A 57,671-nucleotide genomic window follows, 5' to 3' on the forward strand; every position below is an offset into this window, starting at 1 on the left:
GCGGCGGCGTTGCTCAGCCTGACCATCTGCGCCACGGCGCTCAGCACCATCAACGGCACCATCATCACCGGCGCGCGGGTGTATTACGCGTTGGGCCGGGATGTGCCGCGGCTGCAGGCGCTGGCCGGATGGAGCGACCGCAACGAAACGCCGGTCAGCGCGCTGGTGGCCCAAGGCGTGATCACGCTGGCGCTGGTGGCGCTGGGCGCTTTCAGCCAGAACAGCGTGCAGACAATGGTGGCGTACACCGCGCCGGTGTTCTGGCTTTTCATGATGCTGGTGGCAGCGTCCGTCTGGCGGTTGCGCCGCCTGGATCCGAATCGCCCCCGGCCCTTTCGCGTGCCACTCTTTCCGCTACCGCCCCTGCTGCTGGCGCTGACCTGCGCCGGGCTTGTCGTCTCCAGCGCCATGTATGCCGGCGCGGGAGCCCTGATCGGTCTGGCCGTGCTGGCCGCCGGCGTGCCTCTGATACGCCTGCTCAAGCCCGCCCAGGCCGCCGGTTAACTGATTGATCCCTGTCCTCTTCGTCCAAGGAACCCTCACCATGCAACGCTCCAACGTACGTTTTTACGACTCTCCCAAGTCCGCGGTTCAGGCGTTCACCCCGCGCCTGCGTCTGGCGATGCTGGCCTCGGCGATGGCGTTCACCCTGCTGGGCGCGACCGCCGCCATGGCGCAGACAACCGCGGCGCCCGCCAAGGCCGGCGAACAAAAGGCCTATGTGCCGGACGTCGGCCAGGAAGGCAAAGACGTCATCTGGGTCCCGACGCCGCAAAGCCTCGTGGACAAAATGCTCGACATGGCCAAGGTCACGCCCAAGGACCGGCTGATGGACCTGGGCTCCGGCGACGGCCGCACAGTCATCACGGCCGCGCAGCGCGGCCTGACCGCGCAAGGCATCGAGTACAACCCCGATCTGGTCGAGCTGTCGCGCCAGAACGCCAAGCGCGCCGGCGTGGCAGACCGGGCCACCTTCGTGGCGCAGGATCTCTTCACCACCGATCTGTCCAAGGCGGACGTGATCACGATGTTCCTGCTGTCCACCATCAACGAGAAGCTGCGGCCGAAGCTGCTGGAACTGCCGGCCGGCACGCGCGTCGTGTCCAATACCTTCCGCATGGGCGATTGGGAACCGGATGCCTCCGAAACCGTCACCGAGAACTGCCAGACCTATTGCACGGCGCTGTTGTGGATCGTGCCGGCCAAGGTTCAGGGCAAATGGGATCTGGGCGGACAGACGTTGCAGCTTGATCAGCACTATCAGGTGCTGTCCGGCAAGCTGGGATCGGTGCCGATCTCGGACGCCCGGCTGGACGGCACGTCGATCACCTTCACGGCCAACGGCGTGCGCTATGCGGGCGTCGTGAACGGACGCACGATGAGCGGCAGCGCTGCGGGCAAAGGGGAATGGAACGCCAAGCGGAGCTGATCCCTGCTGATGGCGAATTGCGCGGCGCGGCTAAGCATGGCCGCGTCGCGTTGACTGTGCCGGGCATCATGCAATAGCATCTGTTGCATGAGAAGAGACAGCAAGCTTTCCGGCGTCCTGCACGTTCTGCTGCATATGGCCGAACACCTCGGTCCCATGACCTCCGACGACCTGGGCCGCGTGATGCAGACCAACCCCGTGGTGATCCGCCGCATCATGGCCGGCCTACGCGAGCAGGGCCTGGTCCGCTCCGAAAAAGGCCATGGCGGCGGATGGACGATTTCCTGTGATTTCAACGCGGTGACGCTGCGCGACATCTACGACGCCCTGGGCGCACCGGAGATCTTTGCCATGGGCAACCGCAGTGAGTCGCCCGGATGCCTGGTCGAAGAGGCGGTGAATGCGTCGTTGGACGACGCGTTTGAAGAGGCCCAGCGGCTGCTTCTGGACCGGCTCGGCAAGGTCACGCTGGCCGCGCTGAGCCGAGACTTTCATGCGCGCATGGTGGAACGCGGGCAAGCGTTCGATCCGCAGGCCGTCCACGAGGCGTGACCGCCCCCTACTCCCACGGCTGGCGCCACGCCATCAATGAGGCTTCGACGTGGGCGATTTCTGCCTGCGACATGCCGGCCTCTTCGTAGAACCGCTGGCGTTCCCGCACCACATTCAGGACGCGGTCAATGATGGTTCGGGCAGCGGCTTCCGACCGGAGTCCAAAACGCCGGTACTCGGTCAGGCAATTGGCAAAGGTACTGTCGCGGCCGTCGGCGCCGATGTGCAGGTAATGCCGCGCTGACCCTTCCTGGGTCACGACATCAAACAGCGGCGAAAGCCGGTAGGTGTGCGCCCCCTCCTCCTTCAGGAAGCCGACGTTCTTCAGGTGATCGTCCGTGTTGTGAACGGCAACGTTCAAGACCATCCGCGCATACAGTTCCAGCAGATCCCGCACTGGATTCGACGAGATGCGGCGCGCCACGTCGGCCAGCCGGGCATAGGAATACGTGGCCTTGCCGCGCGGCCCGTCCAGCTCGCGCTTGCCGATGTCCACGGAAGGACTGATTAGGGACGCGCCGCTCAGGAAATGCCGACGGGCGATGACCGGGTCCACGCCGCGTTGAGCTGGCAACAGCTCGCGGTCGAACCGGTGCGTCAGCAACACGGCGCCCAGATGCGTCTGCGCCAGTCGAACCTCCGGCACGTTCAGGCCGATGGCGCGGGCCATCTGCAGATTGGCGTATTCCACGCGTTGGCGATCGTAGGACTCGCCCTTGCGGGGAAACTTCGCGATCCACATCTCCCCTTCCGCGTCCCGCACGATCGTCTTGGGGCGTGCGCCGCCGATATCCCACGAGCTACCTAGGATGTCGCGATATAGCCCCTTCGGCTTGATGCCCTGATCGATATCCGTCAGTAGGTCCGCCAGCGACTCGAGCTGGCTGACTTCGGGCAGCCGGTAGGTTTTGCGCATGTTGGCCGTCAACAGGCGGGCGCTGAAAAACAACGCCCCCACGCCCATGCCCCGGCCCTTGAGCAGAACCTCGTTTTCGGTCACGCGGGCGCCCGCATTGTCCACACGCATCACGTTGCGGCCCCACGCATCCGGTGCGGCGTCAAAGATGGCGCCCAACGTCTGGTAGCGGCTTTCGGTGCGGAATGTGGTCGTCGAGTCGGTAAGCGGCAGATTGAGCGGATCCAGCGAAAACGCCCGCGGATCGTTCACGTACGACTGCACATACGTGAATTCGGCAAAAAAATGGTTCTCGTCGGCGTCGTCCAGGGTCAGGATCCCGGCCAGAACGGCTTCGCCCCGGATATCCACGTAGACGAAAAGCTCACTTTCGACGGTTTTGTGCTTCTTGGCTGGCACGATGTCGTCCGCCGCTACAGGCTGGAAGGATCGGCGCGATGCGAATTCCGCGCCTTGCCGCTGCCTCGGGCCGGCCGACGCATGGCATCCAGGCGCTTGCCGACGCCATCGAGGTCGGGGTTGCCCAACGCGAACACCTGATCGCCAAAGCCGTATTGCAGCAGGGCTTCGAGCGCGAGAGCCAGGGATACGCCGCCATCGCCGCGCTCGAGCCGATTGATGGTCGCCCGCGAAACCCCCATGCGGCTGGCCAGCGTGGCTTCGGTTTCGTTGCGGCGCAGACGCGCGGTGCGGATGTGCGCGCCCAGGCGAGCCAAGGCTTCGGCCGCCTCGAAACTAGGTTCGATCTTCTTTTTCATGACGCAATAATAGCGCTGCAATTCCGCTAATGCATCATTAATGAGTCAAGTTACTTATTTGTATGGATACATTAATGGCGCATAAATATGATTTATGCGCCATTAATGAGGCAAACCTGCGCTGTAATGAGGTGCGAGTTACCGGATTACGGCCTGATCCAGGCGCAGTGCCGCGCGCCCGGTGTCGAGTGTCACGCGGGCGCCGAGCGGCAAAGTCAGATTCGGTTCCCCGTGTCCGCTGGGCCACCCGGCCAAGACAGGGATGCCGCGTGAGCCAAACTGCTCCATCACCAGCGGGTACAGCAGGCTTTGCGCCTGCGCGTCGTCCAGATTGGTCCCGACGATGCGGATGAAATTGCCCACGACCACGCCCTTGACGCCGTCGAACTTGCCTGCGGCCGCCAACTGGCTCAATAGCCGGTCCACGCGAGGCAGCGCCTCGTTGACGTCTTCGAAGAACAGGATGGCGTCGCGGGTGTCGATCTCGTGCCGGGATCCGATCAAAGCCGCGATGAGCGCCAGATTGCCCCCGACCAGCCGCCCGCTGGCCGTGCCCGCAACCAGTTCCACCGCCCGGGTGTCCAGCGGCGGTTGAATCCAGGACCCCTCCCCGATCTGACCGCTCAGCATGGCCAGAAGATGGGATTCCGTGGGCTCGCGCTTGCCCGCGACCAGGTCCTGCGCCAGCATCGGCCCGTGAAACGTCACAAATCCGGCGTGGCGCTGCATGGCCAGATGCAAGGCCGTGATGTCGCTGTAGCCAATAAAGGGCTTGGGATGCTGGCGCAGCAGTTCAAAATCCAGCTTGTCGAGCAACCGCCAGGATCCAAAGCCGCCCTGCAGGCACCACACCGCGCCGATGTCCGGCGATGCAAACGCGGCGTGCAGGTCGTCCAGACGCTGCGCGTCGGTCCCGGCCAAATAGTCGTAGGGGGCGTCGAGCCGGGTGCGCGATGCGGGCATGACCACCGGAAAGAAGCCCCGGTCTTCCAGCCATTCCGCGGCAAGGTCACTGGCGTTTGGCGCTGCCGACGCGGGCGCCACGATGGCGACCTTCGCGCCGGGCCGCAGTGCAGGCACGGGCGCGGCCGCGGGTTTCGCGTGTGACGGCGGCAGCGCCGTGTCGCGTCGTGCCGAGGTGTTCGTCCCGGTCTTCGCAGGAGCTTGCCGCCCCGGTGCGCACCCGGCAAGGCCCAAGCCGGCCAGGCACAACGCGCCGGCATTCAGCAACATCCGCCGGCGACCGGCGTCCGCATGCCCGGAAACACCGCGCGACCCGGCTTCCGGATTCGGCCCGGACACAGGATCGGCAATCTGGGAGCTGGTCGGTCCGCGCATCAGAATCGCTCGTACTCCAGCCGGTAGCGCCATTGTCCGGCGGCAAGGCCGGCCATCGGCAAACGCCCGATCCGCAGACGTCGCAATGCCAGCAAGCGCAGACCTGCCGCTTCGCACACGGCTTCAATGAACCCCGGCATGGGTGATTTCAGCGCAAAGCGCAGGTGGTCTTCGTTCTGCCAGCTCACCTTCATCGGTGAGGCGGCGCGGCCTTCAAACGCCATGCCGCGCTGCATGCGGGCCAGGTCGGCCTCGCTTAGCTTGCCTTCGACATGCGCGATATATTCCTGCTCCACGTGGCGGCCCTCCTCTACCAGTTTGCGAGCCACCGCGTACTCCTGGGTATAGACCACCAGGCCGCTCGCAGCGCGCTCCAGCGGAGTCACCAGCTTGAGGCCGTTGAACATGCGCTTCAGATAGCGTTGTCCGGACCGGTCGCCCGGCATCAGGTTCTCGGGCAGGATGAGATCAAGCGCCGAGCCGGGCTGGTCGTCGGCGTACATGCCGGCCGGCTTGTGAACCAGCACCGTGACCGGACGGCCTTCCTCGAGCCGCGCGCCGGGCATCAGGCTGACCACCTGCGAAGGCGCCACCCGCAAACCCGGCTCTTCCTGCAACTTGCCGTCGACAGTCACCCAACCGCCTTCGATGTAGCGCTCGGCATCGCCCCGGGAACACGGCAGCTCGGCCGCCAGCCGCTTGGCCAGGCGGTCGGTATTGGCTGTGGACTGGGGGCGTGCCGGGCGGTTGGCCTTCTCGGCCATATTGCCGTTGCCAGGCTTCGCGGCGCGGGCTTTCAGGCCGGGCTTGGCCGGTTGATTGGCGCGGTCGGCGCCGGGCCCTCTGGCGGGACGGCCCGGGCCTGCGGGGCGTCCGGGCGTAGCACTTCGCTCGGGGCGCCCGGACGGTGCGCTTCGCTCCGCACGTCCAGAAGTTGCCGTTCGCTCCGGACGTCCGGAAGCCGCACTTCGCTTGGGCCGATCGGCGGCGGCATCGCGTTGGTACGGTTTGCTCGACGCGGAGGTCCCGTCGGCGCTTGCCGGACGGGCGCTGCGGTTCGCCGTGGTGCGTTTGGCAGGACGGGAAGTCAGGCTGAGCGTGCCGGGCTTGGTGGGCCGCATCGTGTTGCTCATCGTCCCCCCTCCCGGTGCAGCGGATTGAAGCGTTGAAGGAAAAGATCAGGCGCGCCTGCGGGCGCCGGGATAAAAAGCATTGTCATCGGTGTTGCCGGGTATTGCGAAAAGCGGGCCACATGGCCCGCGCCTTGAGACGGATGTTACGCCCTTTTCTGCTGCGGTCCGTCGGGCGGGTCTACGTTCAGGACGGCTTCGTCCGGATAGACGTCAGCGGGCGGCGGCACCTCATCGATCCAGGCCTTCAGCAGCGTCGACGTCACCGCCAGGATCACCGGACCGATGAACAATCCGACGATGCCGAAGGCGAACATGCCGCCCAACACGCCGGACAGGATCAGCAGCATCGACAGGTTTACGCCCCGCTTGATCAGCAGCGGCCGCAGCAGGTTGTCCAGCGTCCCGACCACGATGGCCCACACCAGCAGCACGGCGGCGGCCAGCTTCATGTCGTTCTGGAAAAGCCAGGCGACCCCACCCAGCATCGGCAGAATCGGTCCAAGCTGCGCCAGGCACAGCATCACCATCAGCGCCGTCAGAATCCCCGCCGCCGGCACACCCGCAATCCACAACCCGATACCGCCCAGCGCCGACTGCACCACGGCAGTCACAACGATGCCTAGCGCCACCGCTCGAATTGCCGACGCGGCCAGCTTGATCGCGGCCACGCCCCGCTGACCCGCCAGCCGGTTGGCAAACCGCCGCGCAAAATCCGCCGCAGTGTCGCCCTTGCTGTACAGGATGCCGGCAATGATGACAGTAATCAGCATATGCATCACGAACACGCCGACGATGGCGGCGTGACCGAGCAGCCAGTGTGCGGCGGTGGTCAGGTACGGTTCGATGCGCGCCAGCAGCCCTCCGGCGCCGGCGTCCGACAGCGTCTGCCACTCCTGGGCGATGCGCGGGCCGGCCAGCGGAATGCTGGCGATCCACGCCGGCGGCGCCAGCAATGCGTAGTCGGGCAGGCTCTTGACCGCCGCCATGATGGCGCCGCCGTGGAGGGCCAGCGTCGAGATCGCCTGATACAACGGCAGCACGATCACGAACAGCAGAATGAAGAGCATTGCCACGGTGGCCAACCAACGCCGACCGCCGCAATGCCGCTGAATCGAGAGCAGCACCGGCCAGGTGGCGACCACGATGGTCGTGGCCCAGATGAGCCCGGGCAGAAACGGACGGAGGACGTACAGGCTGCCGATCATCAAGGCCAACAGCATGACGATCACAAGCAGAACCCGGGCTATGTCGACGGACTGGCGTGGAATCACCCGCTGCTCCTGGCGGAGCTGCCGCCCCGCGTTGCGGATGGATGCGGGCCGGCGGCGCCGCCCTGCCAGCCATCGCGCTCAGTGGAATGTATCCGAAATCAGGACGAACCTGAATGGGAACATTATTTGCTCGGGGTCCGCTGCGACCGGCCGGGATCGCCGGTCCGGGGCGCAGGCAAAAACTGTGGAGGTGTGCCATGAAAAACATGGCTTTCGCCGGCGTTTTGCTGGCAATCGTGTTGAGCGGCTGCAGTTACATGGATTCCCACCGCTCCGACGGGTCGCACGCCACGCGCGCGACCCATTCAGACCCCGCCAATTACCATCGATCCGATTTTGGCGAGCCCGACAATGAACCGTTCCAGGGCGTCTATCCGGGCCACTAGCCCGCTAAGGGGCGGAACGTCGCGAGAACCGGGCGCAGGGGTTACGAGACGCCCAACATCGTGCGAATCCGGTTGCGGATCGCACCGGAATACGCCCAGGACCAGACCGCGAGGGCCAGCATCGCCACGGTGAAGTAGGCGCGTGCGCCCTCCGGCACGGGATTCATTTGCGACAAAGTCAGGAAGGGTTCGAAACCGATGAAGTCAGTGGCCGCCAGCGTGCTGAAAATCAGGGCCAGTACCGGACCGGTGAACCGGGGCCGCTCTCCCCGCGACTGGGGGTTCGATATAAAACGCCAATGTAACCAACGCGCGAGCTGGATGCCCACGGCGACAAGGGGAATAAGGAGCGCGAGCTGTAGCACCAGCAGCGCCAGAATGACTTGAGTAGGAAGCATGCGCGGATTTTAATCGGATCCGCTGCGTTGCCTTGGCCTATGCCCCCATCTGAAAGGCACGCCAGTTGGTCCCTGCACTGGTCAGCCATTCCTGCACGTACTGCAGGCTCAAGGCGATTGACAGGGCTTCGCCCTGGAACAGCACGTTGGGTTGCGCGCGAAGCCAGTTGAAATCGTCGATGCGGCGGATGTCTTGTGCCAGCACCTTCAGCCCTTGACGGGACGCCTGTCCCAGCAGGCTGAAGAACCGCTCTTGCAACGGGCGCCGGGTACAGATGCCTTCCGGAATGCCCACCCGCAGGCCCGTGGCGCGCAGCGTGCCAAATGGAACTTGTGCAGAGGGGAGCAGCCGCACGCGCAACGCGGGCCGCAGTTCCTGGTAACTATGAAAAAGCGTTGCGCCCGGCGCGAGGCGGTCGCTGAGGGGAACGTTGTAAGTGACTTTGGCGCAGGGATAGATAAGCTGGCTGGGATGCGCTTCTTGCTGCGTTTCGCGCAATTGGTCGCCGGCCACGGCGCCAATACGCAGGTCCTGGCAGAGCTGCAGGGGAAGCAGATTGTCGGAGTTGACATTGAGCGGATGGTCCATCGACAGCGTTGCCATGCAGCCCGCCGCCCGGAAGATCCGCCCGGCGCGGCGTAGGGCGTCTGCCGAGGCGGCATTGGCAAGCAACGTGGGGATAAGACGGCTGTGACCGCCGACCAGCGCCATTTCGCGGACGATTCCTTTGGCGTCCAGCACGGGTTGGATTCGTAATGGCTCGCTGACGAGCGAGGCGGATTCGGCCTGGTTGATAGCGTTCATAAGCGGCAACTTTATGGATCGCCGTTTCACAAACCAATCGTAAAAGTACGATTTGCGCGGCCATTCGCCCCCGGCATTGACGCATTTTCAAAATATTCTTATATCCGCCGGGTTGGGCCATACCTACGATGTGCGCATGCCTGTCAAGGAATCCAACACCCTCGCGCCAGACGTCCAGCCAGTCCCACGAGCCCCCACGCTGCTCTTGCACCTATTCGCCGCCGCATTGCTCGCCTGCATCGCGGCGGCCGCTGCATTTTTGCTCTACTGGTCCTTCACCAGTTCGGTTTCCACCTACCGGCGGCAAATGAACGCCGCCGCGTACAACGCGCAGCTCTTCTTCGACCAGCGCGAATCGCTGCTTCGCTCGCTGGCGTCCAGCCTGGTCCGCAATACCGATTCCGCGCCCGCCTCCGAAACGCCGCGACATTTCGGCAACACCGGGCAGATCAACGTCTTTCTCCTGCACGAAGAACCCAACGCCTACGACTGGGCGCTGATTCTCACCCCCCGAGACCTGAACGACGTTGCGTTCGCGCAGACGCAACTGCTCTTCAGTTCCGTCCGGAATGGCCGAACCACGTACGTCGCGCCGCGCCCCGGCCAACCCGCCGGCCCGGACGACGCCGCGCAATCCTGGATCGCGCGCGAGCTCGCCGTCGCCAATCCACGCGCGGCGCACGGCCGGCAAAGCGCCATCACCTGGCTCACCCCCCCTCTGCACAACGCCAATCCGCTGTACCTGTATACGCCCGTCGACGCGTCGACGCCCCGCGTGGGATGGATCGGCCTGGAACTCGGCGACATCAACGCGGCCATCGACTTGTCCTCCCTGCACGGCGGCAGCTACATCCTGCATGACCAGCATGGCACGCCCGTTCTGCACAGTCCGGACGACGCCCAAATCCTTGCGGGGCTAAGCCGCTACGCCGGACGCGAGGACTCGTTTGGCTGGTGGGGCCCAGGTCTGCTTCCGCGCTACGTCGTGCTCAGCAAGTCCGTCGGCGAAGGCGGCTGGCGTTTGGTCTACTACACGCCGATCAGCCGGATCCTGGGCGACGCCGCCTTCGCCATCCAGGCCACATTGGGCGGTGCGCTGCTCCTTTGTGCAGCGGTCATTTTCGGCATACGGCACATCCGCAGGAAACTCGTCGCCCCCGCCTTGCGCCAGTACGAAGCCCTGGCCGAGAGCGTATCGCTCAATCGAAGACTGGTCGAAGTCGCGCCCGTGGGCTTGTGTCTGTTGCGCCGCGCAGACGGCATGCCGCTGCTCTCCAACGAGCTGGCCAGGGGATGGCTGCTGGACGATCCGGCGCTGCTGGCCCGGCTGCTTGCCGAGGACGGCCATGGCGCCCAGCGCGAATACACGCTGGACGACGGCCGGTGCCTCTACCTGACGTTCGCGCCGATCATCTATCGCGCGGAGGAAGTCATCCTCTGTGGCATCAACGACATTACCGCGTTCAAGCGGGTCGAGCACTCCATCACGCAGGCCAAGCTGCACGCAGACGCCGCGAACCACGCAAAGACGGTGTTCCTGACCACGATGAGCCACGAGATCCGGACCCCGCTGTTCGGCATTCTCGGAACGCTTGAATTGTTGGGCCTGACTGCAATGGACAGCCAGCAGCAGCAATATCTGCAGACGATGCAGCAGTCTTCGGCGACCTTGCTCAGCTCCATCAACGACACGCTGGACCTGTCGCGCATCGAGGCCGGCTACCTGAAGCTCGAAACCTCGGAGTTTTCGCCGGTACAGATGCTGGACAGCGTGATCGGCACCTACGCGGCGCGCGCAGAGGCCAAGGGACTGCACCTCTATGCCCTGGCCGACGTGGCCACGCCGGCGCAGGTTCTGGGCGACGCAACCCGCGTCCGCCAGATCCTCAACAACCTCGTCAACAACGCCATCAAGTACACCGGTTCGGGCCAGGTGGTATTGCGGTTGCAGACACTCAGCCAGGACGCGCATTTCGCCACCTTGAAATTCCAGGTGGCCGATACCGGCATGGGTATCTCGGCGGCACACCACGCGCGGCTTTTCGAACCCTATTACCGTGCTGAATCCGGAGCCAATCAGAATGTCCACGGCACGGGCCTCGGGCTTGCCATATGCCGGCGGCTGTCCGAGATGATGAGCGGAACGCTGAGCGCCGTCAGCGAACCCGGATTGGGCACCAGCATGTCGCTCGTCCTGACCTTGCCCCGCGTCAGCAGCGCGCATACAGACCTGGGCGTCCGGCTGGATCCCAGGCCGGTCTTCGTGCGAGGCGCCAACAACGAGGTGGTCGCCAATCTGTGCCAATGGTTGCGTCACTGCGGCGCCCTGGCAATGCCCTACAAGTCCGCTCTGCATGGCCGGCGCGAGGGCGGCATTCTGGTGGAAACCTGGTCGCGCGATTTGACGCCGGCCGTCTGGAGCGGCGCCCGGGTCTTTGCACAACCGCCGGGGGGGACGCCGCGGCCGACGCGCAACACCTGGACGGCCGACAGCCATAGCCTTGCCAGCATTGCCGCGGCGGTCCGCCTCGCGCAGGACAGCGTCGCCACCATCTCCCCTCCCGCGCCGGAGGCGTCGCGCGATGCACTCGACATGCACCTGCTTGTCGTAGACGACAACCCGGTCAGCCGGCAGATCCTGCGAGAACAGCTTGAACACCTGGGTTGCACGGTTGTCGTGGCGGCGGACGGCAACGACGCGTTGGCGCTACCCGATCTTCCTGAATTCGACGCCATCCTGACCGACCTGCGCATGCCCGAGTTGGACGGCTACGCCCTTACCCGCGCACTGCGCAGTCAGGGTTACACTCGCCCGATCGTGGGCATCACCGCCAGCGCCTTTACGGAAGACGTATTGCGCAGCGCGGAAGCCGGCATGACAACGGTGTTGCTCAAGCCGTTGCCGATTGCGGCGTTATGCCAGGCGCTGATGCCTTTCAAGGAAGCCGCATGACGAGAATGCTGTCGGAGTACAGGGTTCTGATCGTCGACGATCATCCGTTTCAATGCGTACACCTGGCCGACCAGCTCGTGGCCATCGGCTTTGCGCAGGTGGACGTGGCGTCGTCCGCCGAAACGGCGCTTGCGAAGACCGCACGGCAGGCATACGACCTGGTGCTGATCGACTTGAACATGGCTGGCATGGATGGCGTGCAATTCATAGACCGCCTTGCCCGGCAGCCACGCCCTCCCAAGCTGGCAATCGTGTCGGCCTGCCTCAAGCGCATCATCGACAGCGTCGCCATGATGGCCAAGGAAAAGGGGCTCGCCGTGCTGGGCGCGTTCTCCAAGCCGTTCACCTCGCATCACGCCGCCCAGCTCGCCAGCCTGCTCAGTCGCAATCCACAGAAACCGCCGCTCGTCCGTCTCCAGACAGGCCCCGCGTTGGACCGTGCCTCGATCGAAAGCGCGCTGGACCGGGGCCACCTGCAAGCATGGTTCCAACCCAAGCAATCGCTGGTCACCGGGCGGATCGTCGGCGCCGAGGCGCTGGCGCGGTGGCTCCATCCGGCTCTCGGTTGTCTGCCGCCGGGCACGTTTCTCGCCGCGGTGCGGGAACACGGGCTGAATAAGGCTCTGCTGCAACGAATCCTGAAAGACGCTCTGAACGCGCACTTGCACTGGCGCCAGATGGGCTTTCGGGTGCCCGTGTCCGTCAACCTGCCCACGCAGTTTTTGGATGACCCGGATCTGCCCGACGAACTCGAGGAAATCGCGGTGACCAAAGGCGTGCCAGCCTCTGAAATCACTTTCGAGCTGCTCGAGGACGAGACGCCGACCGTACAAGGCCAATACTATATGGGCGCCAGCCGGTTGCGATTGAAGGGTTTCGGGTTGGCGCAGGACGACTTTGGCCGAGGTTACAGCTCCATGTACAGCCTGATTTCGACGCCATTCACCGAACTGAAGATCGATCGCGCCTTTGTCAGCGGCGCGGTCAACGACGAAAGCCAGGCGGCTGCGCTCGTGTCGTCCGTGCAGTTGGGCCGGCAATTGGGCTTGCAGGTAACCGCCGAGGGCGTCGAAACCGCCCACGATCTCGCCTTCCTTCGCCGCATCGGTTGCGACTGCGCCCAGGGGTATTTCATTTCGCCCGCCGTGGCTCCCGACCGATTCAGCCAGCTGCTCGCCAGCGAGCGGCTGGCCACGAACCCTTTGCAACGGTAAGAGCCGGCCATGCGAAAGCCCGATACCCCGTTTGCCCGGATCACCCGCACGTCTCGCTGGCTGAATTTCGCCCTCTTCGGCATCCTGCCCTTTGCCCTCGTCCTGGTTGGCGCCCTTTATTGGGGACTGAATCGCATCGTCGATCAGGAGCGTGACCGCCTGAAGCTCGACTTCTCCATCCTTGTCGGATACATCCAGGCGCAGGAGCAGTTCCTGGGCAAGCTCCGCGCCCACAGCTCCTCCCTGCCCGCCGAAAGCCTCTCCACCACGATCACCCTGCATGCGGCCGAAGTGCCTGAGCGCTTCGGCATGCAGCTTTTCGAAGGCCAGCACACCTATGCCGAGATGGCGTTCACGCTGGCGTGCGAGCAGGCGTCCGACTGCCCTACCGCAGGACGCCGGCTGGCAAATTTGGGCGGCTTCGTCGCCGACTTCTATTCCAGCTTCTGGGCAGCGTCCTACTATCCCGCCTCGACGATTTTCCTGGTCAACGAGGAGGACAGCATCAGCATGAGCGTGCCTGCCGTGGGCGCTGTATCGGGCTATGAGCGTCTTAGCCCTGCCGCCTTCCTGACGGTCACGGACGCGGTCAGAACGGAACTGCGCCGTCTGCAGACAGTGCGCCAGCGCCTTATCGAGCAGGACCTTCCTGGCAGTCGCGAGGCGGCTCGGTCCGGGCGCGTGCATTGGTTCAGGTCGGAAGCGCTTTCCGGCAGCATGCTGGGCCTGCTTTACGCCGACATGCCGCAGTCGGTCTGGTCCACGGATCAGAACAGAAGATCTGCCGTCTACGCGACGACGCAATTCAATCACCAGCGAATCAACATCTTTGAAAAAACCATGCGCAAGCCGCTGCATGGCGGGTTCTGGCTGACCCACCGCAGCGAAGGGCTGCTGCTGGGCGAGCCGCCGGGGCCCTCCGCGTCCAAGGATGGCCTGGAATACACGGCCGAAGGGATCGTGCTGCGCATCACGGACCCGTCGGGCGTGTGGACGGGCACCTATCGCGTCAGTTACGGCGCCTTCTTCCAGGACAACCTCTGGCTGCCTGCCATTGCAGGGCTGCTGCTTCTGCTGAGCCTGGGGACCGGCATCGCGTCTTCGCGTTGGTACAGCCGCCACGTCATTGCACCGGCGTCAAACGCGCAACGCGACATTGTCGAAAAGGAAGAGTTCAGCCGGACATTGATCGAGACCGCGCCCGTGGCGCTTTGCGTGCTGGCGCGTCCCGGGGGCGAAGTCGTTTTCGGCAATAGCCTGGCGCTCCAATGGCTGGGCGCCGAGGCGGGCCGCGAACTGGACAACTCGCCGCAGACCAACCTGTTCCTGCGGCAGGTGCTCGGGGCGGCCGGCCCGGGCACGATCGCAAGCTTTCAAGCCACGGATGGACGCCCGTTGTATGTGGCCTATGCGCCCACCCGCTACAACCACCAGGACGTAGTGCTGTGCGCCTTCTCGGACATCAGCGCCCGCGCCGTCATCGAGCAGGCCCTGACCGACGCCAAACGCGAGGCGGACAAGGCCAGCGAAGCCAAGTCGACCTTCCTGGCCACAATGAGCCACGAGATCCGGACGCCGCTCTACGGCGTGCTGGGCACGCTGCAGCTCATGAGCCTCACCACGCTGGACGCGGAGCAGCGTCAGCACCTCGAGCGCATGCAAAGCTCGTCGGCGATCCTTCTGCAACTAATCAGCGACGTCCTGGACATCACCAAAATCGAAGCCGGACAGCTCGCGCTGGAGTTTTCGGAGTTCAATCCGCGCGAACTGGTCGAAGAATGCACGAACGCTTATGCGGCGATGGCCGAGCAGAAGGGGCTGCTGCTCTTTTGCTGCGTGGATGTCGCCGTACCGGAATGGATGACGGGCGACGCCGTGCGCATCCGCCAGATCCTGAGCAACCTGCTCAGCAACGCAATCAAGTTCAGCGATTCCGGACACGTGATCGTTCGGTTGACGCTAGGGCAAGTGCTGCCCGACAAGACGCATCTGAGGCTGCAGGTGGTCGACACGGGCATCGGCATCCCCAAGGAAGGACAGGCGCAGCTTTTTGTGCCCTTCTATCAGATCGACAGCGGATCGCATACGGTGCGTGGCGCCGGTATCGGCCTATCCATCTGCGCGCGCCTGGCCGGACTGATGGGCACTAGCATCAGTGTCACCAGCGAGCTCGGGCTGGGCAGCAGCTTCGCGTTGGACCTGCCGCTGGAAGTGGCGGCCGGCCAGCCTATCAGCCCGCCAGACCTGAGCGGCCTGAGCGTCTTTGTCCGAAGTTCGCATCACGAACTGTCGGACCACATCTGTCAGTGGCTCAAGCGCTGGGGCGCCAAGGCAATTCCGGCGTCCACTCCCCTGTCCGCGGGTACGCCGGACGATATTCTGGTGGATGTCCTCCACCACGGTAGCGGCAGCCTGCACGACTGGCCGGGCCGCCATGTGCTGGCCAGCGCAAGCGCCAAGCCGCCCACCGCCCGCACCGTCCGGGTCATCGCCAGTGTCGAGCACATTGCCGCCGGCATCCTGGCCGCGGTTCGCGGAGAACATACCGTGTCTCCCGACGCCGACGCCGACGCCGACACCGGCGCTTTTGCCCCGCTGGGCCTGTCGATTCTCGTCGCCGAAGACAATCCGATCAATCAGGCGACGTTGCAGCATCAGCTCGAACAACTCGGCTGCGAGGTCACCCTGGCGTCCGACGGAGCGGAAGCGCTGATGCTGTGGGGACTGACGCGTTACGACGTGGTGTTGACGGACGTGAACATGCCACGCATGAACGGCTATGAACTCGTGAAGGCGTTGCGGGCCCAGGGCGCCACCATTCCCGTCATCGGCGTCACCGCCAACGCCATGCGCGAAGAAGAAGAACGCTGTCTGGCCGCGGGCATGACGTCCTGGCTGGTCAAGCCGATCAGCCTGTCCACGTTGCGCCGCCATCTGCAGGGAAGCGGCACGCCATCGGCCGACACTGCAGAAGCCGTCGCCCAGCCGCGGCCATCGCGCCAACCCGAACCCGCACCGGCCGTGCCGGAAAAATACCGCGCTTTGTTCGTCAGCACGATGGAAGCCGACGTTGCGCAAATGGTGCGGGCGCTCGAAATGAACGACCAGCGGCTTCTTGGCCGCACATTGCACCGGATGCGTGGCGCGTTGAGCGTCATGCAGATGACGGCAATTACAGAGCGTCTGGAGGCATTGGAAGATCGGTTGCGCAGCGCCGGGCTGGACGCGGCAGCCCAGGCCGAGGGCCAGGCGGTGGTGCAACTGCTGCGCGACACGCTGGCCCAGGTCTAGCTTTCAAATCCTGGCGTCGTATTAGGCATCAACTCAGGCATCAAACGGTCCGATTGTTGAGTCGAAGGCGACTGGCTTTCGAAGCTTGTCTATGTATTGGTCGGGTATCCGGCGGTAGATTCAGCGGCTTTCTCAGTAGCCCTGGCCGCCTGCTTCGCGCGTTCTCTGCCTGCAGCCCAACCGTTTCTCCTCGCCTTTTCAGTGGAGTTTGAACATAAAATGGTCACCGACGGAAGTACCGAAAATCCTGGCGCTCTCAGCCTGGCGGGGCCAGCCATGGACCGACTTCCCCGCGTCGTGTCGCAGTCCGGACACCCGGGAACACCAGGCTCATTCGACCATCAACGCGATGGCGCAACCATGATGAAGCTTTCGGCCGATCAGGATGTGCGGATCATCGTCGCGGACGACCATCCCATCATTTCCCTCGCGCTTGCGGATTCCCTGAACGATGTACCCGGGTTCACGGTCGTGGCCACAGCGCGCTCGGGCCTCGAACTCGTTACCGCCGTACAGGATCATCCCTGCCATCTCATCGTCACCGACTTTTCAATGGCCGCCCGGTCCGCGGACGAGGACGGGTTGCGGCTGATTGAGCGGTTGCAGCGCCTGTTCCCCGAAATTCCCATCGTGGTTTTCACGATGCTGTCCAACAGCGGCATCCTGAACCAGCTTCGTCAGGTGGGCGTGGCGGGCATCGTCAGCAAGGAAGAGCCGATCGATGAGCTGGTCTCCATCTGCGTGCGGGCGCTGAGCGAAAGCGGGCCGATCCTGTCGAACAGCATCAGCCAGCGGCTCAGCCAGAACGATGTGACCATGGGCCGCGCCGGCAAGGGAAAGGGCTTGTCGCCGAAAGAGCTTGAGGTGGTGCGGATGTTTGCGCAGGGCCTTTCGGTCACCGAGATCGCGCGGCGCTTGCATCGGTCGGTGGCGACGATCGGCACGCAAAAGCAGTCGGCCATGCGCAAGCTGAACATCGAGACCAACGCCGAACTGCTTCGGTACGCGGACGAGCAAGGTTTTTCCTGACGTCACGAATCCTGTTGGAGCGACGGCGGCGCGGGCCTGGGTGTTTCCTGGATTGCCAGCAGGCGGTTCGCCAGCTCGCCGAACTGGGCGTCGCGCGACTTCAGTTGCGCCAACAGATCGTTAACCTGCGCCGATGCCGCTGCCAGGCGTTGCGCCAAGTCAGATTCGCGCGCTTGACTGGCCTGGAGCGCATTGGCGGCGGCGACGGATTCGGTTTGTTGCTGGCGCTGTTCCGCCAGGGCCTGCGCCTGCAAAGCGGACGCCTGCTGTTCCGACGCGCGAAGTTGTTCTTGCGAGGCGCTGAGCGCGTCGCGCAATTGATCGGTCAGTTGCTGGGCGGCGGTCATAGACGCGTCCAGGCGGGTTTGCAGGCGTTTTACGGTCCCGCGCTCTGCGTCCAGCTCGTTGAGCCATCGCCGCTCGTGGGCGGCGTGGCGTGCTTCCAGGGCGCCGATTGCTTGCGCATGGCGATCGCGGTCCTGTTCGGCGTCGGCCAGCAGCGCCTTGTTGGCGCCCCGAGCGTCCTCCAGGCTGTCCTGCGTGGTGGCCAGCGCCTTATCGCGCTGGCGTAATTGCGCTTCTGCCGCTTGCAGACGGGCCTCCGTGGTTGCCAGTTGGGCCGTGGCGACCTTCAAGGCTTCCTGCAGGTCGCGCTCGCGCTCGAGCAACTGCGCCTCGCGCTGTTCCAGTTGTTCAGCCTGCGCTGCAAACCGTTCCCCTTCCCTCGCCAGTTCTTCCCACCGTTCCTGATAGGCCTGGGCCTGTTCCGCCCTGGCCGCGGCCAGTGCCGCTTCCCAGAAATGCGTGGCGGCTTGGGCGATGGGATCCGGGACGGCGGGCGGTGCGGCGAAGGCGCGGGGATCCTGAATGCGCGCGCCGAGAGCGCGGAACCAGGTTTCCAGGTGCGGGCTGACCGTATTGGGAGAGCCACGACCGATCTTCTGCCTGACCCGCTCGATGGTCGGCCGGGCGCCTTCCAGCAAAAGCGTATCTGCGGCGGTCCAGACGTCTGATTCGGTGATTCCAGTGGCCATGGCGGAGTTTTGGGCGATTAAGGTGTCGAATTAGTCACGATAATGGAACTTTATCGCGAGTTATGTTCGATATACGTCATATATCTTACACCGTACGTATGTTTTCATACAACAACGTTAAAGGTGCACGTATCGATCGTGGGCGCGCAAATTTGCGTAGAACCGACGCATTCAGTACGCCACCGCCTGAAAAGTCTCGGCGGAACACGGAAAGGCGCTGAGAAAGGCGCGAGGGAGGACGCTGGCAAATGACTGCCGCCCCCGCCTTCACGCGCCACACAAAATGCCGGACGCCGTGCTTGCCCCTCATCGCCCCCCCTCCTCAGCCCTCCTCAGCGCCCCAGATTCGTCCTCGCCAATTCAATCACCTCGTCGCCTCTGCCGTTAATGATGGCCTTCAGCATGTACAGGCCGAATCCCTTGGCCTGTTCGAGCTTGATCTTGGGCGGGACAATCAGCTCTTGCGATGAGGTCAGCACATCGACCAGCACCGGGCCGGTATGGGCAAGCGCTTCCTGCAGCGCGGCATCCAGAAATTCCGACGATTCGACGCGGATGCCCCGTACGCCGACCGCTTCGGCCATGGCCGCGAAATTGGGGTTTTGCAGGTCGGTGCCCGTATCCAGAAACCCGGCGGCTTTCATTTCCATGGAGACAAAGCCGAGCGATCCGTTGTTGAAGACGACGATCTTCACCGGCAACTGCAACTGGGACAGGGACAGAAAGTCGCCCATCATCATGGTGAACCCGCCGTCGCCGGACATGGATATCACCTGCCGGCCCGGCGCTGCCGCCTGCGCGCCGATCGCCTGGAGCATCGCGTTGGCCATCGAGCCGTGGTTGAAGGAGCCCAGCAAGCGGCGCTTGCCGTTCATCGTGAGGTATCGCGCGGCCCACACGGTGGGCGAGCCGACGTCCGCCGCGAAGATGGCGTCGTCATCGGCCAGTTCATTGATTCGGCGGGCCAGATATTGGGGATGCAGGGGCCGGCCTGCGGGCGCCGGGGCGGCCAAGCTGTCGAGTTCTTTGCGGGAATCCCGGTAATGGCGAAGCGCCGCGTCGAGGAAGGCGCTGTCCTGGCGCTCTTCAAGCTCGCCGAGCAGCGCGGCGATGGTCTCGCCGACGTCGGCGGCAATGCCCAGCGTCAGCGGCGCGCGCCGACCGAGGGCGGCTGGGTCGCGATCGACCTGCACGATCTTTGCGTGTTTGGGATAGAACGGGCGATACGGAAAATCGGTGCCCAGCATCAGCAGCAGATCGGCATTTTCCATCGCGTGATAGCCGGATGAAAAGCCGATGAAGCCGGTCATGCCGACATCGAAGGGGTTATCCCACTCGACGTGCTCTTTGCCGCGCAATGCATGGATGACCGGCGCCTTGAGCCGCTGGGCCAGCGCGACCACCGCATCGTGACTGCCAGCGCAGCCGCTGCCGGCCAAAATCGACACCTTCCCTGCCCCCTTCAGCAACTGGGCCAATTCCCGCACAGCCGCGGCGTCCGGGCGGATGTGCGGGCGCGCGGGCGGCAACGGCCACGACGGCGGCACGTCAGCGGGTGCGGCAGCGAGCGCCACGTCGCCGGGTATCACCAGGACCGCCACGCCTTGCCTGCCGACAGCCGTGTTGATGGCGCGGGCCAGTATTCCCGGAAGTTGCGCAGGATTGGAAACGAGCTCGACGAATTCCGAGCATTCCTTGAACAGGTCCTGGGGATGGGTTTCCTGGAAATATCCCAGCCCGATTTCAGAGGATGGAATGTGGGCGGCGATGGCCAGCACGGGGACGCGGCTGCGTTGGCAGTCGAACAGCCCATTGATCAGATGCAGGTTGCCGGGGCCGCAACTGCCGGCGCATACCGCCAGCGTGCCGGTAATGGCTGCCTCGGCGCCGGCGGCGAAAGCAGCGGTCTCTTCGTGGCGGGTGTGCATCCACTCGATCTGGTCCATCCTGCGAAGGCTGTCGTTCAGGCCATTGAGGCTGTCGCCGGTCACTCCCCAGATGCGGCGGACGCCAACTTCTGCAAGCACTTTGACAAGATAATCTGCGACGGTTGCGGCCATGGAATGCTCCTTGAAGGAACGCCGCCGGGACACTTACCGCTATGGTCTGCGCCTCAGCGCCGGTAGTTGACTTGCGTGCGGAAATCGTAGCACCGCGTCTAGCGCCAAGCCCAACGGCCACAAGCCGGGGGCGCCGCACCCACCGGCTAACATGACGGGATTGTTTGACTGTTTTATTACCTGACGAAGAGCCAACTGCCGTGGTCGTGCAAGCATGAATGATTTACCTGGCACCCCGCCGGCGCTGACAGGCGCCTTGGCGCGGCTGGATCCGGATACGCTCGACAGCCACGCGGACGCCGCCGTGCGCGACCTGCTGCGAGAAGGCAGCTCGGCCAACACGGCTGCGAGTTACCGCGCTGCGATCCGGTACTGGACGGCCTGGTTTGGGTTGCGGTATGGCCGGGCCTTCGCCTTGCCCGTGTCCGAGGCCGCAGTCATTCAGTTTGTCGTGGACCACGCGCAGCGGTCTTCCGGGACCGGCCTGGAGTGGGAGTTGCCGCTGGAGCTGGACCGGGAGCTGGTGCGATTGAAAGCAAAGGGCCGCCTGGGCGCGCCCAGCCTGAACACGCTGCTGCAGCGTCTGTCGGTGCTGTCGAAGGCGCATGAACTGCTGGGGCACGCGAATCCCTGCCGCACGGCCACTGTGCGAGAACTGGTGTCCAAGACCCGCCGGGCCTATGCCCGCCGCGGCGCGGCGCCGGCCCGCAAGCAGGCGCTGACGCGCGAACCGCTCGAGGCGATGCTGGACACCTGCGACGACACGCTGCGCGGCAAGCGAGACCGCGCGCTGCTGCTGTTCGCCTGGGCCAGCGGAGGCCGCCGACGGTCGGAGGTGGTGCGCGCCACGCTGGAAAACACCCGGCGCACGGGCGATGGCTATCTTTATACGATGACGCATTCCAAGACCAACCAGACGGGCGCCGTCCGGGCGCAGGACCAGAAGCCGATCCTGGGCAAGGCCGCAGTGGCGCTGGCCGACTGGCTGGCAGCCAGCGGCATCCAGCAAGGGCCGATCTTCCGCCGGGTCCGGCGCGGCGATGTCGTAGGTGAGCCGCTGGCGGCTGCGGCCGTGCGCGACATCGTGCTGGAACGCAGCCGGCTGGCGGGGCTGGACGGCGCGTACTCGGCGCACAGTCTGCGTTCGGGTTTTGTCACGGAAGCCGGCCGGCGCAACGTGCCGCTGGGCGACACCATGGCGATGACCGGCCACGCCAGCGTGGCGACGGTGATGGGGTATTTCCGGGCCGGCGCGGCCGCGCAGTCGCCCGCCGCGCGCTTGCTGGACGACCCGCAGGCGCCAGACCTACAGGATCCGCACGACCTGCCGTAATGGTGGGAGCGACTTTACAATCACCGCGCTGCGGCCCCCATTCCGACCGATGTCATTCGGATCCGAGTCAGCGCCCAGGCCCCCGCTCGTCCCCTGCCCGTTCCGATCCCATGCAAATCAATCTCCGCGGGCTTGTGCTTGCGCTCACCGTCTTCAGCGCCATCACCGCCACCGCCAATGCCTTGTATGCAAGCTATCGCGTGCAGCGTGAGCAACTGATCGAGAACACGCTCGAATCGAACCGCGTCTACGCGACGAAGCTGGCGGAAGGCGCGGCCGGCTTTCTGCGGTCGGCGCAGCAGCAGTTGGGATACAGCGCCCGGCACATGCCCGACATGATGGAATCGCCCGAACGCCTTGCCGCCGAAGTGATGCGCGTGCAACAGCAGACGGACAGCTTCAACTCGGTGGGCGTGGTGAGCGTGGACGGCACCATCCTGGCCACCACGGCGTCCTTTCGCAACTTTCTGGGCGTACAGGTCGACAGCCCGGGCAGCCGCGCCGCCCTGAGCAAGCGCCAGCCCATGATCAGCAAGCCTTACGTGTCCATCGCGGGCAACCTGCTGATCAATGTCACGCACCCGATCTTTTCGAACGACGGCGCCTACATGGGGTACGTCGGGGGCACGATCTACCTGCGCAATGAAAGCGCGTTGAATGAACTGCTGGGCAAGCACCACTACCATGACGGCTCGTATCTGTACGTGGTCGATGGCGACGGACAGCTTCTCTATCACACCGATCCCGCGCGCGTCGGCGAAACGGTGCTGACGAACCCGGTGGTCACATCGGTGATCAAAGGCCATACCGGCGCGATGCGCGTCGTCAATACCAAGGGCGTGGACATGCTGGCCGGGTACGCGCCGGTGCCCATCAGCGGCTGGGGCGTGGTGGCGCAGCGCCCCGCCCAGATCACGCTGGAACCGATCCACGACCTGATCTGGGCATTGCTGGGCTATGCCGCGCCGCTGGCGGTGGCGTTCCTGCTGGCCATCTGGTGGTGCGCCCGCATGATTTCCCTGCCGCTTTCGCAATTGGCCACGAACGTGGAGCATCAGGACGTGTCCGTGGCGATGCAGCGCGTGCAGTCAGTGAAGGCGTGGTACTTCGAGGCCGAGCGCCTCAAGCGCGCCGTGATGGCCAGCTTCACGAGCCTGCAGGACAAGATCGGCAAGCTGAACCTGGCCAGCATCACGGACCCGCTGACCGGACTGCGCAACCGTCGCGGCACGCAGGACGCGGTGGACCAGATGCAGGCTGGCAGCACGCCGTTTTCGGTGGTGGCGCTGGATATCGACCACTTCAAGCGCATCAACGATACGTACGGCCACAACGTCGGTGACGAGGTGATTCGCGACATGGCGCAGATCATGCGCGAGTGTTCGCGGCCATCGGACGTGCTGTGCCGCAACGGCGGCGAGGAATTCCTGATCCTGTTGCCGGGCGTGGCAGCGCGGGAGGCGGTGCATGTTGCCGAACGGCTGCGGGCGAACATTGCAGAACGGCCATTGCACGGCGCCAACCGCGTGACGGTGTCGGCAGGCGTGGCGCAATGGCCGTCGGCAAGCCCCGACGTGGATGAGACGTTCCGGGCGGCTGACGCGGCGTTGTACGTGGCCAAGCAGCAAGGGCGCAACCGCGTGGTGATGCACGAGGCGTGACGCCCCCCCCGGAGTGAGGATCCGCCATTCCGGCATCGAGACACAACGCGATGGTCCGGCGCAAGTTTTCGCAGAAAAGCGCAATCAAACGCGTTGTAGCGAAATAATCTTGCCGGCATAAATTGAAATAGCTCGGAATCTGCCAAAACCGCGTTAACGGCAAGGGCATTTACAGTATCCTGCGCAGCTTCGACTTTGCCTGGACCTGCACGCCGAGATGTTGCGCCCTGCCGTCGCGCCAAAATCCCTGGAACTTCATTTCATCGCGCTGGCTGTAGGCGTGTTGTTGCTGGTGTCGGTGCTAGCCGGCATCCTGCTCTACCAGAATTGGCAGTCGTACGGTGCGGCGTCGGAAGCGCGGCAGGCATTCGGCTCGGTCCGGGCGACGATCAGCGTCATGGAGCGCGCCTCCGCCGAGCGCGGTCCCATGAACGCGGCGTTGGGATCCGCCCTGCCCGTGCCGGCGGATGTCATGACATCCCTGACTGCGGCTCGGGCACGCACGGATAGCGTGATCGAAGCCCTGCTGGCGCTGCATGCCGGCGCCGCGGACGGCCGGGCCAAGCGCGGCGAGATCTTACGCATACGCCAGGCGCTAGCTCAGGCGCGCCAGGACGTTGACCAACTGATCGCCACCCCGCGCCATCAGCGATCCGGGCAGATGCTGTGGGACACAGTCAGCGCCATGGTGCGCATCATCCCGCAATGGCAGACAAGTCTGGCCGCCAACGCAGGGCTCGTCATGCGCAGCGAAGCCAATGCGCCCAGTCTGTTGACGCTTGCGCTGCTGGCCAGCGAGCTGCGCGAGCAGGCCGGCCTGCTGGGATCCACCTTCACCCCCGCGCTGAGCCGACATCGGAAGCTGACCGCTGAAGAACAGTTCCGCATCGAACGCGTGCTGGGCAGAATCGACGAGTTGCATGCGCTGATCCGGGCGCGGATGGCGACGCACCCGGATGTGCGGGCGTCGGAGGTCTATGCGCAGATGGAACGGCGTTACTTTGGAGAAGGCCTGGCCTACCTGGATCGGGTACGCGAGCAGGCTTCGCAGCAGTGGGATGAGGCACCAATCTCCACCGGCGTGCTGGCCGCGGCGTATGTGCCGATGATGGGCGCCATCACCGAGTTTCGCGACGTGCTGCTGGACGAGATGGAACGCCACATCGACGCGCATCGCGTGGCCGCGGCCCGGCTGCTCGTCGTCACGCTGGCGGCGACCGCCCTGCTTGTGGCCGCGCTGGCAGTGGCGCTGGTGCAGTTCCGCAAGCGTGTGATCCAGCCTTTTGCGCTGGCCACGCGCATCATCGGGTCAATCGCCAACGGGTCGACGCCGGCCAGGATTCCGCCGGGCAAATACCATGGCGAAGTCCAAGAGGTGTTCAATGCGCTGCGCGTGTTGAAAGAGAACTCCGCGGCGCGCAAGCGCGTGGAGGCGGAGCGCGACCGCCTGATTGCAGACCTGGCGCATACCGCCGAGACGGACTACCTGACGGGATTGCTGAATCGCCGCGCTTTCGAGAAGCGGTTTGAGGCGGCACGCCTCCATTGGGACGAAGGCAAGCCGATGCTGGCCTTTATCCTGTTCGACATCGATCACTTCAAGACCATCAACGACACGCACGGGCATGCCAGCGGCGACCTGGCGCTCAAGGCCGTGGCCGATCTGTGCCGCGCAACCTGGCGTCAGTCAGACGTAGTCGCGCGCGTGGGCGGAGAGGAATTTGCCGTGCTGTGCCGCACGCGCGGCGCGCAGCAGGCGATGGAGATGGCTGAAAGAATGCGCGCGGCTATTGGCGCGAGCACCGTCACGTCGGAAACCGGTGTCACGTTTGGCCTGACGGCCAGTTTCGGCGTGGCGTGCATTTCGTGGAGCCATGCGGAATCCGCCAGCGGCCTGTTCAGGGCCGCTGACGAACTCTTGTATCTGGCGAAATTGAACGGGCGCAATCAGGTCCAGCAGCGCACCCTGGGATGATCCCGGTCTGGCTGGCGGCCCAGAAGTGTTCCGGCTGAAGGGCGGATCGGCTTCTGGGCCTGTCGGACTACCCGCGTACCGATTTACGACTTGACGCGTGAGACGTCGGCCTGCTTGGAGGTCTCGGCGCTGCGGGTGGGCGCATCGTGACGGTCGGACTGCTTGTTGGATTCGGGCGCTTTCCAATTCAGCGGGGGGATCTCGAAGCTTCCCTTCTTGGCAGTCAATTGATGAGTCATAAGCATGCTCCTGGACAGGCACATGGCTTCCCCCGCCGAGCACCATGCACAGATTCTGGCGAGCCATGAATGCCGCAGTTGCGGGGGAGCATTCAGAAAGCAGGCGGCGCCGGGAAGAGTCATCGGCAAGGTTTTATTGTTATTTTTGCCGATAGATAAAAGAATTTAGCACGGATTTGACAGAAATAGCAAGCAGGAGTACCGCAGGCGTCATCGCGGCGCCATGAACCCGATTCGCGCGTGCGCCGAAAACGATTGCCGCGAAAGCTGCCAATTGGCAAACACCGCCCCTATAATCGCTATCCATTCTCATTCTCGACCATACCCAACGCGCCGGGCCAACCATGATCGAATCCCCTCCTCCCCAACCAGCGGATTCGATCACCACGATGTACACCAGCCATCACGGGTGGCTGCTGGGGTGGTTGCGCAAGCGGCTGGGCAGCGCGGCAGACGCGGCCGACCTGGCCCACGACACCTTTTTGCGGGTACTTGGAAATGCGCGCGCCGACATCCGCGAACCGCGCGCTTTTCTGTCGACGATTGCCGGCGGCATCCTGGCCAACTTCTACCGGCGCCGTGATATCGAGCAGGCGTATCTGCGCAGTCTGGCAGACCTGCCCGAGACGTACGCGCCCTCGCCCGAGTCCCGCGCGATCGTGCTGGAGACGCTGATCGAGATCGACCAGCGGCTCAGCGGCCTTCCGGCCCCGGTCAGGCGGGCGTTCCTGCTATCGCAGGTGGACGGCATGAAGCAGTCCGAGATCGCCGCGACGCTCGGCGTATCCCTGCCGACGGTGCAGCGCTATGTCGCCCGCGCCTTGCTGCAGTGCTTTTTTTGACAGGAACCGGGAGATCACGACGTGAGCATTTCGGATTCTTCGCGTTTTGCGCCCGCGGCGCCGATTGCCGACACCGTGGCGCGGCAAGCTGTCGACTGGTTCGTGCGGCTGCGCGCGGACGTGGTCAAACCCGACCTGCAGCACGCATGGAGCGCCTGGATGGCGGCCGACCCCGAGCACGCCCGCGCGTGGAGTCATCTGCAACACTGCGCGGGCGACGTGGCCGGACTGCCGTCATTGTTGGCGCACGCGACGCTGACGCGCCCGTCCGCCAACGGCCGTCGCCGGTTCATGAAATCCGCTGCGCTGCTTGCGGCTGGTGCGGGCGCGTCATGGTGGGCCGTACGCACCGAGCCTTGGCGGCCGCTGCTGGCCGACGCCAGCACGCGCGTAGGCGAACAGCGGCGGCTAACGTTGCCCGACGGTTCCACGGTGTTGCTAAACACGGATAGCGCCATCGACATCGGCGCCGGTGGTGGACGCCGCATTCGCCTGACGCGCGGCGAAATCCTGGTGGACGCGGTGCGCTTGGGCGACGCCCTGGCATCGCCGTTCGTCGTCCAGACCCGCCACGGCAAGGTCGAGACGACCGGGTCGCGGCTTGGGTTGCGGCTGGAGGCGGCGCGCAGCATCGTCCATGCCGTGACGGGTCCGCTTATGGTGACGCCGGCCGAGGCGCCGGCGCATCGCCGCGAATTGGCGGCCGGCCAGCAGGCCGCGTTCACCGCCCTCGCGGTCCAGACGCCGGACCCGTCGCGCGCAAGCGATCTGAGCTGGGCCGACGGCGTGCTGGCGGCGCACGACATGCGGCTTGACGCCTTCCTGGCGCAACTGTCGCGATACCGCCCCGGGATGATCCGCTGCGATCCGGCGGTGGCCGACCTGCGCGTCTCGGGCGTGTATCCGTTGGGCGACACCGACAAGGTGCTGGAGACGCTGGCGCTGACGCTTCCGGTGTCGATCCGCTCGATGACGCGTTATTGGATGTCAGTCGGCCCGCGCGGGACAACCATTTGACCCACGCCCCACGGGACGACCGCAGAAATCCGGCCCGTGCCGAGCGACAGCATGAAGCCGCCTTCCGTGTTCGCAAATTATTCTCAGATTCCGTGATGGGTTTTCCGATCTCGCGTGGCATAGGAGCTGAAGTCCTGTCTTCACTCCCAACGACATCGAGAACCCAATGAGTCTTCCCGCCTTCAAGAGCCCGCGCCAACCGCGGCCCGCCTTGCGCGCCTTGGTCCTGGCGCTGGGCATCGCAAGCGCCCTGCCCGCCATCCTGACGTTTCCGGTGGCGGCCCAAGCGCAGACCGCCACCACGAACTTCCGCATCCCCGCGGGACCGCTCGCCGGCGCGCTGCTGCAGTTCGGCCGTGATTCGGGCCTGATGCTGTCCTATTCCGCTGCGGATGTCGAAGGCCGGCAAAGCCCGGGCGTCAATGGCGTCTACCGGCCGGCCGAGGCGCTGGCCGTGCTGCTGTCGGGCACCGGCCTGGCAGCCCAGCGCCTGGCGAATGGCAGCTACTCGTTGCGGCCAGCGGCGCAGGCCCCAGTGTCCACCTTGGCGCCGATCGAGGTGGCGGCCAATCCCTTGTCGAGCCGCGCGTGGGGGCCCGTCGATGGATTCGTGGCGCGGTACAGCATGACGGGCACGAAGACCGATACGCCGCTGATCGAGACGCCCCAATCGATTTCCGTCGTGACGCGCGACCAGATGACGTGGCAGGCCATTCAGAAGACCGAACAGGCGCTGCGCTACGAGGCCGGCGTGCGCGCCGAACTGGCGGACGACCTGCGTCATCAGAACATCACGGTGCGAGGCTTCAGCGTGGCCGCGTCCAACCAGGGCATCTACCTGGACGGCCTGGCGCTCGCGACCCGCTATTACGGCTCGTACGACGTGAATCCGTACGCGCTGGAGCGCGTGGAAGTGCTGCGTGGACCGGCATCCCTGCTTTACGGCCAGAACCAGCCGGGCGGGATCGTGAACCAGGTGAGCAAGCGGCCCACCGAGACCCCGCTGCACGAAGTGGAGTTCACGACGGGCGACCCGGGCCGCGCGCAGCTGGGCTTTGATTTCAGCGGCCCGGTGACCGAAGACGGCCAATGGCTGTACCGTCTGACCGGCCAGGGCCGCAACGCCGATACCGAGGTGGACACGGTGCGCGACAAGCGCGCGTTCATCGCGCCGTCGTTCACGTGGCAGCCCAGCGCCGCCACGCACTTCACCGTACTGACGAACTTCCAGCGCATCCGCGCCGGCTCCACCGACCAGTGGCTGCCGTCGGTGGGCACACTGACGCCCACGCCCTACGGCCGGATCTCGCGCAGTTTCTTCTCGGGCGAGCCGGACTTCGACCGCTACGACAAGGACCAGGCGATGCTGGGTTATCTGTTCGAGCACAAGTTCAACGACAGCTGGACCGTGCGCCAGAACGCCCGCTACAACCAGAACCGCACACACTACCGCGCGTTGATCTCGGAGCTGGGCTGGGGCACCTTGCCCGATGGCGAACCGGACTATCAGTCCCTGCAACGCTACGCCTTCAGTTCGGACGAAAAGGCGCGCACGTTTGCCGTGGACACGCAGCTTCAGTACCAGCGCCGCACGGGCGCATTCGCGCACACGGTGTTGATGGGCCTGGACTACCAGCAATCCAGCTTTGACACCCAACTGGGCTTCGGCATGGACGGCGTGCCGCCGATCAATCCGTTCAACCCGGTTTACGGCTACCAGATCGACGCGCCGCCCATCTACAACGACACGTTCCAGCGCATGCGCCAGCTTGGCCTGTACGCGCAGGATCAGGTCAAGATCATGGACAAGGTCGTCGTCACGGCTGGCGGCCGCATGGACTGGTCGGAAGCCAGCACGCGCAACAACCTGACCGGCACGCGCACGCAGCAGAACGACAACGCGTTCACGGGCCGCATCGGTATGGTGTACCTGTCCGACACCGGCCTGGCGCCGTACGTCAGCTATTCCACGTCGTTCCGGCCGCAAGCGGGGACCACGTTCGCCGGCACGCCCTTCCGTCCGACCAAGGGCGAACAGTACGAAGCGGGCGTGAAATTCCAGCCCAAGGGTTTCGACAGCTTCATCACGGCTTCGGTGTTCCAGATCGAGCAGCGCAACGTGCTGACGCGCGATCCGGACCACGCGAATTCGCAGGTGCAGACCGGCAAGGTGCGTTCGGAAGGCTTCGAACTGCAGGGCAAGGCCTCGCTGGCCCGCAACGTGGACGTCGTCGCGTCCTACACCTACACCGACATCAAGACGATCTCGAGCAATTATCCGGAGCAGATCGGCAAGGTGCCGTTTGCCGGCGTGCCCGCGCACATGGCGTCGCTGTGGGTGGACTACACGATCGATACGGGGCCGCTGGCCGGGCTGGGTTTTGGCGCGGGCGCCCGTTATCTGGGCACCACTTACAGCGATCAGGACAATGCCGTGAAGGTGCCGTCGGTGACGCTGGCCGACGCCGCGATCCGCTATGACCTGGGCCGCGCCAGCCCGGCCATGAAGGGCGCCACGCTGAGCCTGAACGCGTCGAACCTGTTCGACAAGGCCTACGTCGCCTCGTGCAACAACGTCAATCTGTGCTTCTACGGCCCGGGCCGCGTGGTGCTGGCGACGCTGCGATACAACTGGTGATTGACTTCGGAGAATGATCGTTCTACCATCTGTTCATTCCAGATAGAACGATCATTCTCCATATGTCTGATTCCACCCTCACTTCCGACACCGCCCTTACCCCCGCTTCCGACGCGCAGGAAAAGCTGCTGCGCGCCACCGAACATTTGATCTATGCCGGCGGCATCAATGCCACCGGCATGGACCTCATCGTCAAGACCTCCGGCGTATCGCGCAAGAGCATCTACAAGCACTACGGCACGAAGGAAGTGCTGGTGGCCGCGGCGCTGACCGCCCGCGACGAGCGCTGGATGCAGTGGTTCATCGACGCCACGACGCGCGCGCCCTCGCCGCCCGCCCGCCTCTTGTCCATCTTCGATGCGCTGCGCGATTGGTTCGCGTCGGATGGGTTTCACGGTTGCGCGTTCATCAACGCCGCCGGCGAAATCGGCGACGCGGACAGCCCGATCCGCGCGGTTGCCCGGCGCCACAAGGAACGCCTGCTTGCCCACGTGCTGTCGCTGGTGCAGGCCGCGGGCCTGCCGAACGCCGATGAGCGCGCCCGCCAGTTGCTGGTGCTTATCGACGGCGCGATTGCCGTGGCCATGGTCACAGGCGATGCGTCGATCACCGACAGCGCCGAACGTGCCGCCCAGGCGTTGCTTGACGCGGACCACTGAGTCCACGCCCTCCTCTTGCTTTTTTCCACCCCCTGTCCATGAGGCCCTTGCCATGACGACAACGTCCGAAGTCCGCCCGCCCCTTCCTCCCTTCACGCGCGAGAGCGCCATCCAGAAGGTCCGCCTGGCCGAAGACGGCTGGAACAGCCGCGATCCCGACAAAGTTTCACTGGCCTACAGCCTTGACACCCACTGGCGAAACCGCGCCGAGTTCGCAACGAACCGCGAGGAAGCGCGTGCGTTCCTGGCGCGCAAGTGGGCGCGCGAGCTGGACTACCGCCTGATCAAGGAACTGTGGGCCTACAACGGCAATCGCATCGCGGTGCGCTATGCCTACGAATGGCATGACGATTCGGGCAACTGGTTCCGTTCGTATGGCAACGAGAACTGGGAGTTCGGCGAAGACGGCCTGATGATCAACCGCTATGCATGCATCAATGACATGCCGATCAAGGAAGCGGACCGCAAGTACCACTGGCCGCTCGGTCGGCGTCCGGACGATCATCCGGGGTTGTCGGAACTGGGCCTGTAGTGCGCTTCGGCCCCCATGCGCGCATGTGATCCACATGCGCGCAACGCCCGCCTTGCGTTTGAAAAAGGCCTAGGGATTTCCCCCGGTTTCGTTGCAATACGCACATCCCTGCGCAACTTTCGCGAGCCTTGAAAGGTGAACGGAAGTTTGGATTTTTAGACTCCCGCATTCATTGCAGTGTCAGCTTTTGTTCAGACCGCAGTCAGACATAAGCACAACAACGGGAGGAAAAGACCATGCAATCAAAACGCAGCGCCGTACGGCGCGAGGCGTGGGCCGCGGGCACGATGATCGTGCTGGGCCTGGGCGCCATCGCGCAGGCGTCAACCTACACATTGGGAAGCCTTGATCGCATGGGTCCGGGCATGTTCCCCGCGATCCTGGGCGTGCTGCTGGTCCTTCTGGGACTGGCCATTGCCAAGACGGCGACCTCGCCCGTTGTCGTCGAGGAAGATGCCGAAGAAGTGGCGCCGCCCGAGTGGCGCGGCTGGGGCTGCATCATCGGCGGGTTGCTGTCCTTCATCCTGATCGGCAAGTTCGGCGGCCTGGTGCCCGCGACCTTCGTGCTGGTCTTCATCTCCGCCATGGGCGATCGCCAGCACACCTGGCGCAGCGCAGCCATCCTTGCCGCCGGCGTCACGGTGCTTGGCGTGGCGGTTTTCTCCTGGGCCCTGCAGCTCCAGTTTCCGTTGTTCCGCTGGGGTTGATCCATGGAAATCTTCAATAACCTGATGCACGGGTTCTCTGTCGCGTTCGCGCTGGACAACCTGATGTGGGCCATTTTCGGCGTGTTCATGGGCAACCTGATCGGCGTGCTGCCGGGCATGGGCGTGCTGGCCGCCATCTCGATCCTGCTGCCGCTGACCTACACGATGACGCCCACTGCGGCGCTGGTGATGCTGTCCGGCATCTACTACGGCTCGCAATACGGCGGCGGCATCACGTCGATCATGCTGAACCTGCCTGGCACCGCGTCGCATGCGGTGGCATGTCTGGACGGCAATCCGCTGGCGCGCAACGGCAAGGCCGGCTCGGCGCTCTTCATGCTGATGTTCTCGTCGTTCTGCGGCGCGTCCGTCGGCATCCTGGCGATGATCCTGTTCTCGCCGTTGCTGGTCGATGTCGCGTTCAAGTTCGGTCCGGCCGAATACTTCTCGATGATGATGCTGGGTCTGCTGGCCGGCGCCACGCTGGCCAAGGGATCGGCGATCAAGGGCGTGGCGATGGTCGTGGTCGGCTTGCTGCTGGGCGTGGTGGGCACGGACGTCAACACGGGCACGATGCGCTTTCACTTCGGCATCCTGGAATTGTCCGACGGCCTGCAGATCGTGGCGCTGGCCATGGGCCTGTTCGGCGTGGCGGACTTCCTGAAGAACATCAATCGCATCGGCGGCGACAGCAAGGTCACGTCGGCGAAGGTGAGCCTGAAGTCCATGCGTCCGGAAGCCGGCGACATCAAGCAATCGCGCGGCGCGCTGGTGCGCGGCACGGCCATCGGCGCGGCGTTCGGGATCCTGCCGGGCACGGGTCCGACCATCGCGTCGTTCATCTCGTATGCAACGGAAAAGAAGGTTGCAAAGGAACCGCGCCGTTTCGGCCGCGGCGCCATCGAAGGCATCGCCGGTCCGGAAGCGGCCACCAGCGCCTCGACGCAGACCAGCTTCATTCCGACCATGAGCCTGGGCATCCCTGGCGACCCGGTCATGGCGCTGATGCTGGGCGCGCTCATCATCCACGGCATCCAGCCGGGTCCGCAGATGATGATCGAGCACGCCGACATGTTCTGGGGGCTGATCGCCAGCTTCTGGGTCGGCAACGTGCTGCTGCTGCTCTTGAACCTGCCGCTGATCGGCATGTGGGTGCGCCTGTTGACCGTTCCCTTCCGCTATCTGTTCCCTGCCGCGCTGTTCTTTGTCTGCGTGGGGGTCTACAGCACGAACAACAACCTGTTCGACGTGGGGATGGTGACGTTGTTCGGCGCCGCGGGTTACGCGTTGATCCGGTTGCGGTTTGAACCGGCGCCGCTGCTGCTGGGCTTTGTGCTCGGGCCCATGGTGGAAGAGAACTTCCGCCGCGCCCTGCTGCTGTCGCGTGGTGAGCTGTCGATCTTCGTGACGCGGCCCATCAGCCTGGGCTTCATCCTGGCGTGCGTCGGACTGATCGCGTTGCTCGCGGTGTCGGCCCTGCGCGCACGCAAGGCGCGCGAAGCGCTCAAGCACGCGGAGTCCGCTGCGTAACTGCAAGGCAAGTTTCGGGGTAGTGCTGCTTTGGCCGGTCTCGCAAGGACCGGCCTTTTTTTTGCGTATCGCTGGCTGACCGGGAACGCCGCATTGGCGTTCCGCGAACCGTCACGCCTTGGCGGCGACGGGAACCCGGAAGGGAACGCCCAGCCGATTGAACGCGTTCATGGCAGCGATCGCGATCGTGAGGTCGACCAGGTCCTTGGGCGCGAACGCGGCCGAGGCGGCAGCGTAGGCTTCGTCCGACGCGTGGGTTTCGCTCACGCGGGTCACTTCCTCTGCCCATGCCAACGCGGCGCGTTCCTGGTCGGAGAACAGGTGGTGCACCTCGTCCCACACGGGGACCAGCGTGATCTTGTCGACCGACATGGTTTTGCGCAGGTCACGCGTGTGCAGGTCGATGCAGTGCGCGCAGCCATTGATCTGCGAAACGCGCAGGAACACGAGATGCACGAGTTCCGCCGGAAGCGCCGTGCGCTGTGTGACGTAGTGGTGGATGCCAAAGAGTGCTTTCGCGCCATCGGGTGCGGTTTCTTGCCAGTTCAGGCGGGTCATTCCAATTCCTTGCTGCTGTGGTTGATGACCGCAACATTACGCTTGCCGATGCCGGCGTGAAAGGTCCAAGAATTGGAGTATTGACTGGTCCATGATGGCGGCGTCGACGTCCAGGCCGACGCAACGCCCTTTTCCCCCGGGGCGGCTTCAGCCTTCGGGTGCGGAGGCGCCGCCGCCGGTGTGCCCGTCGATATGTCCGAGCGGGCGGCCCGGATCCAGGCGGTCGCGCACACGCTGCTTCAGGATCTTGGCTTCGGGAAAGCCACCGTCGCGCTTGCGGTCCCAGATCAGATCGCCGTTGTAGGTGATCTGGAAGATGCCGCCGGTGCCGGGCTGCAGCGCCACTTCGCCCAGATCGGTCGAAAAGGTGGAGAGCAGCTCCTGCGCCATCCAGCCGGCGCGCAGCAGCCACTGGCACTGCGTGCAGTAAAGAATGACGATACGAGGACGCAAGGCGGGCGGGTTCATAGGTGAGGGATTCTACTCCGGCGCTGCGGCGCGCGATGCTGGATAATGTCGGGTTTTCCCGGGTCTGCAATGGGCCCAGAGTCTGCAATGAAGTCTGCCTTGACACCCCGAGGCCAGCGCTGGCTGATCGGTCTTTTGATGGGACTGGTCACGCTCACGCCGATGGCCATCGACATCTACCTGCCCTCCCTGCCCGCCATGGCGCACGCGTTTGGCGAGCCCATTGGCGCGCTGCAGGCCAGCATCACCCTGTTCATCTTTGCGGTCGGTCTGGGCCAAGTGCTGATTGGGCCGCTTGCCGACCGCTATGGCCGGCGGCCCGTGGCGCTGTGCGGAGCGCTGGCGTATCTGGCGGGCTCCGCGCTGGGCGCGGCGGCGACGTCGCTCGAGGTGTTTTACGCCGCGCGCATCGTGCAGGGATTGGGTGCGTGTTCGGCGTCGCTGGTGGCGTTTGCCGCCGTGCGTGATTGCTTCAGTCCGGCCGTCGGCGCGCGGGTCTACAGCTACTTGAATGGCGCGCTGTGCACGGTGCCGGCGCTGGCCCCGATGGTGGGCGGCGTATTGGCATTGCATGCGGGCTGGCGCAGCACGTTCGTGTTCATGGCGGTGTTTGCATTGGCCCTGGCGTCGTTGCTTGCGCTGCGCTTCGAGGAAACCCGGGCCAAGCCGGCGAACCGAGCTGGCGCGCTATACAGCCTGCCCCGCTATGCGCCCATCGTTGCCAGCGGCCGGTTCCTGTACTTTGCGTGCTTCGGCATGGCGGGCATGGCCATGATCCTGGTGTTTGTGTCGGCTGCGCCCGTCGTGCTGGTGCAGCAGCTCGGGTATTCGGAGTTGGGCTTTTCGGCCTGGTTCGGCGGCAATGCGGCGATCAACATCGCCGCGTTCTTCCTGGCGCCTGCGTTCATCGCGCGGTACGGCCGCTACACCATGGTGCGGGTCGGCATGGCGGCACTGCTGCTGGCGTCGGCCCTGCATCTGGGCGCGTGGCTGTGGGCGCCGCTGTCGGCATGGATTTTCATGCTGCCCGTGGCGGTGCTGACCGTGGGGTTTTCGTTGGCGCTGGGATCCGGGTTGAGTCTGGCGCTTGAGCCGTTCGCGGACCGGGCGGGCACTGCGGCGGCCGTGTATGGATTGTTCCAGATGAGCGGATCGGCCGTGATCGCAACCGTCTTGCTCGATAGCGGGATGGCGCCGCAGGCCGCCATGGCGTTGATTGGGGCGGTGATTGTCGCGCCGTTGCTGCTGTTGTCGCCGGCTTTAGGCCGGCGCCTTGGGCCGGGTTCCTGAGCGTATGTGCATGCGGGCCGGTGTCTCACCAGGGCCGGTGTCTGACACCCTGGGGAGACGACCGCCAGCGCGTAGCAGCCTCTCAGCGGGTGTCAGACACCTCGCATCACGTCGGGCGCGCTCAATAGCTAGACCAGCCAGCCCAGCGACCAGCCGCTGACGGCCGCCAGCAGCACCACCCACACCGGCGACCAGCGCGCATAGACCAGCAGCGCGAACAGCAGCAATGCCAGGCCGAAGTCCGCCTTGCCAAGAATGGCGCTGGTCCAGACCGGGTCGTACAGCGCGCCGAGCAGGATGCCGACGACGCTGGCATTGACGCCGGCCACCATGTTGCGCACGCCCGGCCGGCGGCGCAGCGAGTCCCAGAATGGCAGCGCCGCGGCGAGCAGCAAGGCGCCGGGTACGAAGATGACGCACAGCAACATCAGCCCGCCCGCCCAGCCGGACAAGGGGCCGGACGACATGGCGCCCAGGAAGGCCGCGAAGGTGAACAACGGGCCGGGCATCGCCTGCGCCGCGCCGTAGCCGGCCAGGAAATCCGCGTTGGACACCATCCCGGACGAAACGGACGCGGTTTCCAGCAGCGGCAGCACCACATGCCCGCCGCCAAAGACCAGCGCGCCGGCGCGGTAGAAGCCGGCGATCTGGCTGGCCAGTGCGCCGTCCGACAGCAGCGCCCACAGCGGCAGTCCCGCCATCAGGGCGGCGAACAGCGCCAGCGACACCAAACCCGCCGCGCGCGGCACGCCCGAGGAAGCGTTGGACAGGACGGGCCGGGGCGGCAGCTGCAGGAAGGCGGCGCCGATCACCGCGCCCAACACGACGGCCGAGATCTGCGCCAGTGCGGTGGGCAGCACCACGGTGAGCAATGCGGCGGCCACCGCCATTGCGGCGCGCGGCCGGTCCGGACAGAGCGATCTGCCCATGCCCCAAACCGCCTGCGCCACGATGGCCACCGCGGCCACCTTCAGGCCATGGATTGCGGCCGATTCCGACAGCCAGCCATAGTGGGCAAGCCCCATCGCAAACCCGATCAGCGCGAGCGCAGACGGCAGCGTGAACGCAACCCACGCGGCCAGCATGCCGGCCCAGCCGGCCCGGCGCAGTCCGATCGCCATGCCGACCTGGCTGCTGGCGGGACCCGGCAAAAATTGGCACAACGCCACCAGATCGGAAAACGCGTAGTCATCGAGCCAGCGCCGCCGGTCGACGAATTCAGCGCGGAAATAGCCCAGGTGCGCCATCGGTCCGCCAAAGGACGTCAAGCCCAGCCGCAGGAACACCAGAAACACTTCAAGGCAGGATCCGCGGCCCGTCTGGGCGCGCGCGCCGGTGGCCGGTTTGCTGTCGACGTGCTCGTCATGGGGGGATGGGTGCGGCATCGGCTCGGGCTTCTTGGGAGTCGGGGCGGCGATGTTTTTCGGGCCCCAGTTCCAAGCTTATAGCCGGGCAACGGCCGGGATTCAATCGGATAAATGTCAGGAATTGGCGCTTGCCGGGCTCCGACGGCGGCAAATCATGGCCCATATCAAAAGTGGATTCATGGCACTTCAGTGTTAGGCCAATAGGCCGCATCATGCTTCCGTCACTTTCCCCCCCTCGCTTCAGAAAGGTAAGCACATGAGCCAGCGTTTGAATTACTTCCAGATGTCCGAAGTCCTGTCCCAGAAGTATCTGGAGTTCAGCATGGCGCAGAAGAAAACCGCCGTGGTTCAGGAGCTGGGATACCTGGTCGACATCCGCGCCTCGCAGATCAACGGCTGCGGATTCTGCCTGGACATGCACGTGAAGGAAGCCACGATCAAGGGCGAGCGCGCGCTGCGCCTGCATCACGTCGCCATCTGGCGTGAATCGCCGCTTTTCTCTCCGCGTGAACGCGCTGCGCTGGAATGGACCGAGGCGCTGACCACCCTGCCGCCCCATGGCGTGCCGGACGCGATCTACGAATCCGTGCGCGCGCAGTTCACGGAAAGCGAGCTGTCGGACCTGACGTTCCTGGTGGTCGGAATCAATGGCTGGAACCGGCTGAACGTCGCCTTCCGCACGGTGCCGGGATCCGCCGACAAAGCCTATGGCCTGGACAAGGCCGGGCTGAACTGACCGGCGCTTTCCTGCCGCGTGTCACATCAGTTGCAGGATCCGGCGGGCCAGTTGCTCCGCCTGCTCGGCCGACACGATGTTGGTGAAGCTCATGAGCAGGCCGGAGCGCGCATCGGGCGCCGCCGACCAGTGCGACAAGGCCTGCGCATACAGGCCATGCTGCAGCATGCGCGACGCCAGCTCGCGGTCGGTCTGGTGGCCTTCCAGGCGCGCCAGCAGGTGCATGCCGCCCGGCTGCAAATCGATGTGCAAGCGGGAGCCCAGCACATCGGATAACGCTGCCGCCGTGGTGTTGCGCCGTTCGCTGTACAGGCGGCGCATGCGCTGGATGTGGCGCGCGAAATGGCCTTCGTTGATGAACGACGTCAGCACGGCCTGCGTCAACGCCGGCGCCCCGCCCGCCAGCAGCATGCACAGGCGCTCGAAGCGCGGCGCCTGCTCTTCGGGCACGACCAGATAGGCAAGCCGCATGCCGGGGAACAGCACCTTGCTGAAGGTGCCTGAATACAGCACGCGGCCCTGCCGATCCAGGCTCTTCAGCGCGGGCAGCGGGCGGCCGACGTAGCGGTATTCGCCGTCGTAGTCGTCTTCCACGATCCACGCGCTGCTGCGTTCGGCCCAGTCCAGCAAGGCCTGGCGCCGGGGCAGCGACAGCGACAGGCTCAGCGGACTCTGATGCGCGGGCGTCACGACGGCCGCCCTGGCCCTCGGCTCCTGCGCGATGCCCGCCTCCACCACAAGACCTTCCGCGTCCACGCGCACCGGCACGGCCTGCATGCCGGCCTGCGCCAGCAGCACACGCGTGGGCGGATAGCCCGGGTCTTCCACCCACACGGAATCGCCGGGCTTGAACAGCGCCTGCATGATGAGCTGCATGGTGTGGTTGTAGCCCGACGTGATGAACACCTGGCGCGGCGTGCATTGGATGCCGCGCGCGACCTGCAGGTATGCCGCTGTGGCGGTCCGCAGTCCAAGCAACCCGGCGGGATCTGGGTAGCCGAGGTCCGCCGGCTGCGTGCTGCGCAGATGCCGCGCGCCCAGCCGCGCCCAGATCTTGCGCGGAAAGGCGTCGAGCGCGGGCAGCCCCATCTGGAATGGCAGCGGCGCCGCCGGCCGTGGCCAGCGATCTTCTTCCTGCACCTCGGCGGGACGCGCTCGCGCCGCGGGCGCAGTGTGCGCGACAGGTTGCAGGTTGGGCGCGACCACGGTGCCGGCCTGGCCGCGCGCCTGGATGTACCCTTCCGAGGCCAGCAGCGAGTAAGCGACTTCAATGGTGCCGCGCGCCACGCCGATTTCCTTGGCGAGTGCGCGCGCCGATGGAATGCGGTCGCCGGGTTTCAAGGTGCCTTCGGCGATGGCGCTTCGGAAGCGCTCGTAGACCTGGCGGTACAGCCGGTTGCCGCCGGCGTCGGCGACGGTTTGCAGATCGTCGGGAGTTGCAGGAATCATGGCATAGTCCGTAAGCCCATTTATGGCCCTTCAAATTATGGCATGCGCTTTTTAAGATTCGTACTCACGGTGGGCGCACGTTCAGCGCCCCGACCCCTGAGGCACTGATCCATGCATACATCCTCCGCCGCGCCGGCATTGCGCCATCTGGAGACCCCGGAAGAATGGCGGGCCTGCCTGCCGCTGATGCGCGAACTGCGTCCCCATCTGGCCCATGCGGACAACTTTGTACAACGCCTGACCCGGATGCATCAGGAAAACTACCGGCTGCTCGCCGTCATGCGCGACGGCCTGGCGGTGGCGCTGGCGGGATACCGTTATCAAGAAAACCTGATCTACGGCCGCTTCATGTACGTGGACGACCTGGTGGTGCATCCGTCGGCGCGCGGCAGCCGCTGGGGCGCCCGGCTGATTGCCGAGCTGGACCAACTCGCACGCGGTGCGGACTGCGACGAGTTTGTGCTCGACACCGGGCTGGGCAACGCGCTGGCGCAGCGCTTCTATTTCCGGCAGGGCCTGTTGACCAGCGCCATCCGGTTCAGCAAACCCTTGAAAGGAACCACGCAATGAGCATCCTTCGAATTCGCTGCAGCCCGCGGGGGCTCGACTCGGAAAGCTATCGCCTGTCGCAGCAGATCATCGACCGGCTGACGCAGACGGGTCCAGCCGATGGGCTGGACGTCGTGGAGTTCGACGCCACCACCCTCACCCATGCAGATGGCGACTATGCGGCCGTCTTGGCGGCGCGAGAGGAGCCCGCGGTTGATGTCCTGGAAAACGGATCGCTGCTCGCTTCGGGCGGCCTGATCCGGATGCTGGACGACGCCAGCCACATCGTGCTGGCGACCCCGATGCACAACTTCACCGTGCCCTCTGCGCTGAAAGCGTGGCTGGACCACGTGGTTCGGGTGCGCCACACGTTTCACATCACCCCTCAGGGCAAGGTCGGCGTGCTCGCGGACCGGCCGGTGTATGTCGCGATTTCGTCGGGCGGCGCGTTCAGCGGTGAGGAGGCCCGTCAACCGGACTTCCTGACGCCGTACCTGCGCCACGTGCTGGCGACGATCGGATTGAAGCAGGTGACCTTCGTCGCGGTGGAGGGAACCGCCCGCGGGCCGGAATGGCTGGCGCTTGCCCGGGCGCGCGCGGAGGCGGCGCTTGACGGCATTTGCCACACCGGGACGGCTCAGGAACTGGCCGCCTGAGGGCGTTTACGCTTGCTTGCGTTTTGATGCGGGTGGCTTGCCAAGAAGCCCCGAAGTCCAGCTGGATTCGGGGCTTTTTCTTTCGGGATTTTTCCGTGAATCTCGACACGATAATTCGTTAACTTACGCCGCATCGCATGCTGCAGCAGCAATTCGCATTCCCAAGCCCATTTAAAAATCGAAAACTGGCTGAAACTGCCCAGGCAACGACTTTCTCTGAAGAACAAAAATAACCCTGTAATTTCAATGCGTTGCATTCACCGCCAAATCCCTTCCCGCCCAAGTATCCAAATTTTTAAATTGCCCGCGATTTCAAGAATAATTGAAAGCCACCGCGGCGCAACATTAATAATATCTATTAATTCATATTGAAATATCAGTAACTGTATGTAGGTTTCATACAGAGATAATCGGCAATTATGTCGAATTGTCTAGTTACGTTTAACGTGGATTGTTTACAGCCGCGACGCAACTTCACCCCAACACTGACCCCTATTCAGCGGACGGGACAACAACAGCAACCGCCGATTGGATACCTGAAGTTGCAGCATCGCCTTGTCCGTTTGCGGATGTACGCGTGCGAAACGGGTAAGGCTCCTTCCGTCCCTGGAGCTGACAATGACATCTGGCCACCGGCATGGCTATTCCCCCGTCCCCCTTCATCTGAACTATGTCTGGCGCGTCCTTGCGATGCTGCTGTTGCCCATGCCGGCCGCGCTGGCGTGCACGACGACCGGCACCAACATCCTGTGCAATGACGTGGTGACGCTGGTGAACCCGAATACGGTCACCAGCAGCGCCAACGACGTTTCGGTGCTGGTGACGCCGACGGGGCAGTCCTCGGGGCCTTTGATCACATTGCCGGGTTCGGCCGCCGTCAAACTGACGGGCCGTAACACCACACTCACCAACCAGGGGCTGATTGATCCCACGCTGTCGCTGGTGGCGCTTGGCACCTCAGGCGCGATCATGGGCAATACGGGCAATGCTGGCGCGATTCGGGTGAACAACAGCGGCACCCTCTACGGCGCGGGCCTGTCGGTGCTGGGTCTGCAGGTGCTCACCACGCTGGACGGCGCCGCCCTCTCCTTGCGTAGCAACGCTGCGGGCAGCATCAACATCGACAACTCGGGCACGATCGGCTTGAAGCCGGGGCTGCTTTCCCTGTCGTTGCTCAACCTCAGCCCCGTCATTGCCGCCTATGGCGGCGCGCCGGTCACCGTCAACAACGCGGCGGGCGGCGTCATCAACGGCCGTGTGGGCCTGGGCCGATCGGCCGCCGGCAACAGCTTCGTCAACGCGGGCACGATCAACGGCAGCGTGAGCATGGGGCAGAACAGCACCAACACGTTCACCGCCGTGACCGGGTCGACCATCTCGGCGGGCGGGCCGGACGTGGGTGTCGACCTGGCCGTGGCCGGCCTGGACGTCAGCATCGCGCTGGGCTTCGCCCAGGGTGGCACGGTGGACGGCGGCGCGAACGGCAACAACACGCTGGTGCTGCAGAACCCCGGCGCAACCGGCACCGCCGGCACCGGCACGGCAAGTTCGGCGGTGTACCGCAATTTCAATAACCTGCGCGTGAATGGCGGCACGTGGACCATCAACGGACCGCTCGTCAGCGGCCAGGCCACGTTGAACGGCGGCCTGGTCAACTTCGACAGCAACACCGCGTTCGGCGCCGGCACGCTTGTCGGCAACGGCGGCGCCATTGCGCCCGCCACGTCGGGGCTTTCGCTGGCGAACGCGATCCAGCTCAATGCGGGCGGTCTGGGCGTCCAGGGTTCGAACAACCTGACGCTGGCCGGCGCCATTTCCGGTCCCGGCGCGTTGGACAAGTCCGGCACGGGCACGCTCACGCTCAACGGCACGAACACGCACATTGGCGGCGTGCGGCTGGGCGGCGGCGCACTGGCGCTTGGCGGCAACAGCGCCCTGGGACTGGGCGACCTCGTCGTGTACGGCGCGTCGTCGCTGCAGCCCGGCAGCGCCACCAGCCTGTCCAACAAGATCGTCCTGGGCGCCGATCTGGCGCTGGCCAACACCTCTGCCCTCACCCTTTCGGGCGCGCTGTCGGGCGGCTCGGCACTGGTCAAAAGCGGCGCCGGCGTCTTGACGCTGACGGGTGCGAATTCGCATGGCGCGACACGCATCAGCGCCGGCGGACTGGTCGTCGGCAACGACGCCGCGCTGGGCGCGGGACCGCTCACCGTCAACGGCGCGGCGACACTGGCCTCGTCCGCCAGCGTCGCGCTGCAGAACGCGATCGTGTTGAACAATGCGCTGACGCTGAATGGCGCCGAAACGCTGACGCTGAACGGGCCGATCAGTGCCGGCGGATCGCTGGTCAAGACGGGTTCGGGCGTATTGAACCTGAACGGCGCCAACACCTATGCCGGCGGCACGACGCTGGCAGGCGGTACGGTCAACGTGGGCGCGTCCGGCGCCCTCGGCACCGGCACGGTCACCGCCAGTGGCGCGACCACCCTCGCCGGTTCGGGCGTGGCGTTGGGCAACAACTTTACGCTCGGCAACGCGCTGACCGTGGCCGGCGCCAACAACCTGACGCTCAACGGCACGTTGTCGGGCGCCGGCGGCACGCTGGTGAAGACCGGCACCGGGGCCTTGACGCTGAACGGCACCAACAGTTTCGGCGGCGGCACGCTTGCGGCGGGAACAATCGTCGCGGGCGCGAACAACGCGCTCGGAACCGGCGTGATCAACGTGACCGGCGCGGCCACGGTGGACAGCGCCGCGCCCGTCAGCCTGGGCAACCAGTTCGCGCTGGGCGACCGGCTCACGATCGGCGGCAGCCAAGCGCTGACGCTGGCCGGCGCGCTGTCGGGCGGCGGCACGCTGGTCAAGAACGGCAATGCCAACCTGACCTTGTCTGCCGTCAACACGCACACCGGCGGCGTGCTGCTCAACGCGGGGCAATTGACGTTGGCGAATGCGCAAGGCCTGGGCAGCGGCCTGCTCGACGTCCAAGGCCCGGCGACGCTGGCCGCAGGCAATCTGACCGTGAGCAACAACGTCCGCCTCGGCAACACGCTGGGCATCGCCACCGGCGGACAGGCGTTGAACCTGTCGGGCAACCTGTCCGGCGGCGGCGCCATCGCCTTGAACGACGCCGGCACGTTGACGCTGTCGGGCAACAACACACATGGCGGCGGTGTCGCGTTGAACGCGGGCACGCTGATCGCCGCGAGCGACACCGCGTTGGGCAGCGGCACGCTGGCCGTCGGCGCGGACGCCACGTTGCAGAGCACGGCGGCGCGCAACTTCGTCAACAACGTCGCACTGACCGGCAACCTGACGGTGGCCGGCGCGAACGATATCGGATTGGGCGGCGCGATTGCCGGATCCGGGCGTGTGGTGATGAACGGCGCGGGCACGCTGACACTGTCGGGCGCCAACACGCATGGCGGCACGACCATCAGCAGCGGCACCGTGGTGGCCGGCGCGGGCAGCCTGGGCGCAAGCGTGCTGAACAACTCGAAGCTCGTGATCGGCCAGAACGTGGATGCGACCTACGCGGGCGCGATCAGCGGTACGGGCAGCGTAGACGTGGCGGCCAATGCGCAAACGCTGGTGCTTAGCGGCAACAACACGTTCACCGGCGGCTTGAACCTGCTGTCCGGCACGGTCGAAACGCGCGGCGGACAGGCGCTGGCTGACAGCGTGGCCGTGAACCTGGGCGCCGGCACGGTGCTGCGGCTGGCGGACAGCGAGACGTTCGGCTCGCTTGCCGGCGCCGGTCGGCTGGACCTGGGCGCCGGGGCGACGGTGCAGATGGGGCAGGACAACGCCAGCTCGCTTTTCGGGGGTGCGTTGACGGGTGCGGGCAATGTCGTCAAGAACGGCACCGGCACGCTGACGCTCTCGGGCAACAGCACGCAAAGCGGCTCGTTCGACGTGGCATCGGGCGGTCTGAACGTCAACGGCAGCCTGGCCAGCGCGCAGGTCAACGTGGGCGCGGGCGCATCGCTTGCGGGATCTGGCGTCCTGACCGGCCTGACGACGATTGCCTCGGGCGGTGCGCTGTCGGCCACGTCGGGCCAGACTTTGACGCTGGGCGGCTTGACGCTGAACCAGGGCTCGCAGTTCAACGTGGCGCTGGGCGCGCCGCAGGCCTCGCCGCAGACGCTGGTGCAGGTCAACGGCAACCTGACGCTGGATGGTGACCTGAACGTCACCGACAAGGGCGGCTTTGGCGAAGGCGTGTACCGGCTGATCACCTACACCGGCCAGCTCACGGACAACGGGCTGGCGCTGGGCTCCCTGCCTCCGGGAACCGTGCCGTCGAATCTGCAGATCCAGACCGCGGTGAACCAGCAGGTGAACCTGGTGGTGCAGACCACCGGCAGCAGCGTGCAGTTCTGGAACGGCGCCAAGCAGCTTGCCGACGGCACGCTGGCCGGCGGCGCGGGCACCTGGCAGGCCGGTTCGACCAACTGGACCAATCAGGCGGGCGCGCTGACCCAAGGCTGGGGCGGCAACTTTGCGGTGTTCGGCGGCGCATCGGGCGGTGCGGTCACCGTGGCCGGCGAACAGGCCGTGACCGGCATGCAGTTCTTCACCAACGGGTACACGCTGCAAGGTGGCGCGATCCGTCTGGCGGCGGGACCGAACAATTTCCGCGTGGATCCGACGCTGACCGGCACGGTGAACAGCGTCATCCGCGGCACTGGCGCGCTGAACAAGCGTGACCAAGGCACGCTGGTGCTGGGCGGTGCGAACGAATACACGGGCGGCACGCAGATCAGCGAAGGCGTGCTGCAGGTCAGCGCCGACAACAACCTGGGTGCGGCCGGCACGGGCCTGACCTTTGGCGGCGGCACGCTGCGCGTGACCGGCACCGGCTACACCGGCACCTCGCGCGCCATCGACATCGGCGCGGGCGCGGGCTTCGACATTGCCGATGCCGGCAACGTCTTCACCCTGAACCAGTCGCTGTCCGGCGCGGGCCGCATCACCAAGTCGGGCGCCGGCACGCTGGCGCTTGGCGGCAACAACGCCGGCATCGGCGGCGTGACGCTGGCGGACGGCACGATTGCCGTCGGCAGCAACACGGCGCTGGGTTCGGGCGTGCTGAACGTCACGGGCGGTGGCGGACTGAACGCGACAACCGCCGTGACGCTGTCCAACGACGTTGCCATCGGCGCGGGCGCGACGTTGACCAACGCCGGCACGAACGACCTGACGCTGAATGGCGCAGTGTCGGGCGCGACCGGCTCGCTGGCGAAGGCGGGAACCGGCACATTGACGCTTGCCGGCAACAACACCTACGGCGGCGGCACGGCGTTGATCGGCGGCGCCATCCGCGTCGGCAGCGACACCGCGCTGGGCACCGGCGCGCTGAATGTTGCCGGAGCGTCCAGCCTGCTGACCGACGGCACGCACGCGCTGAACAACAGCATCGCGCTGGGCGCAGCGCTGACCACCGGCGGGGCCGGCGACCTGACGCTGAACAACACGATCACCGGCGGCGGCACGCTCATCAAGTCGGGCGCGGGCACGCTTACGCTGAACGGCGTGAACACCTACGCCGCGACCCGGCTGGACGGCGGCCGTCTGGTGCTGGGCAACGACGGCGCGATAGGCGCGGGTCCGTTGACCGTCACGGCTGACGCCGCGGTGGACAGCGCCTCCGGCCTGACGCTGGGCAATGCCATCAACGTGGGAACCGGCGCCGATCTGACGCTGGCGCAATCGCAGGACGCGACGCTGCTGGGCACCGTCAGCGGCGACGGCGGCCTGATTGCCGGCGGGGCGGGCACGACGCTCACGCTTGCCGGCGCCAATACGTACACGGGCGGCACGCAACTGAACGGCGGCAACCTGCAGTTGGGGCAGAACGGTTCGCTTGGCACGGGCGCCCTCCTCGTCAATGCCGACGCCAGCCTGTCGGGTGTGACGGGCGGCCCGGCGCTGACCTTGGTCAACGACGCGACGCTGAACGCGGCACTGAACGTGACCGGCGACCGCGACGTCACGCTGAACGGCGTGGTCGATGGCGCAGGTTCGCTGACCAAGAGCGGCGCATCGACGCTGACGCTGGCGGGCGCAAACACCTACACCGGCGGCACCACGCTGTCGGCGGGCGCCTTGCGCCTTGGCGACAACTCGGCGCTGGGCGCCGGCGATCTCACGGTGAACGGCGCGGCGACGCTGGGTTCGACGCAGGCCGTCACGCTGTCCAACAACGTCATCCTGGGTCAGGCGCTGAACCTGGACACGACGAACGGACTGCGCTTTGACGGCGAGATTTCCGGAGCCGGCGGCCTGGCCGCCACCGGCGCGGGCACACTGACGCTCGCGGGCGCCAACACCTACGCGGGCGGCACGCAGATCGACGGCGGCACGCTGCAGGTTGGCGGCGATACGTCGCTGGGCAGCGGCGCGCTCACCGTCGGCGGTCCGGCCGTCCTGCAGGGTCTGACCACGGCGGTGACCTTGGCCAACGCCGTCACGCTGAACGGCGGACCGCTCGAAGTGTCGGGCGCGCAGAACGTGACGCTGACGGGCGACGTGTCCGGCGCGGGCGGCCTCACCAAGCTGGGCGCCAACACGCTGACGCTGACGGGCGAGAACACCTATCAGGGCGGAACGACGCTGGGGCAAGGCCTGATCGTGGTCGGGTCGGACAAGGCGTTGGGCACGGGCGCCCTCACCGTCTCGGGCGATGCCGCGCTTGACGCGGCAACGGCCACGGCGCTGGGCAACCAGATTGCGCTGGCCGGCGGCGACCTGACCGTGAACGGCAGCCAGGACCTCACGCTGACCGGCGACATCGACGGCGGCAACGCATTGATCAAGAACGGCGGCGCGACGCTGACGCTGTCGGGCGACAACGGCTACACCGGCGGCACGACACTGTCGGCCGGCACGCTGATCGCCGGCAGCAACACCGCGCTTGGCGCGGGCGCGCTGGACGTCACCGGCAGCGCAACGCTGTCGGCGGCCGACGGCGTGACGCTGGCCAACGCCGTGGCGCTGACCAGCTCGCTGACGGCGGACGGCGCGGGCGACTGGACGCTCGGCGGCGACATCACCGGCAGCGGCGCGCTGGTCAAGACCGGCGCGGGCACGCTGACGCTGGCCGGCAGCAACAGCTACGCCGGCGGCACGCAGCTTCAGGCCGGCGCCATTACGGGCGACACGGACAGCATCACTGGCCCGGTCGTCGCGAGCGCGGGCACCACCCTTACCTTCGATCAAGCGACGACGGGCACATACGCCGGCGCGCTGTCCGGCGCGGGCAACTTGGAAAAGACGGGCCTGGGCGCGCTGACGCTCGGCGGCAGCAACGGGCTGATGGGTACCGTTGGCGTAGCACAAGGCACGCTGGTCACCCAAGGCAACAATCTCCTGGAGTCCGCCTCCGGCGTGCGCGTCGATGGCAGCGCCACGCTGCAACTGACCGGCGCCGAATTCATCGCCGCGCTTTCCGGCGCGGGCAAGCTGCAGGTGGACGGCAGCCTTGGGCTGGGCGGCGCGACGGACAGCGTCTTCGGCGGCGACCTGGCCGGCGCGGGCAATATCGCCAAGACCGGCACCGGTTCGCTGGCGCTGAACGGCGCCAGCAGCCACACCGGCGTCTTCGACATCAACGGCGGCACGGTGAACCTGGGCGGCACGCTGGCCAGCAGCACGGTCAACGTCAACGGCCCGGCCGCCACCCTGACGGGCGCCGGCACGGCCAATGGCAACGTGAACGTGAACAGCGGCGGCCGGATTGCGGTGAGTTCCGCCGCGCCCGGGGCGCTGATCCTGGGCTCGCTGACGTTGGACAACGCGTCCTTCATCGACGCGCAACTGGGTGCGCCCAACGCGGGCAGCCTCATCAACGTGCACGGCAACGTCGACCTGAACGGCACGCTGAACATCGACGGCACGCCCGACTTCGGCGTGGGCGTGTATCGCATCATTGCGTACTCGGGCACGGCGACGTCCCTGAACCTGGCGCTGGGCGCCCTGCCGCCGGGCGTCATCTCGCTGCAGACCAACGTAGCCGGCCAAGTGAACGTCCTGAACGAATCCCAGGCTGGCGAGATTCAGTTCTGGCAAGGCGGTACAGGCACCTGGGACGCCACCACGCAGAATTGGGCCGACGCCACCGGCACCGCCGGGACGTGGGGCAGCCGCTTCGGCGTGTTTGAAGGCACGGCGGGCACGGTCACGCTGGCCGGCACGCAGGGCTTCCAGGGCCTCCAATTCTCCACCGACGGCTACACCCTGACCGGCGGCGCGCTGAACGCGCTGCCCGACAGCGATGGCGTGACCACCTTGCGTGTCGAACCGTCGATGACGGCGACGCTGGACACGACCCTGCAAGGCACGGCGACCATCGCCAAACGCGACGGCGGCACGCTCGTCTTCACGCAGGCCAACACCTACGTCGGCGACACGCGGCTGGAAGGCGGCGTGCTGGAAATCAGCGCCGACAACCAGCTTGGCAACGCCGGCAATCGCGTCGTTTTCGACGGCGGCACGTTGCGCTATGCCAATGCCACGCCCGGCACGACCACGCGCGCGCTGACGCTGGAGGGCGCGGGCGCCATCGACGTCACGGACGGCGCGTACACCGCGGCCGGCACGATATCGGGCACGGACCCCGCGGCCACGCTGACCAAGACGGGCGCCGGCACGCTGGTGCTGGCGGGCGCCAACACCTATGCGGGCGGCACGCTGCTGCAGGATGGCGAGATCAAGGTCGCGACGAACACGGCACTGGGCACCGGCCTCTTCACGGCGGCCGACGGTACCACCTTGTCGAACGATATCGCCGTCGCGTTGGAGAACGATGTCGCCCTGCAAGGCGGCGTGACGGTCGCGAATGGCGCAGCCATGACGCTGTCCGGCGACGTCTCGGGCGCGGGCGGCATCACCAAGACCGGTCCCGGCACGCTGACGCTGACGGGCGCGAATTCCTACGAGGGCGGCACGCGCCTGAATGCCGGTCAGATCACCGTGGGCGCACCTGGCGCGCTGGGAACCGGCACGCTGACGGCGGCCAACGGCACGGCGCTGGATGCGTCGGTGCCCGTGGCTCTGACCAACGACGTGCAGCTTGATGGCACGCTGACCTTGCCGGGCAGCGCCGCGCTGACCCTGAACGGCGACATCGGCGGGACGGGCGGCCTCATCAAGAACGGTTCGGACACGCTGGCGTTGAATGGCGCGAACAGCTTCCAGGGCGGCGTGGCGCTCAACGGCGGCACGCTGGCGCTGGGCAGCGATACGGCGCTGGGCGTCGGGCGGCTGACCGCGGCCGACGGCACCACGCTGTCCGCCAGCGTGCCGGTAAACGCCTCCAACGCCATCACGCTGGCCGGCACGACGACGATCACCGGCGCCGATCTCGGCCTGTCCGGCGACATCGATGGCCCGGGCGGTCTGGTGAAGACCGGCACGGGCACGCTGACGCTCTCGGGCGACAACAGCTACCAGGGCGGCACGCAGCTTTCCGGCGGCACGCTCGCCCTTGGCAGCGACACCGCATTGGGCTCGGGTGCGCTGACCGCAGCGGGCGGCACCACTCTGCAGGGCCAGGGCGTGTCGCTGACCAACGACGTGCTCCTCCAGGGTCCGGTCACGGTGAACGGCGCGGGCAACCTGGCGCTGAATGGCGTCGTGTCGGGCACCGGTCCGCTGACCAAGGACGGCACGTCGACACTGACGCTGGGCAACGCCAACACCTACGACGGCGGCACGGTGCTGGCCGGCGGGACCATCATTGCGGGCAACAACGCCGCGCTGGGGACCGGCGATCTGACTGTCGCGGGCGCGGGCACGCTGCAGGCCGGCGCACCGGGCATTGCGCTGGGCAACGACATCGGTCTCGGCGCGCCGTTGACGGTGTCTGGCGCCAACGACCTGACGCTGGCCGGCAACATCACCGGGCCCGGCAGCCTCATCAAGACCGACGGCTCGACCCTGACGCTAACGGGCCAGAACCAGTACACGGGCGGCACGACGCTGACCGGCGGGACGCTGATCGGCGACACCAGCAGCCTCACCGGCAACATCGCCACCTCGACGGGCACGTCCGTCGTCTTCAACCAGGCGCCGGGCAGCGGCACGTACGCGGGCGCCATCACGGGCGGCGGCGGACTGGTCAAGGACGGCGCGGGCACGGTCACGCTGACCGGCCCCAATGCCTACACGGGCGGTACGGTGATCAATGCCGGCACGCTGGCCGGCAACGCCACCAGCCTGCAAGGCAACATCACCGTGGTGGACGGCAGCGCCATCGTGTTCAACCAGAACGGCGCCAACGGCACCTATGGCGGCAACATCAACACCACCGGCAACAACACGGGCACGCTGACCAAAGACGGCGACGCTTCGTTGACGCTGACCGGCAACAACAACGTCGGCGGCGGCACCACGGTCAACAGCGGCACGTTGCTGGTCGACGGCACGCTGACCGGCGGCCCCGTCACGATCAACCCCGGCGGCAATCTGGGCGGCTCGGGCTCGGTTGCGGCGGATGTGGAACTGGAGGACAACGCGCGCCTGGTGGCCGGCACCCCCGGCAACCCGATCTCGTTCGCGCGCAGCCTGGCGCTGTCCAACGGCACGCAGCTCGACTTCACGCTCGGCACGCCGAACTCGGCGACGACGGCCGTGACCGTGGCGCAGAACCTGCGGCTGGACGGCGTGCTGAACATCACGGATGGCGGCAACCTGGGCACGGGCGTGTACCGCCTGTTTGCCTACGGCGGCTCGCTGACGGACAACGGCATGCAATTCGGCACGCTGCCGTCCAGCCTGGCCACGGCTGACCTGCAACTGCAGAACCAGCCCAACCAGATCAACCTCGTGCTGCAGATGGAGCCCGGCGAGATTCAGTTCTGGAATGGCGCCAAGACCACGCCCGACGGCATCATTGCAGGCGGCGCAGGCACGTGGAACGCCACGGCCACCAACTGGACCGACACGACGGGCGCCAGCGCCGACCCGTGGAACGGCAAGTTCGCGGCGTTCTCGGGCGCGGCCGGCACGGTCACCGTCGAGGGCGCGCAGAATGTGACGGGCCTGCAGTTCCTGACCGACGGCTACACGCTGCAGGCCGGCACGGCCGGCGCCATCGCGATCGCGCAGGCACAGACGCCGGTGCGGGTCGAGAACGGCGCCACCGCCACGATCTCCGCGCCCATCACCGGCGCGGGCGGCATCGATAAGTTGAACGGCGGCACGCTGGTGCTCGAAGGCGTCAACACCTACACCGGCAACACCGCCATCCGCAGCGGCGTGCTGGAAGTCCGCGCCGACAACCAGCTTGGCAACGGCGGCGCCGTGTCGCTGGACGGCGGGACGCTGCGCATCGCGGATTCGGCCTTTGCAACCACGGCGCGCAACATCTCGCTGGACGGCGTGGGCGGCGGCATCGACGTGGTCGCGGCGGGTCAGACCTTCACGCTGAACCAGGCGCTCAACGGTACGGGCGCACTCACCAAGCAGGGAGACGGAACGCTGGTGCTGAACGGCGCCAACGGCTACACCGGCGGCACGGTCATCGCGGGCGGCACGCTGGAAGGCAGCAGCACCAGCATCGTGGGCGCGGTCGACACGGCAGCCGGCACCACGCTGCGCGTGAACCAGGCAACCGACGGCGTCTTGTCCGGCCCGGTCAGCGGTCAGGGCCAATTGGTGAAGGAAGGCGCCGGCGCGCTGACGCTGGCCGGCGTGTCGAGCTACAGCGGCGGCACGCAGGTCAACGCCGGCGCGCTGATCGGCGACACGTCCAGCCTGCAAGGCGCCATCGCCAACAACGCGACGCTGGTCTTCAACCAGGGCGCGGACGGCGCGTTCAGCGGCACCTTGTCGGGCGCAGGCAGTCTGGTCAAGCAAGGCGGCGGCGCGCTGGCGATCAACGGCACCCACACGTACACCGGCAATGCCACGATCGAGGGCGGCACGGTCGTGCTGGGCAGCGCGCAGGCGCCCGCCACTCTGCCCGCGTCCGTCCAGGTCAATCCCGGCGCGACGCTGGCCGGCAATGGCACCATCGCCGGACTGGTCAACGCCGGCACGGTCCAAAGCGCACCCGCGGCGGGCGGCGGCCTGAAGGTCAGCAATGACTTCAGCAACGCCACCGGCGCGACGTTGGCCGTGAACGTGGGGCCGGCCGGGGCCACCAACCTTCACGTCGCCGGCACGGCAACGCTTGACGGGGCATTGCGGGTCACCAATACCGCCCCGCTCACGGCCAACAGCGCCTACACGGTGGTGACGGCGGACCAGGGCGTGCAAGGCACCTTCGCCTCGACCTCCCTGCCCCAGCTCGCGTTCCTGGACGGCGCGGTGGTCTATGACCCCAACAACGTCACGGTGACCTTCCAGCGCAACGACACCGGGTTCGAAAGCGTCACGGAATCGGCGAACCAGAACGCGGTGGCGCAAGCGCTGGGACAGATCGACCCGGGCTCGCCACTGTATTCGTCGATCCTGGGTTTGAGCCGGGACGAGGCGCCCGGGGCCTTCAAGCAGTTGTCGGGCGACAGTCACGCGTCGCTCTCGTCGGCGATCGTGCGCAGTTCGGAATCGGTGCGGACGCTGCCGCTGAATCACCTGCGGGACAGCCTGCACAGCGAAGGCCGCGGCCACGACGGCGCGTGCGGTGAACCGGGCCGCAGCGCGGGCGGCTACGCGGAGCGCTTCTCGTGCCAGCGCAATGTATGGACCGAGGTGCTGGGCAATTGGCAGAGCCAGGACGGCGACGGCAACGCGCCCAGCTATCGCCAGCGCACCGGCGGCGTGCTGGCCGGCGGCGACATCCGGGTCGGTGACGGCTGGCGCGTGGGCGTTGCGCTGGGCTACCAGGACAGCACGATCTGGCAGGACAGCCGCAATGCCAAGGCGGACGTGGACAGCTACAGCGTCACGCTGTTCGGCGGCAAGTCGTTCGTGCAGCCCAGCGGAAGCGCGTGGAACGTCATGGCCGGCGCGGCGTATAGCTGGCAGGACATCGAGACCAAGCGAAACTTGGCCATCGGCGGCGCAAGCCAGGAGCTGAAGGCGGATTACCGCGGCAACACGACGCAGATCTTCGGCGAGCTGGGCTATTCCATGCCGGTCTCACCGAATGCGACCGTCGAACCTTTTGTCGGCGCGGCGTGGATCAAGCAGCGCATGGGCGGCTTCTCGGAAGACGGCGGCTCCGCGGCCCTGTCGGCGGACAGCCAGAGCAACGACATCACGACCACCACCGTCGGCTTGCGCGGGAACCTTGACACGCAGATCGCGGGCGCGCCCGCCCGCCTGCGCGCCACGCTCGGCTGGCGCCACGCCATGGGAGACGTGGACCCCGACCGCACGATGGCCTTCGGCTCGGGTCCGGCGTTCACAGTCGCGGGCACGCCCATCGCCCGCAATGCCGCCGTGGCTGAACTGGGTGCGGAAGTGGCCGTGTCCAAGAACGCCGCGATTGGCCTGAGCTACCAGGGCCAGTTCGGCAACGGCAGCCGCGAGAATGCGGGCTTCCTGAACGTGCGCTGGAACTTCTGACGCACGCGGCGCCGTCCGGTTGGTATCCGGATGGCGCCTGTCCGCCCCGCCCGCGGCCGAGGGCGCAATGCCTTCGGGCGATCCGATCGGGCCGCATTGACACCCCTGATTTAGGCGCTTTACGCTACCCCGCACTCGTGGTCCAACCGGGCGTGGTTCTGCCCTGGCGCACCAAGGTGCGGGAGGCGCGTCATGACGCTAAGCAGACCTGGAGCATTCGCGTGCGCGTTGCTGATGCTGGCTGTTTTGATGCCGGCCAGCGCGCTGGCCGCATGCAGCGACAAGACCTTGCGCGGCATGTCCGACGCGGGACGCAGCGTGGCCACCATCGCCAAACGCTGCGGCATGAGCGCGGCGGCCGTGAAGGAAAGACTGGGAGCCGCCGACGCGAAGGCCAAACGCGCGCCTGCGGAGGCGGCAGCGCCCCGTACGGCACCCGGCGCCGAAGCCGGCGCCTTGGCGGCAGGATCTGCCGCGACGTCCGCGGAAGTATCCGCCGACAAACCCACGGCAAAACCCGCAGCGAAATCCGCGGCAAGTGCCGCAACAAAATCCGCGGCAACCTCGGCCACGACACCGGCCGCCAGCGCCGCCAAGCCGGCGGGCAAGACGCCCGCCGAGCCGGAGAAGCACCCGCCGGGAACCGTGCTGGAACTGTGCGGCTGCTACGGCAGCATGGAGTACGGCTTTACCGAACCGAACGCGCAATGCGTCAGCGGCAAGGCGGTGGCGACGCGGTGTCCGGGCTATTGCCCGGTAAACCGCTCGCCGTGGCGCCGCATCTGCAGCTGAGGCGGTTGTCCGCCCTGCCCTTCGATCAATCGGCCGCGCTGGGCTGCGGCTGGTGTGGACGCGCATGCACCTGGTCGATGCGAAGGCCATCGCGGCGCGTCACCTCGAAACCCCAGTCACGCAGCGTCACGGTGTCGCCCGCGTCGGGGATCCGGCCGCCCGCGCGCAGCAGGCAGCCGGCCAGCGTCGCATCGGGGTAATCGTCCGCCAGCGCCGGCGCATCCAGCAGGCGCGCGGCTTCGTCCACCGACAACCGGCCGCCCAGCAGCCATGAGCCATCAGAAAGCTGCATGGCTTCGGGCTGGTCTTCCTGGTGTTCAGGCAGGTCGCCCGCTACCGCTTCCAGCACGTCCAACGGCGTGACCAGACCTTCGCACACACCGTGTTCATCGACCACAATCAGCATGTGATCGCGCGAGGCGCGCAGTTCATCCAGCACCTTCAGCACCGGCGTGGTTTCCATCACGTAGCGCGGCTCGCGCGCCAGTTCCACGAGGTCGATCGGACCGGGGTTCTGCAGCATCGGCAGCACTTCCTTGAAGTGCAGCACGCCCAGCACGTTGGCCGGGTCGCCCGCGCATAGCGGCAGGCGCGCGTGGCCAGAGGCGAACTTGCGCACGATGACGTCCGGCGTGTCGGCCACATCCAGCCAGATCATGTCGCCGCGCGGAACCATGATGGAGCGGATGTCGCGCGCGCCGATGGACAGCACGCGCTCGATCATCGAGCTTTCCTCGGGCGCGAAGGCGGGCTCGTCGCCCGCGCCGTCAACCAGCGCCACCACTTCGTCCGCTTGCGACACGGGCTGGCCGGCACGGCCGCCGCGCAAGAGGCGCAACACGGCCTGCGCCGTGCGTTGACGGCGGCCCAGCGCGTGCGTGCCGCGGGCGCGGTTGCGGCGCGCCAGCTGGTTGCACAGCTCGATCAGGATCGAGAAGCCGATGGCCGCGTACAGGTAGCCCTTGGGAACATGGAAGCCCAGGCCTTCCGCAACGAGGCTGAAACCGATCATCAGCAACAGGCCCAGACACAGGATCACGACCGTCGGGTGGCGTCCCACGAAGGCCATCAACGGACGGCTGGCCAGCATCATGACGGCCATCGCGACCACCACGGCGATCATCATGATGCTCAGATCCTGCACCATGCCCACGGCGGTGATGACCGAGTCCAGCGAGAACACGGCGTCCAGCACCACGATCTGCAGAATGACCTGCCAGAACACCGCATGCTGCGGCTTCTGCGTCTGGTCATGGCTGGCGCTGCCTTCGACGCGTTCGTGCAGCTCCATCGTGCCCTTGAAGAGCAGGAACAGGCCGCCCAGGATCAATATCAGGTCGCGTCCGGAAATCTCGGCGCCCATCACCGTGAACAGCGGCGCGGTCAGCGTGACCACCCACGCAATGCTGGCCAGCAGGCCCAGGCGCATCACCAGCGCGAGCGTCAGGCCGATCAGGCGTGCGCGGTTGCGCTGCTCGGGCGGCAGCTTGTCGGCCAGGATCGCAATGAACACCAGGTTGTCAATCCCCAGCACAATTTCAAGCACGACCAGCGTCGCCAGGCCAAGCCAGGCAGTAGGGTCGGACATCCAGTCGAAAATCATCAGGTTTCCACGGAAAACATAAGCGGACGCGCAATCGATGCGCGTCGGCGGGCAGGCGTTTTTTTAGCAGCGCGCAGCAGAGGCTGCACAGGCGCGCGGGCGGGTGCGGCCTGGCATGGCGGCGCGCGGCCGCCGAGTCGCGGCGTGGCCGCGGAGGCGCTGGGGAATGCGGCGCGCAGGGAGACAGCCCTTGCCGCGGCAGTGTGGGGAGAAAGTATCGGGCGCCGGCAGATCCGCGGCGCCCTGCTAGGAGGAGGGTCTTCGTTCATAGATGGCGGATGGCTCCAGGCTGCCGGGGCAGCAAAAGTCGGAATATCCGCCGCGCTCTCTTTCTTACAGGACCCTGAATATTACCTGAATCGGAAAGCCGCAAGACTAGGGGATGTCACCACCTTCATTGACCGCGCAAATCCGCGGTGCCGCCTGAACCCGACGACGCGCCCGACCCCGGCATGCCGCCGTGTCCCGTAGATCCCGTGTTGCTGCCCGGCGTTCCCTTCGCCCCGCGCGTGTCGGCGCCGGCGTCGTCCTGCCGGGGACTCGACCCGGCACGCGGTGCATCGCGCTTGCCGTGATCGCCCTTTTCTCCTTGCTTGGATTGTTGCGGCATGGACTTCTCCGGGGCTGGGGTCTTCGGCGTGCCCGCCTTGCGATCCGGACGGGACTGGCTACCCGAACGAATGTCAGGCGTGGTCGTCTGGGCCTGGGCCACTAGCGTTTTTTCAATGCGCTGCGCCGAAACGCTGGTGGCAAGCAAGCCGCTCATGGCCGTAGCGCACAGATACAGAATCGGATGTTTCATGGTTGCTCCTTCGTCGGCAACGGTGACACACTGAGCCCCAACGAGCTGACGCGGGATCTCTATTCACCCAGGGGCAAGTCGCGTGCCTGCCCCGCCATGGGAGCGAACCATGAGTGATAAACCTGTACCCGGCCGGCGGGGCCTGCTCAAAGCCCTGGCCGTCGGTGTCCCCGGCGCAGCGTGGGC

General features: G+C 66.0%; 43 protein-coding genes (2 of these 43 only partly in view). 26 read left to right on the forward strand and 17 right to left on the reverse strand.

Annotated elements, in window-relative coordinates:
* The 3 genes from RT697_RS04385 to RT697_RS04395 form a co-directional block, all read left to right on the forward strand.
* Window positions 1–504, forward strand: partial view of an APC family permease gene (locus RT697_RS04385; protein ID WP_409517398.1) — the end only. The gene continues 861 nt to the left of window position 1, outside the view; the window shows 504 of its 1,365 coding nt (coding positions 862–1,365); the start codon falls outside the window, past its left edge; its stop codon occupies window positions 502–504.
* 40 nt (window positions 505–544) lie between these two features.
* A complete protein-coding gene (locus RT697_RS04390) occupies window positions 545–1,429 on the forward strand; it encodes a class I SAM-dependent methyltransferase (RefSeq protein ID WP_313697157.1) in 885 nt (294 codons plus the stop codon).
* A gap of 87 nt (window positions 1,430–1,516) precedes the next feature.
* Window positions 1,517–1,981, forward strand: coding sequence for an Rrf2 family transcriptional regulator (locus tag RT697_RS04395; protein WP_313697158.1), 465 nt, complete (start codon window positions 1,517–1,519; stop codon window positions 1,979–1,981).
* Between the two features lie 7 nt (window positions 1,982–1,988).
* Here the strand turns inward: RT697_RS04395 and RT697_RS04400 are convergent, their stop codons facing one another.
* From RT697_RS04400 to ydiK, 5 genes are all read right to left on the reverse strand, one after another.
* Window positions 1,989–3,296, reverse strand: a complete 1,308-nt coding sequence (locus RT697_RS04400) for a HipA domain-containing protein (RefSeq protein WP_313697159.1) — start codon at window positions 3,294–3,296, stop codon at window positions 1,989–1,991.
* Window positions 3,297–3,310: 14 nt separating this feature from the next.
* On the reverse strand, window positions 3,311–3,655 hold the full coding sequence (locus tag RT697_RS04405; RefSeq protein WP_313697160.1) for a helix-turn-helix transcriptional regulator: 345 nt from the start codon (window positions 3,653–3,655) through the stop codon (window positions 3,311–3,313).
* Window positions 3,656–3,793: 138 nt separating this feature from the next.
* Window positions 3,794–4,735, reverse strand: a complete 942-nt coding sequence (locus RT697_RS04410) for an LD-carboxypeptidase (RefSeq protein WP_313697161.1) — start codon at window positions 4,733–4,735, stop codon at window positions 3,794–3,796.
* Between the two features lie 257 nt (window positions 4,736–4,992).
* Window positions 4,993–5,757, reverse strand: coding sequence for an RNA pseudouridine synthase (locus tag RT697_RS04415; protein ID WP_313697196.1), 765 nt, complete (start codon window positions 5,755–5,757; stop codon window positions 4,993–4,995).
* Window positions 5,758–6,269: 512 nt separating this feature from the next.
* The gene (ydiK, locus tag RT697_RS04420) at window positions 6,270–7,346 is read right to left on the reverse strand and encodes an AI-2E family transporter YdiK (protein ID WP_409517399.1); all 1,077 of its coding nucleotides are present in this window, start codon (window positions 7,344–7,346) and stop codon (window positions 6,270–6,272) included.
* A 248-nt stretch (window positions 7,347–7,594) separates the two neighbouring features.
* Here ydiK and RT697_RS04425 point away from each other — a divergent pair, with 248 nt between their 5' ends.
* Entirely contained in the window at window positions 7,595–7,783 is a 189-nt protein-coding gene (locus RT697_RS04425) for a hypothetical protein (protein WP_313697163.1), read from the forward strand.
* 41 nt (window positions 7,784–7,824) lie between these two features.
* On the opposite strand, the gene RT697_RS04430 is transcribed toward RT697_RS04425, so the two are convergent.
* Together RT697_RS04430 and RT697_RS04435 are read right to left on the reverse strand one after the other, a co-directional pair.
* Window positions 7,825–8,181, reverse strand: coding sequence for a hypothetical protein (locus RT697_RS04430; protein WP_313697164.1), 357 nt, complete (start codon window positions 8,179–8,181; stop codon window positions 7,825–7,827).
* 37 nt (window positions 8,182–8,218) lie between these two features.
* A complete protein-coding gene (locus tag RT697_RS04435; protein WP_313697165.1) occupies window positions 8,219–8,986 on the reverse strand; it encodes a hypothetical protein in 768 nt (255 codons plus the stop codon).
* 136 nt (window positions 8,987–9,122) lie between these two features.
* Between RT697_RS04435 and RT697_RS04440 the strand changes: the two genes are divergently transcribed.
* The 4 genes from RT697_RS04440 (at window position 9,123) to RT697_RS04455 (ending at window position 17,473) form a co-directional block, all read left to right on the forward strand.
* Window positions 9,123–11,939 (forward strand): ATP-binding protein, encoded by a 2,817-nt coding sequence (locus RT697_RS04440; RefSeq protein WP_313697166.1) that lies wholly within the window; start codon window positions 9,123–9,125, stop codon window positions 11,937–11,939.
* 5 nt (window positions 11,940–11,944) lie between these two features.
* Window positions 11,945–13,153, forward strand: coding sequence for an EAL domain-containing response regulator (locus RT697_RS04445; RefSeq protein ID WP_313697197.1), 1,209 nt, complete (start codon window positions 11,945–11,947; stop codon window positions 13,151–13,153).
* Window positions 13,154–13,162: 9 nt separating this feature from the next.
* Entirely contained in the window at window positions 13,163–16,444 is a 3,282-nt protein-coding gene (locus RT697_RS04450) for a response regulator (RefSeq protein ID WP_313697167.1), read from the forward strand.
* A 276-nt stretch (window positions 16,445–16,720) separates the two neighbouring features.
* On the forward strand, window positions 16,721–17,473 hold the full coding sequence (locus RT697_RS04455; protein ID WP_313697168.1) for a response regulator transcription factor: 753 nt from the start codon (window positions 16,721–16,723) through the stop codon (window positions 17,471–17,473).
* Between the two features lie 2 nt (window positions 17,474–17,475).
* On the opposite strand, the gene RT697_RS04460 is transcribed toward RT697_RS04455, so the two are convergent.
* Together RT697_RS04460 and poxB are read right to left on the reverse strand one after the other, a co-directional pair.
* Window positions 17,476–18,507, reverse strand: coding sequence for a DNA-binding protein (locus RT697_RS04460; protein ID WP_313697169.1), 1,032 nt, complete (start codon window positions 18,505–18,507; stop codon window positions 17,476–17,478).
* A 332-nt stretch (window positions 18,508–18,839) separates the two neighbouring features.
* On the reverse strand, window positions 18,840–20,567 hold the full coding sequence (gene poxB / locus RT697_RS04465) for a ubiquinone-dependent pyruvate dehydrogenase (protein ID WP_313697170.1): 1,728 nt from the start codon (window positions 20,565–20,567) through the stop codon (window positions 18,840–18,842).
* Between the two features lie 214 nt (window positions 20,568–20,781).
* On the opposite strand from poxB, the gene RT697_RS04470 reads away from it, so the two are divergent.
* The 3 genes from RT697_RS04470 to RT697_RS04480 all read left to right on the forward strand — a co-directional run bounded on the left by RT697_RS04470 (window position 20,782) and on the right by RT697_RS04480 (window position 25,536).
* Entirely contained in the window at window positions 20,782–21,900 is a 1,119-nt protein-coding gene (locus RT697_RS04470; RefSeq protein ID WP_313697171.1) for a site-specific integrase, read from the forward strand.
* A 110-nt stretch (window positions 21,901–22,010) separates the two neighbouring features.
* Complete coding sequence (locus tag RT697_RS04475) at window positions 22,011–23,561, forward strand: sensor domain-containing diguanylate cyclase (RefSeq protein WP_313697172.1); 1,551 nt, start codon at window positions 22,011–22,013, stop codon at window positions 23,559–23,561.
* 217 nt (window positions 23,562–23,778) lie between these two features.
* Entirely contained in the window at window positions 23,779–25,536 is a 1,758-nt protein-coding gene (locus RT697_RS04480; RefSeq protein ID WP_313697173.1) for a GGDEF domain-containing protein, read from the forward strand.
* Between the two features lie 83 nt (window positions 25,537–25,619).
* Here the strand turns inward: RT697_RS04480 and RT697_RS04485 are convergent, their stop codons facing one another.
* Window positions 25,620–25,775, reverse strand: a complete 156-nt coding sequence (locus tag RT697_RS04485) for a hypothetical protein (RefSeq protein ID WP_313697174.1) — start codon at window positions 25,773–25,775, stop codon at window positions 25,620–25,622.
* A gap of 22 nt (window positions 25,776–25,797) precedes the next feature.
* On the opposite strand from RT697_RS04485, the gene RT697_RS04490 reads away from it, so the two are divergent.
* The 8 genes from RT697_RS04490 to RT697_RS04525 all read left to right on the forward strand — a co-directional run bounded on the left by RT697_RS04490 (window position 25,798) and on the right by RT697_RS04525 (window position 33,700).
* A complete protein-coding gene (locus RT697_RS04490; RefSeq protein ID WP_313697175.1) occupies window positions 25,798–25,944 on the forward strand; it encodes a hypothetical protein in 147 nt (48 codons plus the stop codon).
* Window positions 25,945–26,119: 175 nt separating this feature from the next.
* The gene (locus tag RT697_RS04495; RefSeq protein WP_313697176.1) at window positions 26,120–26,617 is read left to right on the forward strand and encodes a sigma-70 family RNA polymerase sigma factor; all 498 of its coding nucleotides are present in this window, start codon (window positions 26,120–26,122) and stop codon (window positions 26,615–26,617) included.
* A gap of 21 nt (window positions 26,618–26,638) precedes the next feature.
* Window positions 26,639–27,634 carry a FecR domain-containing protein gene (locus RT697_RS04500; protein ID WP_313697177.1) on the forward strand — a complete coding sequence of 332 codons (996 nt, stop codon included), beginning with the start codon at window positions 26,639–26,641 and terminating at the stop codon, window positions 27,632–27,634.
* Window positions 27,635–27,800: 166 nt separating this feature from the next.
* Window positions 27,801–30,272 (forward strand): TonB-dependent siderophore receptor, encoded by a 2,472-nt coding sequence (locus RT697_RS04505; protein WP_313697178.1) that lies wholly within the window; start codon window positions 27,801–27,803, stop codon window positions 30,270–30,272.
* A gap of 62 nt (window positions 30,273–30,334) precedes the next feature.
* A complete protein-coding gene (locus RT697_RS04510; protein ID WP_313697179.1) occupies window positions 30,335–30,931 on the forward strand; it encodes a TetR/AcrR family transcriptional regulator in 597 nt (198 codons plus the stop codon).
* A gap of 52 nt (window positions 30,932–30,983) precedes the next feature.
* The gene (locus RT697_RS04515; RefSeq protein WP_313697180.1) at window positions 30,984–31,463 is read left to right on the forward strand and encodes a DUF1348 family protein; all 480 of its coding nucleotides are present in this window, start codon (window positions 30,984–30,986) and stop codon (window positions 31,461–31,463) included.
* A gap of 236 nt (window positions 31,464–31,699) precedes the next feature.
* Window positions 31,700–32,170, forward strand: coding sequence for a tripartite tricarboxylate transporter TctB family protein (locus tag RT697_RS04520; protein ID WP_105238915.1), 471 nt, complete (start codon window positions 31,700–31,702; stop codon window positions 32,168–32,170).
* Window positions 32,171–32,173: 3 nt separating this feature from the next.
* A complete protein-coding gene (locus RT697_RS04525; RefSeq protein WP_175121547.1) occupies window positions 32,174–33,700 on the forward strand; it encodes a tripartite tricarboxylate transporter permease in 1,527 nt (508 codons plus the stop codon).
* 111 nt (window positions 33,701–33,811) lie between these two features.
* Here the strand turns inward: RT697_RS04525 and RT697_RS04530 are convergent, their stop codons facing one another.
* Together RT697_RS04530 and RT697_RS04535 are read right to left on the reverse strand one after the other, a co-directional pair.
* Window positions 33,812–34,258 (reverse strand): carboxymuconolactone decarboxylase family protein, encoded by a 447-nt coding sequence (locus tag RT697_RS04530; protein WP_175121548.1) that lies wholly within the window; start codon window positions 34,256–34,258, stop codon window positions 33,812–33,814.
* Between the two features lie 147 nt (window positions 34,259–34,405).
* Complete coding sequence (locus tag RT697_RS04535; RefSeq protein ID WP_313697181.1) at window positions 34,406–34,726, reverse strand: SelT/SelW/SelH family protein; 321 nt, start codon at window positions 34,724–34,726, stop codon at window positions 34,406–34,408.
* 87 nt (window positions 34,727–34,813) lie between these two features.
* On the opposite strand from RT697_RS04535, the gene RT697_RS04540 reads away from it, so the two are divergent.
* Window positions 34,814–36,016 carry a multidrug effflux MFS transporter gene (locus RT697_RS04540; protein WP_313697182.1) on the forward strand — a complete coding sequence of 401 codons (1,203 nt, stop codon included), beginning with the start codon at window positions 34,814–34,816 and terminating at the stop codon, window positions 36,014–36,016.
* 128 nt (window positions 36,017–36,144) lie between these two features.
* Here RT697_RS04540 and chrA read toward each other — a convergent pair whose 3' ends face one another.
* Window positions 36,145–37,401 (reverse strand): chromate efflux transporter, encoded by a 1,257-nt coding sequence (chrA, locus tag RT697_RS04545; protein WP_313697183.1) that lies wholly within the window; start codon window positions 37,399–37,401, stop codon window positions 36,145–36,147.
* A 238-nt stretch (window positions 37,402–37,639) separates the two neighbouring features.
* On the opposite strand from chrA, the gene RT697_RS04550 reads away from it, so the two are divergent.
* Window positions 37,640–38,119 carry a carboxymuconolactone decarboxylase family protein gene (locus RT697_RS04550; protein ID WP_312435226.1) on the forward strand — a complete coding sequence of 160 codons (480 nt, stop codon included), beginning with the start codon at window positions 37,640–37,642 and terminating at the stop codon, window positions 38,117–38,119.
* A gap of 21 nt (window positions 38,120–38,140) precedes the next feature.
* On the opposite strand, the gene RT697_RS04555 is transcribed toward RT697_RS04550, so the two are convergent.
* Window positions 38,141–39,568, reverse strand: a complete 1,428-nt coding sequence (locus RT697_RS04555; RefSeq protein ID WP_313697184.1) for a PLP-dependent aminotransferase family protein — start codon at window positions 39,566–39,568, stop codon at window positions 38,141–38,143.
* Window positions 39,569–39,679: 111 nt separating this feature from the next.
* Between RT697_RS04555 and RT697_RS04560 the strand changes: the two genes are divergently transcribed.
* Both RT697_RS04560 and RT697_RS04565 read left to right on the forward strand, forming a co-directional pair.
* Window positions 39,680–40,138: a GNAT family N-acetyltransferase gene (locus RT697_RS04560; RefSeq protein WP_313697185.1), complete on the forward strand. Its 459-nt coding sequence runs from the start codon at window positions 39,680–39,682 to the stop codon at window positions 40,136–40,138.
* Window positions 40,135–40,773 (forward strand): NAD(P)H-dependent oxidoreductase, encoded by a 639-nt coding sequence (locus RT697_RS04565; RefSeq protein WP_313697186.1) that lies wholly within the window; start codon window positions 40,135–40,137, stop codon window positions 40,771–40,773. The genes RT697_RS04560 and RT697_RS04565 overlap by 4 nt, the downstream gene beginning before the upstream one ends.
* Here the strand turns inward: RT697_RS04565 and RT697_RS04570 are convergent.
* Complete coding sequence (locus RT697_RS04570; RefSeq protein ID WP_313697187.1) at window positions 40,755–41,030, reverse strand: hypothetical protein; 276 nt, start codon at window positions 41,028–41,030, stop codon at window positions 40,755–40,757. The two genes, RT697_RS04565 and RT697_RS04570, sit on opposite strands and share 19 nt — an antisense overlap.
* 361 nt (window positions 41,031–41,391) lie before the next feature.
* Between RT697_RS04570 and RT697_RS04575 the strand changes: the two genes are divergently transcribed.
* Window positions 41,392–54,288 (forward strand): autotransporter-associated beta strand repeat-containing protein, encoded by a 12,897-nt coding sequence (locus RT697_RS04575; RefSeq protein WP_313697188.1) that lies wholly within the window; start codon window positions 41,392–41,394, stop codon window positions 54,286–54,288.
* Between the two features lie 192 nt (window positions 54,289–54,480).
* Window positions 54,481–55,080: a hypothetical protein gene (locus RT697_RS04580; RefSeq protein WP_313697189.1), complete on the forward strand. Its 600-nt coding sequence runs from the start codon at window positions 54,481–54,483 to the stop codon at window positions 55,078–55,080.
* A 25-nt stretch (window positions 55,081–55,105) separates the two neighbouring features.
* Here RT697_RS04580 and RT697_RS04585 read toward each other — a convergent pair whose 3' ends face one another.
* Together RT697_RS04585 and RT697_RS04590 are read right to left on the reverse strand one after the other, a co-directional pair.
* The gene (locus RT697_RS04585; protein WP_313697190.1) at window positions 55,106–56,683 is read right to left on the reverse strand and encodes a TerC family protein; all 1,578 of its coding nucleotides are present in this window, start codon (window positions 56,681–56,683) and stop codon (window positions 55,106–55,108) included.
* Window positions 56,684–57,077: 394 nt separating this feature from the next.
* Entirely contained in the window at window positions 57,078–57,485 is a 408-nt protein-coding gene (locus RT697_RS04590; protein ID WP_313697191.1) for a hypothetical protein, read from the reverse strand.
* A 109-nt stretch (window positions 57,486–57,594) separates the two neighbouring features.
* Here RT697_RS04590 and RT697_RS04595 point away from each other — a divergent pair, with 109 nt between their 5' ends.
* On the forward strand, window positions 57,595–57,671 hold the 5' end (the start) of the coding sequence (locus RT697_RS04595) for a gluconate 2-dehydrogenase subunit 3 family protein (RefSeq protein ID WP_313697192.1). Its footprint extends 682 nt past the window's final position; only the first 77 of its 759 coding nucleotides appear in the window; the start codon lies at window positions 57,595–57,597; its stop codon lies off the right edge, out of view.

Source organism: Achromobacter sp. (genome assembly GCF_032113835.1).
Taxonomy (GTDB): Bacteria; Pseudomonadota; Gammaproteobacteria; order Burkholderiales; family Burkholderiaceae_B; genus Achromobacter.

What these genes read in the sequence shown, in the direction of transcription:
- RT697_RS04390 (WP_313697157.1), top strand. Translation starts at nt 545, where the DNA reads ATGCAACGCTCCAACGTACGTTTTTACGACTCTCCCAAGTCCGCGGTT.
- RT697_RS04395 (WP_313697158.1), top strand. Translation starts at nt 1,517, where the DNA reads ATGAGAAGAGACAGCAAGCTTTCCGGCGTCCTGCACGTTCTGCTGCAT.
- RT697_RS04405 (WP_313697160.1), bottom strand. Translation starts at nt 3,655, where the DNA reads ATGAAAAAGAAGATCGAACCTAGTTTCGAGGCGGCCGAAGCCTTGGCT.
- RT697_RS04415 (WP_313697196.1), bottom strand. Translation starts at nt 5,757, where the DNA reads ATGGCCGAGAAGGCCAACCGCCCGGCACGCCCCCAGTCCACAGCCAAT.
- ydiK (WP_409517399.1), bottom strand. Translation starts at nt 7,346, where the DNA reads ATGCTGTTGGCCTTGATGATCGGCAGCCTGTACGTCCTCCGTCCGTTT.
- RT697_RS04425 (WP_313697163.1), top strand. Translation starts at nt 7,595, where the DNA reads ATGAAAAACATGGCTTTCGCCGGCGTTTTGCTGGCAATCGTGTTGAGC.
- RT697_RS04430 (WP_313697164.1), bottom strand. Translation starts at nt 8,181, where the DNA reads ATGCTTCCTACTCAAGTCATTCTGGCGCTGCTGGTGCTACAGCTCGCG.
- RT697_RS04435 (WP_313697165.1), bottom strand. Translation starts at nt 8,986, where the DNA reads ATGAACGCTATCAACCAGGCCGAATCCGCCTCGCTCGTCAGCGAGCCA.
- RT697_RS04440 (WP_313697166.1), top strand. Translation starts at nt 9,123, where the DNA reads ATGCCTGTCAAGGAATCCAACACCCTCGCGCCAGACGTCCAGCCAGTC.
- RT697_RS04445 (WP_313697197.1), top strand. Translation starts at nt 11,945, where the DNA reads ATGCTGTCGGAGTACAGGGTTCTGATCGTCGACGATCATCCGTTTCAA.
- RT697_RS04450 (WP_313697167.1), top strand. Translation starts at nt 13,163, where the DNA reads ATGCGAAAGCCCGATACCCCGTTTGCCCGGATCACCCGCACGTCTCGC.
- RT697_RS04455 (WP_313697168.1), top strand. Translation starts at nt 16,721, where the DNA reads ATGGACCGACTTCCCCGCGTCGTGTCGCAGTCCGGACACCCGGGAACA.
- RT697_RS04460 (WP_313697169.1), bottom strand. Translation starts at nt 18,507, where the DNA reads ATGGCCACTGGAATCACCGAATCAGACGTCTGGACCGCCGCAGATACG.
- poxB (WP_313697170.1), bottom strand. Translation starts at nt 20,567, where the DNA reads ATGGCCGCAACCGTCGCAGATTATCTTGTCAAAGTGCTTGCAGAAGTT.
- RT697_RS04470 (WP_313697171.1), top strand. Translation starts at nt 20,782, where the DNA reads ATGAATGATTTACCTGGCACCCCGCCGGCGCTGACAGGCGCCTTGGCG.
- RT697_RS04475 (WP_313697172.1), top strand. Translation starts at nt 22,011, where the DNA reads ATGCAAATCAATCTCCGCGGGCTTGTGCTTGCGCTCACCGTCTTCAGC.
- RT697_RS04480 (WP_313697173.1), top strand. Translation starts at nt 23,779, where the DNA reads ATGTTGCGCCCTGCCGTCGCGCCAAAATCCCTGGAACTTCATTTCATC.
- RT697_RS04485 (WP_313697174.1), bottom strand. Translation starts at nt 25,775, where the DNA reads ATGACTCATCAATTGACTGCCAAGAAGGGAAGCTTCGAGATCCCCCCG.
- RT697_RS04490 (WP_313697175.1), top strand. Translation starts at nt 25,798, where the DNA reads ATGGCTTCCCCCGCCGAGCACCATGCACAGATTCTGGCGAGCCATGAA.
- RT697_RS04495 (WP_313697176.1), top strand. Translation starts at nt 26,120, where the DNA reads ATGATCGAATCCCCTCCTCCCCAACCAGCGGATTCGATCACCACGATG.
- RT697_RS04505 (WP_313697178.1), top strand. Translation starts at nt 27,801, where the DNA reads ATGAGTCTTCCCGCCTTCAAGAGCCCGCGCCAACCGCGGCCCGCCTTG.
- RT697_RS04510 (WP_313697179.1), top strand. Translation starts at nt 30,335, where the DNA reads ATGTCTGATTCCACCCTCACTTCCGACACCGCCCTTACCCCCGCTTCC.
- RT697_RS04515 (WP_313697180.1), top strand. Translation starts at nt 30,984, where the DNA reads ATGACGACAACGTCCGAAGTCCGCCCGCCCCTTCCTCCCTTCACGCGC.
- RT697_RS04520 (WP_105238915.1), top strand. Translation starts at nt 31,700, where the DNA reads ATGCAATCAAAACGCAGCGCCGTACGGCGCGAGGCGTGGGCCGCGGGC.
- RT697_RS04525 (WP_175121547.1), top strand. Translation starts at nt 32,174, where the DNA reads ATGGAAATCTTCAATAACCTGATGCACGGGTTCTCTGTCGCGTTCGCG.
- RT697_RS04530 (WP_175121548.1), bottom strand. Translation starts at nt 34,258, where the DNA reads ATGACCCGCCTGAACTGGCAAGAAACCGCACCCGATGGCGCGAAAGCA.
- RT697_RS04535 (WP_313697181.1), bottom strand. Translation starts at nt 34,726, where the DNA reads ATGAACCCGCCCGCCTTGCGTCCTCGTATCGTCATTCTTTACTGCACG.
- RT697_RS04540 (WP_313697182.1), top strand. Translation starts at nt 34,814, where the DNA reads ATGAAGTCTGCCTTGACACCCCGAGGCCAGCGCTGGCTGATCGGTCTT.
- chrA (WP_313697183.1), bottom strand. Translation starts at nt 37,401, where the DNA reads ATGCCGCACCCATCCCCCCATGACGAGCACGTCGACAGCAAACCGGCC.
- RT697_RS04550 (WP_312435226.1), top strand. Translation starts at nt 37,640, where the DNA reads ATGAGCCAGCGTTTGAATTACTTCCAGATGTCCGAAGTCCTGTCCCAG.
- RT697_RS04555 (WP_313697184.1), bottom strand. Translation starts at nt 39,568, where the DNA reads ATGATTCCTGCAACTCCCGACGATCTGCAAACCGTCGCCGACGCCGGC.
- RT697_RS04560 (WP_313697185.1), top strand. Translation starts at nt 39,680, where the DNA reads ATGCATACATCCTCCGCCGCGCCGGCATTGCGCCATCTGGAGACCCCG.
- RT697_RS04565 (WP_313697186.1), top strand. Translation starts at nt 40,135, where the DNA reads ATGAGCATCCTTCGAATTCGCTGCAGCCCGCGGGGGCTCGACTCGGAA.
- RT697_RS04570 (WP_313697187.1), bottom strand. Translation starts at nt 41,030, where the DNA reads ATGCAACGCATTGAAATTACAGGGTTATTTTTGTTCTTCAGAGAAAGT.
- RT697_RS04575 (WP_313697188.1), top strand. Translation starts at nt 41,392, where the DNA reads ATGACATCTGGCCACCGGCATGGCTATTCCCCCGTCCCCCTTCATCTG.
- RT697_RS04580 (WP_313697189.1), top strand. Translation starts at nt 54,481, where the DNA reads ATGACGCTAAGCAGACCTGGAGCATTCGCGTGCGCGTTGCTGATGCTG.
- RT697_RS04585 (WP_313697190.1), bottom strand. Translation starts at nt 56,683, where the DNA reads ATGATTTTCGACTGGATGTCCGACCCTACTGCCTGGCTTGGCCTGGCG.
- RT697_RS04590 (WP_313697191.1), bottom strand. Translation starts at nt 57,485, where the DNA reads ATGAAACATCCGATTCTGTATCTGTGCGCTACGGCCATGAGCGGCTTG.